Origin of the sequence: Micromonospora sp. WMMB482 (genome assembly GCF_019038635.1) — a bacterium.
GTDB classification, from domain to species: Bacteria; Actinomycetota; Actinomycetes; order Mycobacteriales; family Micromonosporaceae; genus Micromonospora; species Micromonospora marina.
This window is the reverse complement of record NZ_JAHOPD010000020.1, coordinates 1,595,050-1,650,027: the sequence shown is the minus strand read 5'-3', so window position 1 is coordinate 1,650,027 and position 54,978 is coordinate 1,595,050. Positions and strand designations below refer to the sequence as shown.

The 54,978-nt window shown below is 73.3% G+C and carries 58 protein-coding genes and 1 pseudogene (2 of these 59 cut by a window edge); 35 read left to right on the top strand and 24 right to left on the bottom strand.

Annotated features, from left to right (window positions below):
• On the top strand, positions 1-513 hold the 3' portion of the coding sequence (locus tag KSK32_RS08635; RefSeq protein WP_216930166.1) for an asparaginase. Its footprint begins 447 nt before the window's first position; only the last 513 of its 960 coding nucleotides appear in the window; its start codon lies beyond the left edge, outside the window; its stop codon occupies positions 511-513.
• A gap of 132 nt (positions 514-645) precedes the next feature.
• On the opposite strand, the gene KSK32_RS08630 is transcribed toward KSK32_RS08635, so the two are convergent.
• Complete coding sequence (locus tag KSK32_RS08630) at positions 646-1,443, bottom strand: alpha/beta fold hydrolase (protein WP_216930165.1); 798 nt, start codon at positions 1,441-1,443, stop codon at positions 646-648.
• A 113-nt stretch (positions 1,444-1,556) separates the two neighbouring features.
• Here KSK32_RS08630 and KSK32_RS08625 point away from each other — a divergent pair, with 113 nt between their 5' ends.
• The 6 genes from KSK32_RS08625 to KSK32_RS08600 all read left to right on the top strand — a co-directional run bounded on the left by KSK32_RS08625 (position 1,557) and on the right by KSK32_RS08600 (position 5,393).
• The gene (locus KSK32_RS08625) at positions 1,557-2,147 is read left to right on the top strand and encodes a helix-turn-helix domain-containing protein (protein WP_216930164.1); all 591 of its coding nucleotides are present in this window, start codon (positions 1,557-1,559) and stop codon (positions 2,145-2,147) included.
• Complete coding sequence (locus KSK32_RS08620; protein WP_216930163.1) at positions 2,144-2,911, top strand: hypothetical protein; 768 nt, start codon at positions 2,144-2,146, stop codon at positions 2,909-2,911. Before KSK32_RS08625 ends, KSK32_RS08620 begins: the two co-directional genes overlap by 4 nt.
• Before the next feature lie 72 nt (positions 2,912-2,983).
• A complete protein-coding gene (locus tag KSK32_RS08615) occupies positions 2,984-3,298 on the top strand; it encodes a DUF2516 family protein (protein WP_013288803.1) in 315 nt (104 codons plus the stop codon).
• Positions 3,295-4,182, top strand: a complete 888-nt coding sequence (locus KSK32_RS08610; protein WP_216930161.1) for an alpha/beta fold hydrolase — start codon at positions 3,295-3,297, stop codon at positions 4,180-4,182. The genes KSK32_RS08615 and KSK32_RS08610 overlap by 4 nt, the downstream gene beginning before the upstream one ends.
• Before the next feature lie 11 nt (positions 4,183-4,193).
• Positions 4,194-4,931, top strand: coding sequence for an alanyl-tRNA editing protein (locus tag KSK32_RS08605; RefSeq protein WP_216930160.1), 738 nt, complete (start codon positions 4,194-4,196; stop codon positions 4,929-4,931).
• Positions 4,932-4,943: 12 nt separating this feature from the next.
• Positions 4,944-5,393, top strand: coding sequence for a VOC family protein (locus tag KSK32_RS08600; RefSeq protein WP_216930159.1), 450 nt, complete (start codon positions 4,944-4,946; stop codon positions 5,391-5,393).
• Positions 5,394-5,397: 4 nt separating this feature from the next.
• On the opposite strand, the gene KSK32_RS08595 is transcribed toward KSK32_RS08600, so the two are convergent.
• On the bottom strand, positions 5,398-6,069 hold the full coding sequence (locus KSK32_RS08595) for a DNA polymerase beta superfamily protein (RefSeq protein WP_216930158.1): 672 nt from the start codon (positions 6,067-6,069) through the stop codon (positions 5,398-5,400).
• 76 nt (positions 6,070-6,145) lie between these two features.
• Here KSK32_RS08595 and KSK32_RS08590 point away from each other — a divergent pair, with 76 nt between their 5' ends.
• On the top strand, positions 6,146-7,060 hold the full coding sequence (locus KSK32_RS08590; protein WP_216930156.1) for an SDR family oxidoreductase: 915 nt from the start codon (positions 6,146-6,148) through the stop codon (positions 7,058-7,060).
• On the opposite strand, the gene KSK32_RS08585 is transcribed toward KSK32_RS08590, so the two are convergent.
• Entirely contained in the window at positions 7,051-8,043 is a 993-nt protein-coding gene (locus KSK32_RS08585; RefSeq protein ID WP_216930154.1) for a YafY family protein, read from the bottom strand. The two genes, KSK32_RS08590 and KSK32_RS08585, sit on opposite strands and share 10 nt — an antisense overlap.
• 103 nt (positions 8,044-8,146) lie before the next feature.
• Here KSK32_RS08585 and KSK32_RS08580 point away from each other — a divergent pair, with 103 nt between their 5' ends.
• Together KSK32_RS08580 and KSK32_RS08575 are read left to right on the top strand one after the other, a co-directional pair.
• Positions 8,147-8,938, top strand: a complete 792-nt coding sequence (locus KSK32_RS08580) for an EI24 domain-containing protein (protein WP_216930153.1) — start codon at positions 8,147-8,149, stop codon at positions 8,936-8,938.
• Position 8,939: 1 nt separating this feature from the next.
• Positions 8,940-9,458 carry an O-acetyl-ADP-ribose deacetylase gene (locus KSK32_RS08575; RefSeq protein ID WP_216930151.1) on the top strand — a complete coding sequence of 173 codons (519 nt, stop codon included), beginning with the start codon at positions 8,940-8,942 and terminating at the stop codon, positions 9,456-9,458.
• Here KSK32_RS08575 and KSK32_RS08570 read toward each other — a convergent pair.
• The 7 genes from KSK32_RS08570 to KSK32_RS08540 form a co-directional block, all read right to left on the bottom strand.
• Complete coding sequence (locus tag KSK32_RS08570; protein WP_216930148.1) at positions 9,451-10,356, bottom strand: GNAT family N-acetyltransferase; 906 nt, start codon at positions 10,354-10,356, stop codon at positions 9,451-9,453. The two genes, KSK32_RS08575 and KSK32_RS08570, sit on opposite strands and share 8 nt — an antisense overlap.
• A 122-nt stretch (positions 10,357-10,478) precedes the next feature.
• On the bottom strand, positions 10,479-11,486 hold the full coding sequence (locus tag KSK32_RS08565) for a LacI family DNA-binding transcriptional regulator (RefSeq protein ID WP_216930146.1): 1,008 nt from the start codon (positions 11,484-11,486) through the stop codon (positions 10,479-10,481).
• Between the two features lie 19 nt (positions 11,487-11,505).
• A complete protein-coding gene (locus tag KSK32_RS08560) occupies positions 11,506-12,873 on the bottom strand; it encodes a GH1 family beta-glucosidase (protein ID WP_216930144.1) in 1,368 nt (455 codons plus the stop codon).
• Positions 12,870-13,703: a carbohydrate ABC transporter permease gene (locus tag KSK32_RS08555; protein ID WP_121683310.1), complete on the bottom strand. Its 834-nt coding sequence runs from the start codon at positions 13,701-13,703 to the stop codon at positions 12,870-12,872. Before KSK32_RS08555 ends, KSK32_RS08560 begins: the two co-directional genes overlap by 4 nt.
• Complete coding sequence (locus KSK32_RS08550; protein ID WP_216930142.1) at positions 13,700-14,689, bottom strand: carbohydrate ABC transporter permease; 990 nt, start codon at positions 14,687-14,689, stop codon at positions 13,700-13,702. Before KSK32_RS08550 ends, KSK32_RS08555 begins: the two co-directional genes overlap by 4 nt.
• Before the next feature lie 70 nt (positions 14,690-14,759).
• Positions 14,760-16,067 (bottom strand): extracellular solute-binding protein, encoded by a 1,308-nt coding sequence (locus KSK32_RS08545; protein ID WP_216930140.1) that lies wholly within the window; start codon positions 16,065-16,067, stop codon positions 14,760-14,762.
• 176 nt (positions 16,068-16,243) lie between these two features.
• Positions 16,244-16,999 carry a maleylpyruvate isomerase family mycothiol-dependent enzyme gene (locus KSK32_RS08540; protein ID WP_216930138.1) on the bottom strand — a complete coding sequence of 252 codons (756 nt, stop codon included), beginning with the start codon at positions 16,997-16,999 and terminating at the stop codon, positions 16,244-16,246.
• A 70-nt stretch (positions 17,000-17,069) separates the two neighbouring features.
• Here KSK32_RS08540 and KSK32_RS08535 point away from each other — a divergent pair, with 70 nt between their 5' ends.
• Positions 17,070-18,161: a UDP-N-acetylmuramate dehydrogenase gene (locus tag KSK32_RS08535; protein ID WP_216930136.1), complete on the top strand. Its 1,092-nt coding sequence runs from the start codon at positions 17,070-17,072 to the stop codon at positions 18,159-18,161.
• A 301-nt stretch (positions 18,162-18,462) separates the two neighbouring features.
• On the opposite strand, the gene KSK32_RS08530 is transcribed toward KSK32_RS08535, so the two are convergent.
• Together KSK32_RS08530 and KSK32_RS08525 are read right to left on the bottom strand one after the other, a co-directional pair.
• Positions 18,463-19,245, bottom strand: a complete 783-nt coding sequence (locus tag KSK32_RS08530) for a class I SAM-dependent methyltransferase (RefSeq protein WP_216930134.1) — start codon at positions 19,243-19,245, stop codon at positions 18,463-18,465.
• Positions 19,245-20,009, bottom strand: coding sequence for an SDR family NAD(P)-dependent oxidoreductase (locus tag KSK32_RS08525; protein WP_216930132.1), 765 nt, complete (start codon positions 20,007-20,009; stop codon positions 19,245-19,247). Before KSK32_RS08525 ends, KSK32_RS08530 begins: the two co-directional genes overlap by 1 nt.
• Before the next feature lie 171 nt (positions 20,010-20,180).
• On the opposite strand from KSK32_RS08525, the gene mshA reads away from it, so the two are divergent.
• The 3 genes from mshA to KSK32_RS08510 all read left to right on the top strand — a co-directional run bounded on the left by mshA (position 20,181) and on the right by KSK32_RS08510 (position 23,206).
• On the top strand, positions 20,181-21,542 hold the full coding sequence (gene mshA / locus KSK32_RS08520) for a D-inositol-3-phosphate glycosyltransferase (RefSeq protein ID WP_216930130.1): 1,362 nt from the start codon (positions 20,181-20,183) through the stop codon (positions 21,540-21,542).
• A 45-nt stretch (positions 21,543-21,587) separates the two neighbouring features.
• The gene (locus KSK32_RS08515) at positions 21,588-22,121 is read left to right on the top strand and encodes a YbjN domain-containing protein (RefSeq protein WP_216930128.1); all 534 of its coding nucleotides are present in this window, start codon (positions 21,588-21,590) and stop codon (positions 22,119-22,121) included.
• A gap of 188 nt (positions 22,122-22,309) precedes the next feature.
• On the top strand, positions 22,310-23,206 hold the full coding sequence (locus KSK32_RS08510) for a hypothetical protein (RefSeq protein WP_254187694.1): 897 nt from the start codon (positions 22,310-22,312) through the stop codon (positions 23,204-23,206).
• A gap of 379 nt (positions 23,207-23,585) precedes the next feature.
• On the opposite strand, the gene KSK32_RS08505 is transcribed toward KSK32_RS08510, so the two are convergent.
• Positions 23,586-24,836 carry an MFS transporter gene (locus KSK32_RS08505; protein ID WP_216930123.1) on the bottom strand — a complete coding sequence of 417 codons (1,251 nt, stop codon included), beginning with the start codon at positions 24,834-24,836 and terminating at the stop codon, positions 23,586-23,588.
• A gap of 79 nt (positions 24,837-24,915) precedes the next feature.
• Positions 24,916-26,241, bottom strand: coding sequence for an MFS transporter (locus tag KSK32_RS08500; protein WP_216930115.1), 1,326 nt, complete (start codon positions 26,239-26,241; stop codon positions 24,916-24,918).
• Between the two features lie 150 nt (positions 26,242-26,391).
• Between KSK32_RS08500 and KSK32_RS08495 the strand changes: the two genes are divergently transcribed.
• Complete coding sequence (locus KSK32_RS08495; protein WP_216930107.1) at positions 26,392-27,159, top strand: phosphoglyceromutase; 768 nt, start codon at positions 26,392-26,394, stop codon at positions 27,157-27,159.
• Positions 27,160-27,256: 97 nt separating this feature from the next.
• Here KSK32_RS08495 and phoU read toward each other — a convergent pair whose 3' ends face one another.
• Positions 27,257-27,901, bottom strand: a complete 645-nt coding sequence (gene phoU / locus KSK32_RS08490) for a phosphate signaling complex protein PhoU (protein ID WP_091051671.1) — start codon at positions 27,899-27,901, stop codon at positions 27,257-27,259.
• 201 nt (positions 27,902-28,102) lie between these two features.
• Between phoU and KSK32_RS08485 the strand changes: the two genes are divergently transcribed.
• The 3 genes from KSK32_RS08485 to KSK32_RS08475 all read left to right on the top strand — a co-directional run bounded on the left by KSK32_RS08485 (position 28,103) and on the right by KSK32_RS08475 (position 31,506).
• Positions 28,103-29,392, top strand: coding sequence for a sensor histidine kinase (locus KSK32_RS08485; RefSeq protein WP_374226698.1), 1,290 nt, complete (start codon positions 28,103-28,105; stop codon positions 29,390-29,392).
• 21 nt (positions 29,393-29,413) lie between these two features.
• Complete coding sequence (locus tag KSK32_RS08480; RefSeq protein ID WP_216930106.1) at positions 29,414-30,097, top strand: response regulator transcription factor; 684 nt, start codon at positions 29,414-29,416, stop codon at positions 30,095-30,097.
• 830 nt (positions 30,098-30,927) lie between these two features.
• The gene (locus tag KSK32_RS08475) at positions 30,928-31,506 is read left to right on the top strand and encodes a hypothetical protein (protein ID WP_216930105.1); all 579 of its coding nucleotides are present in this window, start codon (positions 30,928-30,930) and stop codon (positions 31,504-31,506) included.
• Between the two features lie 57 nt (positions 31,507-31,563).
• On the opposite strand, the gene KSK32_RS08470 is transcribed toward KSK32_RS08475, so the two are convergent.
• Positions 31,564-32,217 carry an NADPH-dependent F420 reductase gene (locus tag KSK32_RS08470; protein ID WP_216930103.1) on the bottom strand — a complete coding sequence of 218 codons (654 nt, stop codon included), beginning with the start codon at positions 32,215-32,217 and terminating at the stop codon, positions 31,564-31,566.
• 138 nt (positions 32,218-32,355) lie between these two features.
• Here KSK32_RS08470 and KSK32_RS08465 point away from each other — a divergent pair, with 138 nt between their 5' ends.
• Positions 32,356-32,934: a TetR/AcrR family transcriptional regulator gene (locus KSK32_RS08465; protein WP_216930100.1), complete on the top strand. Its 579-nt coding sequence runs from the start codon at positions 32,356-32,358 to the stop codon at positions 32,932-32,934.
• Between the two features lie 45 nt (positions 32,935-32,979).
• Here KSK32_RS08465 and KSK32_RS08460 read toward each other — a convergent pair whose 3' ends face one another.
• Positions 32,980-33,786, bottom strand: coding sequence for a hypothetical protein (locus tag KSK32_RS08460; RefSeq protein ID WP_216930098.1), 807 nt, complete (start codon positions 33,784-33,786; stop codon positions 32,980-32,982).
• A 74-nt stretch (positions 33,787-33,860) separates the two neighbouring features.
• On the opposite strand from KSK32_RS08460, the gene KSK32_RS08455 reads away from it, so the two are divergent.
• Positions 33,861-34,805 (top strand): Ppx/GppA phosphatase family protein, encoded by a 945-nt coding sequence (locus KSK32_RS08455; RefSeq protein WP_216930090.1) that lies wholly within the window; start codon positions 33,861-33,863, stop codon positions 34,803-34,805.
• A gap of 75 nt (positions 34,806-34,880) precedes the next feature.
• Positions 34,881-35,687, top strand: coding sequence for a sugar phosphate isomerase/epimerase (locus KSK32_RS08450; protein WP_216930088.1), 807 nt, complete (start codon positions 34,881-34,883; stop codon positions 35,685-35,687).
• 55 nt (positions 35,688-35,742) lie between these two features.
• Here KSK32_RS08450 and KSK32_RS08445 read toward each other — a convergent pair whose 3' ends face one another.
• The 3 genes from KSK32_RS08445 to KSK32_RS08435 are packed head-to-tail and all read right to left on the bottom strand — an operon-like array spanning position 35,743 to position 37,772.
• Positions 35,743-36,309 carry a CGNR zinc finger domain-containing protein gene (locus tag KSK32_RS08445; RefSeq protein ID WP_216930086.1) on the bottom strand — a complete coding sequence of 189 codons (567 nt, stop codon included), beginning with the start codon at positions 36,307-36,309 and terminating at the stop codon, positions 35,743-35,745.
• Positions 36,310-36,328: 19 nt separating this feature from the next.
• Positions 36,329-37,495: a glutathionylspermidine synthase family protein gene (locus KSK32_RS08440; RefSeq protein ID WP_216930084.1), complete on the bottom strand. Its 1,167-nt coding sequence runs from the start codon at positions 37,493-37,495 to the stop codon at positions 36,329-36,331.
• Position 37,496: 1 nt separating this feature from the next.
• On the bottom strand, positions 37,497-37,772 hold the full coding sequence (locus tag KSK32_RS08435; RefSeq protein WP_231394852.1) for a hypothetical protein: 276 nt from the start codon (positions 37,770-37,772) through the stop codon (positions 37,497-37,499).
• 117 nt (positions 37,773-37,889) lie between these two features.
• Here KSK32_RS08435 and KSK32_RS08430 point away from each other — a divergent pair, with 117 nt between their 5' ends.
• Complete coding sequence (locus tag KSK32_RS08430; protein ID WP_216930082.1) at positions 37,890-38,810, top strand: proline dehydrogenase family protein; 921 nt, start codon at positions 37,890-37,892, stop codon at positions 38,808-38,810.
• Between the two features lie 7 nt (positions 38,811-38,817).
• Here KSK32_RS08430 and KSK32_RS34905 read toward each other — a convergent pair.
• Positions 38,818-38,982, bottom strand: a pseudogene (locus KSK32_RS34905) (VOC family protein); the annotation flags it as partial.
• 38 nt (positions 38,983-39,020) lie between these two features.
• On the opposite strand from KSK32_RS34905, the gene KSK32_RS08425 reads away from it, so the two are divergent.
• The 10 genes from KSK32_RS08425 to KSK32_RS08380 all read left to right on the top strand — a co-directional run bounded on the left by KSK32_RS08425 (position 39,021) and on the right by KSK32_RS08380 (position 48,815).
• Positions 39,021-39,815, top strand: a complete 795-nt coding sequence (locus tag KSK32_RS08425; RefSeq protein WP_216930080.1) for an alpha/beta fold hydrolase — start codon at positions 39,021-39,023, stop codon at positions 39,813-39,815.
• On the top strand, positions 39,808-40,377 hold the full coding sequence (locus KSK32_RS08420; protein WP_216930078.1) for a TetR/AcrR family transcriptional regulator: 570 nt from the start codon (positions 39,808-39,810) through the stop codon (positions 40,375-40,377). The genes KSK32_RS08425 and KSK32_RS08420 overlap by 8 nt, the downstream gene beginning before the upstream one ends.
• A gap of 151 nt (positions 40,378-40,528) precedes the next feature.
• Complete coding sequence (locus tag KSK32_RS08415; RefSeq protein ID WP_216930076.1) at positions 40,529-42,220, top strand: hypothetical protein; 1,692 nt, start codon at positions 40,529-40,531, stop codon at positions 42,218-42,220.
• A 29-nt stretch (positions 42,221-42,249) separates the two neighbouring features.
• On the top strand, positions 42,250-43,647 hold the full coding sequence (locus KSK32_RS08410) for an efflux RND transporter periplasmic adaptor subunit (RefSeq protein ID WP_216930074.1): 1,398 nt from the start codon (positions 42,250-42,252) through the stop codon (positions 43,645-43,647).
• Complete coding sequence (locus KSK32_RS08405; RefSeq protein WP_216930072.1) at positions 43,644-44,492, top strand: ABC transporter ATP-binding protein; 849 nt, start codon at positions 43,644-43,646, stop codon at positions 44,490-44,492. Before KSK32_RS08410 ends, KSK32_RS08405 begins: the two co-directional genes overlap by 4 nt.
• Positions 44,489-45,673 (top strand): ABC transporter permease, encoded by a 1,185-nt coding sequence (locus KSK32_RS08400; RefSeq protein ID WP_216930071.1) that lies wholly within the window; start codon positions 44,489-44,491, stop codon positions 45,671-45,673. The genes KSK32_RS08405 and KSK32_RS08400 overlap by 4 nt, the downstream gene beginning before the upstream one ends.
• A gap of 202 nt (positions 45,674-45,875) precedes the next feature.
• On the top strand, positions 45,876-46,085 hold the full coding sequence (locus KSK32_RS08395) for a helix-turn-helix domain-containing protein (RefSeq protein WP_013288759.1): 210 nt from the start codon (positions 45,876-45,878) through the stop codon (positions 46,083-46,085).
• Positions 46,086-46,305: 220 nt separating this feature from the next.
• The gene (locus tag KSK32_RS08390) at positions 46,306-46,407 is read left to right on the top strand and encodes a 30S ribosomal protein bS22 (RefSeq protein ID WP_007465623.1); all 102 of its coding nucleotides are present in this window, start codon (positions 46,306-46,308) and stop codon (positions 46,405-46,407) included.
• Between the two features lie 120 nt (positions 46,408-46,527).
• The gene (locus KSK32_RS08385; RefSeq protein ID WP_216935924.1) at positions 46,528-47,601 is read left to right on the top strand and encodes an NAD-dependent epimerase/dehydratase family protein; all 1,074 of its coding nucleotides are present in this window, start codon (positions 46,528-46,530) and stop codon (positions 47,599-47,601) included.
• A gap of 356 nt (positions 47,602-47,957) precedes the next feature.
• Complete coding sequence (locus KSK32_RS08380; protein ID WP_216935922.1) at positions 47,958-48,815, top strand: lysophospholipid acyltransferase family protein; 858 nt, start codon at positions 47,958-47,960, stop codon at positions 48,813-48,815.
• A gap of 16 nt (positions 48,816-48,831) precedes the next feature.
• On the opposite strand, the gene KSK32_RS08375 is transcribed toward KSK32_RS08380, so the two are convergent.
• The 3 genes from KSK32_RS08375 to KSK32_RS08365 form a co-directional block, all read right to left on the bottom strand.
• On the bottom strand, positions 48,832-49,710 hold the full coding sequence (locus tag KSK32_RS08375) for an HAD family phosphatase (protein WP_216930069.1): 879 nt from the start codon (positions 49,708-49,710) through the stop codon (positions 48,832-48,834).
• A 109-nt stretch (positions 49,711-49,819) separates the two neighbouring features.
• Complete coding sequence (locus tag KSK32_RS08370) at positions 49,820-50,677, bottom strand: DUF5667 domain-containing protein (protein ID WP_216930067.1); 858 nt, start codon at positions 50,675-50,677, stop codon at positions 49,820-49,822.
• Positions 50,678-50,959: 282 nt separating this feature from the next.
• Positions 50,960-51,931, bottom strand: a complete 972-nt coding sequence (locus KSK32_RS08365; protein WP_216930065.1) for an ECF subfamily RNA polymerase sigma factor, BldN family — start codon at positions 51,929-51,931, stop codon at positions 50,960-50,962.
• A 494-nt stretch (positions 51,932-52,425) separates the two neighbouring features.
• Here KSK32_RS08365 and KSK32_RS08360 point away from each other — a divergent pair, with 494 nt between their 5' ends.
• The 3 genes in view from KSK32_RS08360 to KSK32_RS08350 are tightly spaced (at most 25 nt apart) and all read left to right on the top strand, a layout consistent with a single transcriptional unit that may run on beyond the window.
• Complete coding sequence (locus KSK32_RS08360) at positions 52,426-54,099, top strand: AMP-binding protein (RefSeq protein ID WP_216930063.1); 1,674 nt, start codon at positions 52,426-52,428, stop codon at positions 54,097-54,099.
• The gene (locus KSK32_RS08355; RefSeq protein WP_013288752.1) at positions 54,089-54,343 is read left to right on the top strand and encodes a glutaredoxin family protein; all 255 of its coding nucleotides are present in this window, start codon (positions 54,089-54,091) and stop codon (positions 54,341-54,343) included. Before KSK32_RS08360 ends, KSK32_RS08355 begins: the two co-directional genes overlap by 11 nt.
• A gap of 25 nt (positions 54,344-54,368) precedes the next feature.
• Positions 54,369-54,978: the 5' portion of an HAD family hydrolase gene (locus KSK32_RS08350; RefSeq protein WP_013475152.1), read on the top strand. The gene runs 32 nt beyond the window's last position; the window shows 610 of its 642 coding nt (coding positions 1-610); the start codon lies at positions 54,369-54,371; its stop codon lies off the right edge, out of view.

Below are 54,978 nucleotides of genomic sequence, written 5' to 3'. Positions count from 1 at the left end.
GCGGGCTGGCCGCTGGACGCCTACTGGCGCCCGGAGCACCCGCTCCAGCAGCACCTGACCGCCACGACCGAGGAGGTCACCGGGGAGCGGGCAGCAGCGGTCGGCGTCGACGGTTGCGGCGCGCCGGTGCTCGCGGTCTCGCTGACCGGGTTGGCGCGGGCGTTCCTGCGGCTGGTCGGTGCCGAGCCAGGCACCGTCGAGCGGACGGTGGCGGACGCGATGCGGGCGTACCCGGAACTGGTCGGCGGCACCCAGGCGGAGGACACCCGGCTGATGCGCGGCGTACCCGGCCTGCTTGCCAAGATCGGCGCGGAGGGCGTGATCGCGGCGGCGGTCCCGGAGGTCGGCGCCGTGGCCCTGAAGATCGACGACGGTGCGGCGAGAGCCCGCACGCCCGTCCTGGTGTCCGCCCTGGCTCGCCTGAATGTGCGAGCTCCCATCCTCACCGAGTACGCCGAGCCACCCCTGCTCGGCGGCGGCCTCCCGGTAGGCGCCGTCCGCCCCACCTGGTGACCCCGCCCCGGCCCTCCCGCCTCCGCCCTCGGTGATCTTGCACTTGCCGCCCTGGAAAGCCGTACATTCGGGACGGCTGGTGGGCCGCAACTGCAAGATCGGCGGGCCCGGCGCGGCGCAGGGAGAGGGCGGTCAGGGGAGGAAGGGCAGGAGGGCGGCGTTGGTCTCGGCCGGGCGCTCCAGGGGGAGCAGGTGGGCGGCGTCGGGGACGTCTTGCATGCGTACGCCGTTCGGGGCCTCGTCGGCGATGCGGTCGGCCAGGCGGCGGATGTCGGCCAGGTCGTCGGCGCCGGTGCCGGCGAGCACCGGTACGCGCAGCTCGCCCAGCCGGTCGATGGCCGGCGGGTCCAGCTCGCCCACCTCGATCGCGCTCAGCGCCTGCTCGGCGGCGAGCGCGCGGCGGTCCATCTCCTCGGCGAACCGGATCAGCTCCGGGTCGACGTCCTCCGGGCGGCGGGTCGGGCCGACGACCCAGAACCGCACCTCCCCGGCGGCGGTGGCGGCGAAGTCCTCCGGGTCCACGTCGCCGACCAACTCCTCCCAGAGCTGCTCGGTCTCCTCGGACCACTCGGTGCCGGAGACCGGGGCGCCGAAGAGCGCCAGCGCCGAGACCCGCTCCGGGTGGGCGAGCGCGGTGTCCACCGCGACCCGGCCGCCGAACGAGCAGCCGACGAGCGCGGCCCGCTCGATGCCCAGCGCGTCGAGCAGCCCGATAACGTCGTCGTGGTGGGCGAACGGCGCGGGCGGCAGCTCCGACTCGCCGTAGCCGCGCAGGTCCAGGGCGAGCACCCGGTGCCGCTGCGCGAGCGCCGGTACCTGCCCGCGCCACATCCGCCGGTCAGCGATGCCGGCGTGCAGCAACACCACGGCGGTTCCGGTGCCGCTCTCGTCGTACGCGAGCTGGGCGCCGTTGATATCGATCTTGGTCACGAGCGAGAACGGTACGGACCGGACATGGGCTCCGCAACCCGCATCGAGTGACCCTGCTAACTCTGGCTAGCGTTTTGCTTGCAGGAGTTAGCGGCCCGGGCTAGCGTTGAGTCATGGCCACCAGCAAGGACCTTCCCGATGTCGGCGGGTTCATTCGCGACCTGCGGCGCAACGCGAAGATCTCACTGCGCCAGCTCGCCGAGCAGGCGGGCGTCAGCAATCCCTACCTGAGCCAGATCGAGCGCGGACTGCGCAAGCCGAGCGCCGAGGTGCTCCAGCAGCTCGCCAGCGCGCTGCGCGTCTCCACCCCGGCGATGTACCTGCGTGCCGGGCTGTTGGACGACAAGGAGGGTCAGGGCGTGCTCGCGGCGATCGCCGTCGACCCCGAGCTGACCATGGCCCAGAAGCAGTCGCTCACCCAGATCTACGAGACGTTCCGGCGCGAGAACGCCCGCCTGGCCGAGGCGACCGAAGCGGCCACCGCGACCGGGACGGCCACCGCGCCGGAGGCCCCGGCGACTGTGGCGGCGGCCGCGACCGGTCCCGTCACGCCGGAGGGCACGCCGACCGAGGCGGTCCTCGAATCGGTAGCCGTCACCGAAGCGGGCGCGGCGCCCGCGCCGACCACCGCCGCCCCCGAGCACACGACCGCCCGCCGGGCGGCCCGGAAGGCCGCCGGTGCGGCCGAGGAGGAGCAGTCATGACCACCCAGCCGAAGACCAACCGCATCCCCGCACCCCTCTACGCCGCCGCCGGCGCCGGTGAGCTGGCCCTGGAGCAGCTGCGCAAGCTGCCGACAGTGGTCAGCGGCCTCGGCACCCGGGTCGTCGCCGACCTCGGCGGCAAGGCCGTCGTCACCGGCTTCGAGCTGCGCCAGAAGGCCACCGAGACGCTGAGGACCGCCAACCAGACCGCCACCGGGCTGCGCGAGCGGGCCGTCGCCACCGACCTCGACCAGCTCCGCGAGGCCGCCAACCTGGAGAAGCTGCGCGAGGCGGCCAACCTGGACAAGCTGCGGGACGCCGCCACCCTGGACAAGCTCCGCGAGACCGCCACCCGCAACGCCGCCGTCGTGGTGGCCGGCGCGCACGCCGCGCAGGAGCGCGCGCTGGCCGCGTACGCCGAGCTGGTCGCCCGCGGTGAGCGCGTCGTCGGCGCCGGGGTGCTGGAGGCCGCCGACACGGTGAACGCCGACATCGAGGCCACCGAGGCCACCGGCACCGAGGTCGCCACGACGACCGAGGTCGCCCCGAAGCCGGAGACCGCGCCGACGGCCGCCGCGACCGAGGCGCCCACCCCGGCCGAGGTGGCCGAGGCGGTAGCCGCCAAGCCGGCCGCGGTGAAGCGGACCCGCGCCACCAAGGCGACCGCGACCAAGGCCGCCACGAAGACGACCGCCGCCAAGCCGGCGACCCCGTCGGCGAAGCTGCCGAAGACCACGAAGCGGACCCGCCCGGCCGCCGAGTGATTCGTTGCTCCACCCGGACCCCGGACAACGTCTTGTCGGACGTTTCCGGGGTCTCGGCATAAGCTTGCCCCCATGGCCATCGCCGCGCCGATCTTCGCGTTCGCAGTCCAAGACGTGATCCAGCTGATCCTGCTCGTCTTCGCCCTGGTCGTACAGGGAGTGGCGCTGGTGCACGCGGTCACCCAGCGCGGCGACGGATTCGCCGCGCTCGGCACGCTGCCCAAGGGCGGCTGGGTCGCCATCCTGGCGGTCTGCCTGCTGCTGACCCTGCTCGGCTTCGGCCCGATCAGCCTGTTCGGACTGATCGGCATCGCGGCCGGTCTCATCTACCTGCTCGACGTGCGGCCCGGCCTGCGGGACCTGCACGACGGCCGAGGGTCCTGGTGAGAGGTTTCCGCTGGCCGCCGCCGCCGGACGGCGGTCCCCGCACCTGGGGGCCCGGTCCTGGCGCGCCCCGGACCGGGCGCCCCGCGCTGCCCGAGCCGGAGACGGAGCTGGTCGCCACTCCGCACGGGGTGAGCCTGGAACGGCTGGTCACCGGCACCGGTGACCCGGTCACAGTGTTCGCGCACGGGCTCGGCAGCGGCATCGCCACCACCCGTCCGTTCGGCAGCGGCGTGGCCGGGCGGCGCATCTTCTTCCAGTTCCGCGGGCACGGCCGCTCCGACTCCCCGCCCGGGCCGTGGAGCTACCTGGACCTCGCCCGTGACCTGCGAGCCGTCGCCGACCTGGGCGGCGCGACCCGGGCGTTCGGCGCCAGCCTCGGCGCGGGCGCGCTGTGCCGGCTGCTCGCGGAGAGCCCGGAACGCTTCGAGAGACTCGTGTTCTTCCTGCCCGCCGTGCTGGACGAGCCGCGCGGTGAGGTGGCCCGCGCCCGGCTCACCGGCCTGCTCGACGCGGTGGCCGAGGGCGACGCCTCGGCGCTGGCCGACGCGGTGTCGCTGGAGCTGCCGCCGTCGGTGCGCAACACCCCGGCCGGGTGGGCGTACCTGCGGCAACGGCTCGACCAGTTGCTGCGCGACGGGCTCGCGCCGGGGCTGGCCGACCTGGCGGCCCAGGCTCCGCTCGACGACGCCGGGTCGCTCGCCGCGGTCACCGCGCCGGCCCTGGTCATCGCCGCCGCCGAGGACGACCTGCACCCGGTCGCCGTCGCCGAACGGCTCGCCGCCGCGCTCCCGAACGCCACACTGCACGTGTACGACCGTCCCGGCGTGCTCTGGACCGAGCGCGCCGATCTGCGGGAGCGCGTCTCGGGGTTCCTGAACGGGTAACGTCGCCGTCCATGGGCGTCACACACCACGGCCGTACGCACCGGCTCGACCTCGCCGACCCGACCCTGCGCGAGTGGACGTGCCGGGTGCTGGCGGCCGACCCCGAGCAGGGCGTCGTGCTCGACCGGTCCGCGTTCTACCCCGGCGGCGGCGGGCAGCCGCCGGATCACGGCGTGCTGCTCTGGCAGGGCGTACAGACCCGGATCGTCGGCACCCGCAAGGGCGACGACCTCTGGCTGATCCCGGCCGAGGGTGACCCGGTGCCGCCGGTCGGCACCGAGGTGGTCGGCGCGGTCGAGGACACCCGCCGGACCATGCTGATGCGTACCCACTCCGGGCTGCACGTGCTCTGCGGCGTGGTGTTCCGCGACTTCGGCGCGCTCGTCACCGGCGGCAATATGGACGTTGGAGAAGCGCGGATGGACTTCAACCTCCCCGAGGTGCCGCCGGACTTCAAGGCCCGCATCGAGGAGCTGGTGAACGCCGAGGTGGCCGCCGACCGGTCGGTGGCCGTGCGGGTGCTGCCGCGCGCCGAGGCGCTCGCGCTGCCGGACATCATCCGTACCCAGTCGAACCTGATCCCGCCGACGGAGCAGGAGGTGCGGATCGTCGACATCGTCGGGTTGGACGTCCAGGCCGACGGCGGCACGCACGTCGCCTCCACCGCCCAGATCGGCAAGGTCCAGGTGGTCAAGGTGGAGAGCAAGGGGCGGGCCAACCGCCGGGTACGCGTGCGCCTGGCGGACTGAGTTGGAGGACGTATGGCGCGGGACTGGAAACTCGTCATCGACTGTGCCGACCCGATCGGGCTGGCCCGCTTCTGGGCCGCGGCGCTCGGCTACCAGGTCGAGGACAACAGCGTGCTGATCGAGCGACTGGTCGCCGCCGGTGCGGTGCCGCCGGAGGCGTACGTCGAAGTGGACGGCCGCAAGGCGTGGCGCGAGCTGGCGGCGGTACGCCACCCGGACGACCCGGTCGACCCGGCCAGCGGCACCGGGCTGGGCCGGCGGTTCCTGTTCCAGGCCGTCCCCGACCCCAAGCGGGGAAAAAACCGCCTCCACGTCGACCTGCACGTCGGCCCGGAGGGGCGGGCGGCCGAGGTGAAGCGTCTGACCGCGCTCGGCGCGACGGTGCTGGCCGAGGTCGCCGACCAGGGCAGCGAGCACACCACGATGGCCGACCCGGAGGGCAACGAGTTCGACGTGCAGTGATCGTTCAGCGCGGCAGGTGAGCCGCCCGGACGGCGAGCAGCCAGCGTTCCACTGCTTCCTCGTCCGGGCGCTCCGGCAGCGGCGAGCGGATGCGGCCGAGTTCCACCTCGGCGGCCGCCACCAGGGCCTGCGCCTCGTCCAGCGCGCCACCGGCGACCCGTTCGCCGAACGCGCGGAACCACTCCGGGTCGGCGAGGCGGATCTCCAGCACGCCCGTCGCGTACAGCACCCGGCCCTGGTGCAGCAGCCGGGCCAGGTGCCGGGCGTGCTTCGCCGAGCGTCGCCGCCCGCCGCTGTCCCCCGGGGCGGCGGCGAGCTTGCGGAACTGCTGCGAGGCGTACCCGAGGTAGGCGTCCCGGACGCGTGGCGCGCTCAGGAACGCCGACCGGATGGCGATCAGCTCCTCGCCGAACTCGGTACGGGTCTCGTAGCAGTCCTCGGGCAGCCACATCAGCTCGGTGGCGGTCGGGTTGCCGCTCAGCGCCAGCAGCGCGTACTTGCGTGCCTCGTGCAGCGTGACGTCCGGGTCGGTCGTCACGACCGACTCGCGCGGCGGGCGCAGGCCGTGGAACGCGACCGTGGGAGCGGCGAACACGCCGATCCGGTCGGTGTCCGAGCCGGGACCGGCCAGCCCGTACGCGACCGAGCCGACGATCCCGGACAGCAGCAGGTGCATACCGGTGATGATCGCCCATCCGGGCCTCTCGGGAAACCGGACTTCCGCTGTCAGGTATCGGTGACACGGTGATCCCATGAACTCACCACTGACCGGAACTGTCGCGCTCGTCGCGGGCGCGACCCGGGGCGCCGGCCGGCAGATCGCCGTGCAGCTCGGCGCCGCCGGAGCCACCGTCTACGCCACCGGCCGCACCACCCGCGAGCGCCGCTCCGAGATGGACCGGCCGGAGACCATCGAGGAGACCGCCGAGCTGGTCACCGCCGCCGGGGGCACCGGAATCGGCGTCGCCGTCGACCACCTCGACCCCGAGCAGGTACGCGGCCTGGTCGAGCGGATCGACGCCGAGCAGGGCCGCCTCGACGTGCTGGTGAACGACGTCTGGGGTGGCGATCCGTTGATCACCTGGGAGAAGCCGGTCTGGGAGCAGCCGCTCGATGCCGGTTTCCGCATGCTGCGACTGGCGGTCGACACGCACATCATCACCAGCCACTTCGCGTTGCCGCTGCTGATCCGCAACCCCGGCGGCCTGGTCGTCGAGGTCGGCGACGGCACCAAGGAGCACAACGACGGCGAGTACCGCCTGTCGGTCTTCTACGACCTGGCCAAGGTCTCGGTGAACCGGCTCGGCTTCAGTCAGGGGCACGAGCTGGCCCCGTACGGCTGCACAGCCGTCTCGCTCACGCCCGGCTGGCTGCGCTCGGAGGCGATGCTCGAACACTACGGCGTCACCGAGGCCACCTGGCGCGACGCCGCCAAGACCGAGCCGCACTTCGTCATGTCGGAGACACCGGCACTCGTCGGGCGCGCGGTGGCCGCCCTGGCCGCCGACCCGGACCGGGCCCGCTGGAACGGGCAGTCTCTCGACAGCGGCGGCCTGGCCCAGGTGTACGGCTTCACCGACGTCGACGGCAGCCGCCCGCACTGGGCCCGCTACTACGAGGAGGTGGTCAAGCCGGGTAAGCCGGCCGACCCCGACGGCTACCGCTGACCGCCGGACGGCGGATCGGTGTAGAGCGCCGCCGCGCGGCGGGCCGCCTCGGCGAAGCGCGCCCGCAGCTGCGGCGGCGCCAGCACCTCCACCTCCGGGCCGAGCGCCAGCAACTGGCTGTACGCGACGTCGACCGACTCGACCGGCAGCCGCAGCACCAGCCGGCCCTGCTCGTCCGGCGGCCCGGCCGCGTCCACCGCCTCGGTGTAGACGAACGGCGCGTCCACCAGGTGCCGCAGCGCCCGCAACCCGGCCGGGCCGAGCCGTACCGTCACCCGCTCCCGCAGCAGCTCACGCAGGAACGCGCCGGCCTGCTCCCGCCAGTACGCCCCGAGGTCGAAGTCCTCGTACCGGTCGAAGCCGTCGGCGCCCACCTCGACCGCTGCCACCCGGTCCACCCGGTACGTCCGCCAGCCGTCGCCGACCCGGCCGACGAGGTACCAGACCCCGTTCTTCAGCACCAGCCCGTACGGCGACAGCGTGCGGGTCACCTCCCGGTCCCCGCGCCGGTAGCGCAGCTCCACCATCCGGTCCGACCAGACCGCCCGGGCCAGCTCGGTGAGGGCCGGCGGCGGCGCGGTCTCCCGGAACCAGCCGGGCACGTCCAGGTGGAACCGCTGCCCGGTACGCGCGGGCGCGTCCCGCAGGCTCGGCGGCAGCGCGGCGAGCACCTTCAGCTCGGCGGCCGCCACCGAGTCGGCCAGTCCCATGTCACCGGCCGGTCCGGGCAGCCCGGCCAGGAACAGCGCCTCGGCCTCGTCCCGGCTCAACCCGGTCAGCCGGGTCCGGTAGCCGCCGAGCAGCCGGTAGCCGCCGGCCCGGCCCCGGTCCGCGTACACCGGGACACCGGCGGCGGAGAGCGCCAGCACGTCCCGGTAGACGGTCCGCTCGGACACCTCGAGCTCGCGGGCCAGCTCGGCGGCGGTCATCGTCTCCCGGGACTGGAGCAGCAGCACAAGCGAGATCAGCCGGGACGCACGCACACCCCCATTGTGTAAGGAAGGGCCCCTTGTTAACGCATACGGATTGGAGGGGGCCCCTCCTAACAGGCTGGGTTTGTGCGCGAGCCCACTAGGCTGTGCCGTCGTGAACGCCTCCCGTACCGTCGCGCCCGTCACCGGCGCGGCTACCCGCTTCCTCGGCGGCGCCGGGCTGCTGCTGCGCGGCTTCGGCATGTACGTCCGCAGCCCGAAACTGATGCTGCTCGGCGTGATCCCGGCGCTGATCACCGGCGCGCTCTACGTGGCGCTGTTCGCCACGCTGATCTACTTCGTGGACGACCTGGCGGGGTGGCTCACCCCGTTCGCCGACGACTGGTCGTCGCCCTGGCGCGACCTGCTGCGGGTCGCCGCCGGACTCGCGGTTGTCGGGGTCGCCGGGCTGGTCGGGGTGCTCACGTTCACCGCCGTCACGCTGGTCATCGGTGACCCGTTCTACGAGGCGATCTCCGAGCGGGTCGAGGACCGCCTCGGCGGCACGCCGGGGGCGGTGGACGTGCCGTTCTGGTCCTCGCTGCGGCGCAGCCTCGCCGACTCGCTGCGCCTGGTGGCCCTGTCCGCGCTGATCGGCGTACCCCTGTTCGCCGCCGGTTTCATCCCGGTGGTGGGACAGACGGTGGTGCCGGTGGTCGGCGCCGGAGTGGGTGGCTGGTTCCTGGCGCTGGAGCTGGTCGGCGCGCCGTTCTACCGGCGGGGGATGCGGCTGCCGGACCGGCGGGCGCGGCTGCGGACCGACCGGCCGGCGGCGCTCGGCTTCGGGGTGGCGGTCTTCCTGTGCTTCCTGATCCCGCTCGGCGCGGTGCTGGTCATGCCGGCCGCCGTCGCCGGGGCCGCGCTGCTGGCCCGCCGGTCGCTGGGCCAGCCGATCGAGGAGAGCTGAGTTGGACATCGTCCTGATCGAGGGGGACATCACCGCGCAGCAGGTCGACGCGATAGTCAACGCCGCCAACTCGTCGCTGCTCGGCGGCGGCGGAGTGGACGGCGCGATCCACCGGCGCGGCGGCCCGGCGATCCTGGCGGAGTGCCGGGCGCTGCGCGCCTCCCGGTACGGGCGCGGGCTGCCCACCGGCCAGGCCGTCGCCACTACCGCCGGTGATCTGCCGGCCCGCTGGGTGGTGCACACGGTCGGCCCGGTCTTCTCGCCGCGCGAGGACCACTCGGCGCTGCTGCGCGACTGCTACGCCAACAGCCTGCGTGTCGCCGACGGGCTGGGCGCGACCCGGATCGCGTTCCCGCTGATCTCCGCCGGGATCTACGGCTGGCCGGTCGAGGACGCGGTTGCGCAGGCGCTCACCGTGCTGCACGCGGCCACCCCGGAGCACGTCACCGAGGCGCGGCTGGTGCTGTTCGGCGCCGACACGTACGCCACCGCGGTGCGGGTGGCCGCCGGACTCAGCTGAGCTTGCGCCGGAGGGACCACTGGCTGTCCACCGGCCGGTAGCCGAGCCGCTCGTTCACCGCCAGCATCGGCGCGTTCGCCTCGTCGTTCGAGGTGTACGCGGTCCGTACCCCGCGCGCCGCGGCGGCGTGCAACGCGGCCTGCTTGGCCAGCCGGGCCAGCCCTCGCCCCCGGTACGCGGGCAGCGTGCCGGTGAAGTCCGACCACATCCGGTCGCCGTCGCGCTTCACCAGGCTCAGCGCGACCAGGTCGCCGTCCACCTCGGCGAGCGTGCTCGCCTCCCGGTCCAGCCCGGGATTGTCCCAGCACTCGTGCCGCCACAGGTCGAAGCCGAGCGAGTCCGTCGGCACGTCGCCCGGCTCGTCGCGGGACGACTCGGCGTCGACGCGGTGCACCAGACGCGGGTCGAGCCCGGCGGCGGACACCAGCCGTACGCCCGGCGGCGGCTGCGGCATCGGCAGGGGCGTGCTCAGGTCGAGCGCCGAATAGCGCACCTCCCGGCTGGGCTCGAAGCCGTGCCGCTGCGCGAACGGCAGCGACTCGGTCCGCGCGTGGGTGAGCACCCGGGTGGTCCCGAGCGTCCGCAGGTGACCGAGCGCGGTGTCGAACAGCGCGGTGCCGGTGCCCCGGCCGCGATGCTCCGGGTGTACGTGCAGCGTGGCGATCTCGCCCACGCCGGGGGTGGACGTCTGCGTGTTGCGGTACGCCGACACCCAGCCCACCACCTGCCCGTCCGCCTCGGCGACCCAGGCCGCCCAGTCCTCGCCGGGCGGCGGTTCGGCGATCATGCGGCGGGTCGACTCGACGCCCCGCACCAGGTACGGGTAGACGAGCGCGCGCAACGTCACCACGGCGGGCGCGTCCTCGGCACGGGCGGGACGGATCACGGCTCCACTCATTCGGCGGACCCTAGCCCCGCCGCCGCCCGCGCCGCGACCGGTTAACGCGCGGCGGGTGTCGCGCGGCGGGCTGTTAACAGGGGCCCCCTCCTCTACCTGAGGCGTTAAGAGGGGGCCCTTCCTTACGCGGACTCGCGCCGCACCAGCTCCGTGGGCAGCACCAGCGCCTGCTCGACCTCCTCGCCCGCCGCGATGCGCAGCAGTTGCCGGGTCATCGACCGGCCCAGCTCCACTATCGGCTGCCGCACCGTGGTCAGCGGCGGTTCGGTGTACGCGGCCGTCTCGATGTCGTCGAACCCGATCACCGCCACGTCCTCGGGCACCCGCCGCCCGGCCTCCCGCAGCGTCCGCAGGGCGGCGTGCGCCATCAGGTCGGAGGCGGCGAACACGGCGTCCAGGTCCGGGTCGGCGGCGAGCAGCTCGCGCATCGCGGCGGTGCCGGACTCCCGGGTGAAGTCGCCGTACGCGACCAGCTCCGGCAGCCCGGCGTCGGCGATCACGCTGCGGTAGCCGATCAGCCGCTCGATCCCGGCGACCATGTCCTGCGGGCCGGCGATGGTGGCGATGCGCCGCCGTCCGCCGGCGATCAGGTGCCGGACCGCCGTGCTCACGCCCCCGGTGTGGTCGACGTCCACGTACGGCACGTCGGCGCCGTCGAGCGGCCGTCCGCTGCACACCACCGGGATGCCGAGCCGGGCCAGCCGGCCGGGCAGCGGGTCCTCGCCGTGCAGCGAGGCGAACAGCACGCCGTCGACGTGCCGGCCGGTGGTGTACCGCTCGACCCGTTCGTGCCCGGCCGGTGAACCGGCGAGCATCAGCACGAGCTGCTTGTCGGCCGCCTCCAGCTCCTGTGCCGCGCCCCGGATGATGCCCGGGAACACCTGGTCGTCGGAGAACACCCGGGTGGCCGCCTCGGGCAGCACCAGCGCGACCGAGTCGGTCCGCTGGGTGACCAGGCTGCGGGCGGCGAGGTTCGGGACGTACCCGAGTTCCTCGACCGCCCGGCGTACCGCCTGCCGGATCGGCTCGGCGACCGTGGTCGAGCCGTTCACCACCCGGGAGACGGTGGCCCGGGACACGCCGGCCAGCCGGGCCACCGCCTCCAGGGTCGGTCGCTGTGCCGTCGTCATCCCCGTTACCACCACCTCGTCACAGCCCGTTCCGGGCGATCACCTCCTGGTACCAGCGGGCACTGCGCTTTGGTGTGCGCCGCTGGGTCAGGTAGTCGACGTGGACGATCCCGAACCGCTTCCGGTAACCCTCGGCCCATTCGAAGTTGTCCAGCACCGACCATACGAGATAACCGCGCAGGTCCACGCCGCGGGCGATGGCTTCGTGCGCCGCGCGCAGGTGCCCGTCGAGGTACGCGACCCGGTCGGCGTCGGCCACTCCGCCCTGCTCGTCGAGGCCGGTGTCCGGGAACGCCCCGCCGTTCTCGGTGATCATCAGCGGCAGCCCGGGGTGGTCGGCCGCCACGCGTTCCAGCAGCCGGGTCAGCCCGGCCGGCTCGATCGACCAGCCCATGTCGGTCAGCGGCCCGGCCGGCGGCAGGAACTCGACGGTCCCGGCGGTCCCCGGGTACGCGTCGCCTCCGGCGCCGCCTGCGCGCCCGGCCACGTAGGTGGGCGCGTAGTAGTTCAGGCCGAGCAGGTCCAGCGGCGCGGCGATCAGCTTCTCGTCCCCGTTCCGGACGAAGTCGGGCGTGACGATCCGGCTGACGTGGGCCAGCACGTCCGCCGGGTAGCCGCCGCCAGTCAGCGGGTCCAGGAAGATCCGGTTGTGCAGGCCGTCGACCAGCCGGACCGCCTCGGCATCGGCGGTGCTGCCCGGGTCCGCCGGCTGCACGTCGGCCAGGTTGAGCGTGATCCCGAGCGTCTGTGCGCCGGCCGCGCGCAACGCCCGCGCCGCCAGGCCGTGGCCGAGCAGCAGATGGTGTACGGCCCGGAACGCGTCACCGGAGTCACGGCGCCCCGGCGCGTGCACGCCGGAGCCGTACCCGAGGTAGGCCGAGCACCACGGCTCGTTGAGCGTGGTCCAGGTGCGCACCCGGTCGCCGAGGCGGCCGTGCACGGCGAGCGCGTACTCGGCGAAGTGCTCGGCGGTCTCCCGGACCGTCCACCCGCCCCGGTCCTCCAGCGCCTGCGGCAGGTCCCAGTGGTAGAGCGTGACGATCGGGTCGATGCCGGCGGCCAGCAGCGCGTCGGTCAGCCGGTCGTAGAAGTCCAGGCCGCGCGGCTCGACCGGCCCGGTCCCGTCCGGCCGCACCCGGGGCCAGGACACCGAGAACCGGTACGCCCGCAGTCCCAGCTCCGCCATCAGCGCGACGTCCTCCGCGTACCGGTGGTAGTGGTCGCAGGCCACGTCGCCGGTGTGTCCGGCGAACACCGCGCCGGGCGTACGGCTGAAGGTGTCCCAGATCGACGGGCCGCGACCGTCCTCGCGGGCGGCGCCCTCGATCTGGTACGCGGCGGTGGCCCCGCCCCAGACGAAGCCCTCCGGGAATCGGACGTTGCTCATGCCTTGACCGCACCTTCCATGATGCCGCCGATGATCTGGCGGCCGAAGACGACGAACACCAGCAGCAGCGGCAGCGTGGCGATGGCCGTGCCGGTGAACACCTGCGACATGTCCTGGTAGTACCCGTCGGAGAGGGCCCGCAGCGACAGCTGCACCGTCGGGTTCTCCGGGTCGTTCAGCACCGCGTACGGCCACAGGAAGTCGTTCCAGGTGGTCATGAACGTGAGCAGGCCGAGGACGGCGGCGGCCGGGCGCAGCGCGGGCAGCACCACGTTCCAGTAGATCCGCGCGGTGTTGCAGCCGTCCATCCGGGCCGCCTCGATCAGCTCGGTGCTCACCGCCTGGCCCGCGTACTGGCGCATCATGAACACGCCGAAGCCGGTGACCAGCGCCGGCACGATCACGGCGGGCAGCCGGTCGTTCCAGTTCAGCTTCGTCATCAGCAGGTAGAGCGGGATCACGCCGAGCTGGGTGGGGACCATCATGGTGGCGACGATGACCAGCAGCAGCGCGTTGCGCCCGCGGAAGCGCAGCTTGGCGAACGCGAACCCGGCCAGGGTGGAGAAGAACACCACCGAGATCGTGACAGTGGTGGCCACGATGGCCGAGTTGATCAGGCCGGTCAGGAAGTACGCGTCGGTGTTGTCGAACAGCCGGGCGATGTTGGCGCCGAGGTTGCCACCGGGGGTGAGCGGCGGCGGGACCTGGCCCATCGTGTCGCTGGTGCGGCTGGCCACCACGAACATCCAGTAGATCGGGAAGATCGACAGAACGGCCGAGAGCGTCAGCGCCAGGTAGGTGAGCCGGCTTGCCGACCAGAGGCGGGTCATCGGGAGACCTCCTTGCGGGAGCCGCCGCCGAGCGGGCGCAGGAGCAGGACGTTTATCGCCGCGACCACCGCGATGAGCGCGAACAGCAGCCAGGCGACGGCCGAGCCGTAGCCGAAGTTGTAGTGCGGCGCGAAGGCGTTCTCGAACATGTACATGGTCACCGTCTGCGACTCTCGCAGCGGTCCGCCGCGGATCGCGTTGGTGCCGGAGTTGAACATCCGCGGCTCGGTGAAGAGCTGCAGGCCGCCGATGGTGGAGATGATGACCGCGAAGATGATCGTCGGCTTGAGCAGCGGCACCGTGATGGACCAGAACTGCCGGGCCCGGCCGGCGCCGTCGATCGCCGACGACTCGTACAGGTCGCGGGGGATGGCCTGCATGGCGGCCAGGAAGATCAGCGCGTTGTAGCCGGTCCAGCGCCAGTCGACCATGGTGGAGATGGCGACCCAGGCGGCGAACCGGTTCGCCTTCCAGTCGATCGCGTTGATCCCGACGTGGTCGAGCAGCCAGTTGATCATGCCGAAGTCGCGCCCGAACAGCACCGCGAAGACGATCGCCACGGCGGCGGTCGAGGTGACGTTCGGGATCAGCACCGCCATCCGCCAGGTGGTACGGGCACGGAGCTGCCGGTTGAGCAGGTTGGCCAGCCAGAGTGCGGCGAGCAGCTGGGGCACCGTGGAGATCACGAAGATGCCCAGCGTGTTGACCACCGAGTGCCAGAAGTCCGGGTCGGCGAGCAGCTGGGTGTAGTTGTCGAAGCCGATGAACGGGTGCTCGGCGCCGAGCAGATCCCAGTCGTGCAGCGAGACCCAGAACGTGTACGCCAGCGGGTACGCCCCGAAGACGCCAAACAGCAGGAAGAACGGGGCGATGAAGAGGTACGGCGAGTACTTGGTGTCGATCCGGCTGAGCCGGTTGCCCAGGCCGGGACGGGCAGGGCGGGGTGCCGGTGCGACCGGCGGGCGGGCGTCGAGCTGGACGGCCATGACCCGGGACTCCTTTCCGCCGTGCGGGCGGCCCCCGTGGCCGGGAGGCCGCCCGCACGCGCTGCTCGGGTTACTTGGCGGCGGCCTTCTCGGCGTTGGCGACCGCGTCGGTCCAGCCCTGCTCCGGGGAGCGCTTGCCCAGTTCCACGCTGCGGACGGCGTTCTCGACCTCGGTGCGTACGGCCTGGTTCTTCGGTCCCATGTAGACCGGCTTCAGGCTCTTGGCGCCCTCGGCGAAGATCTTGCCGACCGGCGCCTCGGAGAAGTAGGCGTTCTTCGAGTCGATGATCGCCGGATCCTCCAGCGCCTGCGGGGACGAGGGCAGCGGGCCCTTCGCCTTGAACGCGCCGATCTGACCCTTGGCGCTGGTCAGGAACTTGGCCAGCTCGATCGCCTCGGCCTGGTGCTTGCTCTGCTTCGGCACGGCGAGGAACGAGCCGCCCCAGTTGCCGCCGTTGCCGGGAACCTGCGCGATGTCCCACTTGCCCTTGGCGGCGGCGCCGGCGTTGCCCTCGATCACGCCGGTCATCCAGGCCGGGCAGGCGATGGTGGCGAACTTCGACTGCTTGAACGCCGACACCCACTCCTCGGACCAGGAGCCGTACTTGCCGGACAGCCCCGAGTCGATGATGTCCATCGTGGTGTCGTACGCCTGCTTCACCGCCGGGTTGCTGCCCACGACCAGGTTGTTGCCGGTGTCGTAGTAGCTGTAGCCGCTGCTGTTGCCGGCGGTCTGGAGCAGGATCGTGTTGAACGTGTTCGTCGCGGCGTCCAGAAACGACGCACCCGTCTTCTTCGCGGTGAACTGTTCGCCGACCTTGATGTAGTCCTGCCAGGTGGGCCAGAGCTTGGACACCGCCTCCCGGTCGGTGGGCAGGCCGGCCTTGGCGAACAGGTCCTTGCGGTAGCACATCGCCATGCCGCCGACGTCCGTGCCGAGGCCGATGAGCTGCTTGCCGTCGGCGGTGAGCCCCTGGTTCCACTTCCAGTCGAGGAAGTTGCCCTTCAGGTCGGCCGCGCCGTGGTCCAGCAGGTTGACGAAGTTCTGCGGGTTGGCCTTGTACTCGACGAGCAGGCCCTCCTCGATGGCGACCACGTCACCGGCGCCCTTGCCCGCGGCGAGCCACTGGGTGAGCTTCGGGGAGTACTCGTCGAGGTTGCCGCCGGTGCCGCGCTCGACGATCTTCACGCCGGGGTTGGCGGCCATGTACTCCTGGTAGAGATCGGCGTAACCGAACTGGCCGAAGACGTCGACGGTGAGCGTGATCGGCCCGTCGGCGGCGGCATCGTCGCCGCCGCCACAGGCGGTGGTGCCGAGCAGCGCGGTGGCGGCGACCACTGCAACCGCCGCCAGGCGGCGGCGCGTGAAGGTGAGCATGCTGTCCTGACCTCTCGGGTCGTCGAAACGGGTGGTGGAAGACGGTTCCGGAACTAAGAGAGCGCTCTCACGACAGCGTGGTGGAGGGTCGTGGACCTTGTCAAGAGAGCGCTCTCAGAGGTGTCCGAAAAGAAGGAGAGGGGCGACGACCGCCCCTCTCCGTCCGGTGCCCCTCCTCAGCCGACCCGCAGGCCGCCCAGCAGGGAACGGTCGCCCGCCACGTCCAGCGCGTCGAAGCTGATCCGGCCCATCAACGCCAGCAGCAGATCGCTCGCCGTGCCGGCCACCTGCGCCCGCGCGTGGTGGTCGTCGTGGTCGAGGATCGTCGCGGTGTCCAGCAGCGCGACCCCCTCGCCCCGCAACCGCAGGTACCACTCCTGGGCGGCATCGGTCGCGTTCAGCTGCACCACGCCGCGCCACTGCCCCGGATGCATCCGCCGCCCCGCCGGCAGCCAGGTGTCCAGCACCTCGCTCACCCCGTCGGCCGCGAGCTTCGCCTCGATCGGATCACCCGCGCCGATCGCGAGCTGGGCGTCCCAGCGGTGCACAGCCGTCTCATGCGCCAACCGGCGCGGCCAGAAGACCGCCTTCTTCGGCTGCGGCGCGAAGTTCCAGGCCGGCGCCTCCGGATCCGTCGCCTCCAGCAGCGCGCTGATCCGCTCGTACTCCTGCGTGTACCACTGCGCCGCGGTCAGGCCCGCGGGCGGCTCCGGGTCGTGCCGCTCCGGGCGGGTCGCGATGCCCGCGGTCAGCACGGTGCCCGCCCAGGCGTACGCGCGGGTCAGGTGATGAGCGAGGTCGGTGACGGTCCAGCCGGGACAGGACAGCACGGGTGTCTCGGGCGGCGCCTCCGCCACCGCCGCGGCGAAGGCGGGGCCCTCCGTGCGCAGCGCGCCGATCCAGAAGTCCTTCGTGTGGTGCAGTCTGCTCATCGCCATCCTCCCGGGGGTGACCGGGCCACCAGTGGGTGCTCCGGCTACCCCTCAGCCTAGGGTGAAAGGCGTGTCAGACGTCTACGCCGAACCGGCTACTGCCGGTGACCCGACCGATCCGGCCACCCTGGCGCGCTACACCACGCTCCGGCTCGGTGGCCCCGCCGGGCGGCTGGAGATCGCCGACGACGCCGCCCAGATCGTACTAAAAGTGCAGGAAGCGGAAGCCCGGGAGCAGGCCGTGCTGGTGCTGGCGGGCGGCAGCAACGTCGTGATCGGCGATCAGGGCTTCCCCGGCACCGTCGTGCTCGTGCGCTCCCGGGGGTTCCGGGTCGTCGCCGAGGACGGCGACACCGTCACGGTACGTGTCGAAGCCGGCGAGCCGTGGGACGACCTCGTCGCCGCCACCGTCGAGCGCGGCTGGTCCGGGCTGGAGTGCCTCTCCGGCATCCCCGGCTCGGCCGGCGCCACCCCGATCCAGAACGTCGGCGCGTACGGCCAGGAGGTCGCCGAGACGATCGTCGCCGTCGAGGCGTACGACCGTACCCGCCGCGAGGTGGTGCGGATCGCCGCGGCCGACTGCGGGTTCGTCTACCGGGGCAGCATCTTCAAGTACAGCGACCGCTGGGTGGTACTCACCGTCGACTTCCGGCTCACCCGGTCCCCGCGCTCCGGCCCGGTCCGCTACGCCGAGCTGGCCCGGGCGCTCGGGGTCGAGGTCGGTGACCGGGTGCCGCTCGCCGACGCCCGCGCCACGGTGCGCAAGCTGCGCGCCGGCAAGGGCATGGTGCTCGACGCCGCCGACCCGGACACCTGGTCGGTGGGTTCGTTCTTCACCAACCCGGTGCTGCCGGGCGAGGTGTTCGAGCAGGTGCGGGAACGCGCCGCCGACCTGGGGGAGCCGCCGCACTGGCCGGGTGCCGACGGGACGGTGAAGGTCAGCGCCGCGTGGCTGATCGACAAGGCCGGGTTCGGCAAGGGGTACGCCGGCCCGGAGGGCGTCGCCATCTCCAGCAAGCACACGCTCGCGCTCACGAACCGTTCCGGCGCCGCCAGTACGGCCGCGCTGGTGGCGCTGGCCCGCGAGATCCGCGACGGCGTGCAGTCCCGCTTCGGCGTGACCCTGCACCCCGAACCAGTCCTCATCAACTGCACCATCTGACCCGCCCTCACCATCCTCGCCCCCCGCCCCCCGCCCCTCGCCCCCCTCGCCCCGCCGATCTTGCACTTTCGTCCCCGAGAATGTCCGACTCACGCGCTTTGCGGGGGCAGCACCCGCAAGATCGACGAGAAGTGCTCAACGAGATCTCCGTCCGTTTTCGGCGATCTTGGAGTTGTGGCACCTGGTAAGTCGGACTAAACGGTCATTCGAGGCGCCATAACTCCAAGATCGGCGGGTGCGGGTGCGGGTGCGGGTGCGGGTGCGGGGGCGGGGGCGGGGGCGGGGGCGGGGGTGGGGTGGGTCAGCGGGGGCCTATGGCGGGCCAGGGGAGGGTCAGGTAGCCGTGGCGCCAGGTGCGGGGGGTGTCCTGGATCGGCCAGCCTGACTCCTTCACCGCCTCGACCGTTCGCAACCAGCGCTGCCGCGGGCCGAACGGTGCGTAGCCGGCGGCGGAGCGCCACGCGTGTTCCAGCGCGTCGATCAGGCCGTGGACGCGTTCACCCGGCACGTTGCGGTGGATCAGCGCCTTCGGCAGCCGCTCGGCGATCGTCGCCGGGCTCTCCAGCGTGGTCAGCTTCGCCGACAGGGTGAGCGTGCGCGGGCCGGTGGCGTCCGCCAGCACCCAGGAGCCGAGTCGCCCCAGCTCGTCGCAGGTGCCCTCGACCAGCAGCCCGCCCGGCGCGAGACGCCCGGTGACGGTACGCCAGGCGTCGGCCACCTCGCTCTCGTCGTACTGGCGGAGCACGTTGAACGCCCGCACCAGCGCGGGGCGCAGCCCGGCCAGTTCGAAGCCGCCCCGGGCGAACGTCAGCCCGGGTGGGTCGGCGGCGGGCAGGGCGGCGGCGACGCGTACCGGATCGATCTCCAGGCCGACCACCCGCACGTCGGCGCGGACCCCGGCCGCGAGACGGGCCCGCAGTTCGACCGGGGTGACCGGGGTGGCGCCGTAGCCGAGGTCCACCACGAGCGGGTCGGCGGCGGCGCGCAGCGCGTCGCCGCAGGTCTCGACGATCCAGTTGTCCACCCGCCGGAGCCGGTTGGGGTTCGTGGTGCCCCGGGTGGCCACGCCGAGCGGACGCTCCATTAGGACGTCCGGTGCACCTTGTGCTGCGCGGCCTGGGCCAGCGGGCGGACCACGAGCTGGTCGATGTTGACGTGGTGCGGGCGGGTCGCGCACCAGGCGACACAGTCGGCCACGTCGTCGGCGACGAGCGGTTCGGCGACTCCGGCGTAGACCGCCTCGGCGCGGTCGGCGTCACCGCCGAAGCGGACCAGGCCGAACTCCTCGGTCCGCACCATGCCGGGGTCGATCTCGATCACCCGGACCGGGCGGCCGCACAGTTCGAGCCGCAGCGTGCCGGCGGTCGCGGTCTGGGCGTGCTTGGCAGCCGTGTAGCCGCCGCCGCCCTCGTAGACCACGTGTCCGGCGGTGGAGCTGACGATCACGATCGTGCCGGCGCCGGAGCGCTCCAGGGCCGGGAGCAGCGCCTTGGTGACGCGCAGCGTGCCGAGCACGTTGACGTCGTACATCCACTGCCAGTCGCCCACGTCGGCCGTCTCGACCGGGTCGAGGCCGCGGGCGCCGCCGGCGTTGTTCACCAGCAGCGTGACCGGCCCGGGCGCGGCCTCGGCGGCGGCGGCCAGGCCGGCGACCGACTCGTCCGAGGTCACGTCGCAGGCCACCGCCGTCGCCGCGCCGCCGGCCGCCTCGATCTGGGCGACCAGCGCGGCCAGCCGGTCGGTACGCCGGGCGGCGGCCAACACGTGGAATCCCTCGGCGGCGAGCCGGCGGGCGGTGGCCGCGCCGATCCCGCTGGACGCCCCGGTGACGATGGCGACTGAACTCATCCGGTCATTGTCCCCCGCCGCCGGGCTGGGCGGCGGGATGAGGTCCGTCACGCCCGGGACCCGGCGAAAAGCATTTCCGTACTCCGATGGGGAAGATGACATCCGGCACACGGGTTGACCGAGAAGCGCCGGTCGTGCGGGACGGCATCAACCGTGACAGAGGGAGCGGACGTGGCGGATTTGCACACCGGTGTCGGTCGTCAGCGAGGTGCCCTTCCGTGGCCCCGGCCCCGCCGTATCGCCACCCTGTCGGTGCACACGTCGCCGCTGCACCAGCCCGGCACGGGCGACGCGGGCGGCATGAACGTCTACATCCTGGAGGTGGCCCGGCGGCTGGCCGAGGCCGACGTCGAGGTGGAGATCTTCACCCGGGCCACCGCCGGTGACCTGCCCCCGGTGGTCGAGGTGGCGCCCGGCGTGTCCGTCCGGCACGTCACCGCCGGGCCGCTCGAGGGGCTGACCAAGGAGGAACTCCCCGGTCAGCTCTGCGCCTTCACCGCCGGGGTGCTGCGTGCCGAGGCGGCCCGTCCGCCCGGCCACTACGACCTGATCCACTCGCACTACTGGCTCTCCGGGCAGGTCGGCTGGCTGGCCAAGGAGCGCTGGGGCGTACCGCTGGTGCACACCGCGCACACGCTTGCCAAGGTCAAGAACGCCCGCCTCGCCGCCGGGGACCGTCCCGAGCCGAAGGCGCGGGTGATCGGTGAGGAGCAGGTGGTCACCGAGGCGGACCGGCTGGTCGCCAACACCCGGGTCGAGGCCCGCGACCTGCTCGACCGGTACGCGGCCGAGCCCGACCGGGTGGCGGTGGTGGAGCCCGGCGTCGACCTGGACCGGTTCCGTCCCGCCGCGGGCGACCGGGACGCCGCGACCCGGGCCGCGCGCGGCCGGCTCGGCCTGCCGACCGACGGGTACGTGGTCGCGTTCGTCGGCCGGATCCAGCCGCTGAAGGCGCCGGACGTGCTGGTCCGGGCCGCCGCCGCGCTGCGCGAACGGGATCCGGCGCTGGCCGACGAGCTGACCGTGGTGATCTGCGGCGGGCCGAGCGGCACCGGCCTGGACCGGCCCACCGCGCTGATCGAGCTCGCGCACGCGCTCGGCATCGCCGACCGGGTGCGTTTCCTCCCGCCGCAGACCGGCGCGGACCTGCCCGCCCTCTACCGCGCCGCCGACCTGGTCGCGGTGCCGTCGCACAACGAGTCGTTCGGGCTGGTCGCGCTGGAGGCCCAGGCGTGCGGCACGCCGGTGCTGGCCGCCGCCGTGGGCGGCCTGGTGACGGCGGTACGTGACGGCGTCAGCGGCGTGCTCATCGACGGGCACGACCCGGTCGACTGGGCGCGCGCGCTGGCCCGGCTGCTGCCCGACCGGGCACGCCGTGCCGCGCTGGGCCGGGGCGCCGAGCGGCACGCCCGGGACTTCTCCTGGCACCGCACCGCCTCCGGCCTGCTCGCGGTCTACGGGGAGGCGATCACCGAGCACCGGGCCCGGCTGGCGCGTCGGTGCGGCGACGCGGCCCTGCTGTGCTCGTGGTGATCCGCCACCGGGCGGCCCCGGTACGCCGGTCGTAGAGTGGGTGCGATGAGCCGCACGAGTGAGGTCGCCACGCTGATCGAGTCCGTCTGCGCGGAGCGTGAGCTGGAGTGGGAGTCCACCGGCGAGGCGTCGTACGCGGTGACGCTGCCCGGCACGCACAAGCTCAAGACGATCTGCAACCTGATCGTGGGTGAGCACGCGCTGCGGGTCGAGGCGTTCGTGATGCGCCAGCCCGACGAGCGCCGCGAGGAGTTGTGGGCCTGGCTGCTCCAGCGCAACGCCCGCATGTACGGCGTCTCGTTCTCCATCGACTCCGTCGGCGACGTCTACCTGACCGGGCGGGTCAACCTGGCCGGGGTCGACGCCGACGAGCTGGACCGGCTGCTCGGTTCCGTGCTGACGTACGCCGACGAGTCGTTCGACAGCATGCTGGAGATCGGCTTCGGCACCGCCATCCGCCGGGAGTGGGAGTGGCGGGTCAAGCGCGGCGAGTCGACCGCGAACCTGGCCGCGTTCGCGCACCTCTTCGAGCCCTCCGCCGCTGCCGGATCGTCCGCCGGAGGTTCGGAGCCCTCCTGACGGGTATGCCGCCCCGCGCGGTGCGGAGCACTGGGACCCACCGCGGGCCGAGGACGGACTGTCGAGGAGCGTGTCCCATGGCTCAGCGCAACAGCTCAGGTCGCGGCACGACTGCGACCCGGACCAAGCGGCAACCCGGCAACCAGACGCCGAACACCCCGAAGGTGTCGGAGTCGGAGATCTCCCGGATGAAGGTCGACGACATCCGCAGCCAGCTCAAGCGGCGCGGGGTCTCCGGGATCTCCGCGCTGCGGAAGCCGGAACTGGTGAAGGCCCTGGCGCGGACCATACGCGGGGAGGGCGGCGCCGCCCGGCGGAGCACCGGCCCGGCCGGACGGCCGTCGGCGACCCGCAAGAGCACCGCCGCCAAGAAGACCACTGCGGCGAAGCGGACCACGTCGGCCCGCCGGAGCACCACGTCGCCGGCCAAGGCCGCGCCGGCCGCACGCGCCACCGGCGCCAGGGCCAAGGCGGCGGGTACGCGCAAGGCGGCACCCGCCCGCGCGAAGGCGACCTCGTCCCGCGCGAAGGCGACCCCGGCTCGGGCGAAGGCTGCTCCGGCTCGGGCGAAGGCGACCTCGTCGCGGGCGGCGACGGCCCGCGCGAAGGCCGCCCCGTCCCGCGCGAAGGCGGCACCTTCGCGCGCCAAGGCGGCCCCGTCGAGGGCCAAGGCGGCGCCGGCCCGGAAGGCGTCGTCCGCCCGGGCGCAGGCGGCGCCGACCCGTGGCCCGGCGTCCAGCCGGTCGATCGGATCGTCGCAGCTCATCACGTCGCTCGCGGACCGGCCGGAGCGTCCGGGCCGGAGCCTGGTCACCCGTAACCACGAGGTGATCCAGCGCTGGGCGCGGGCGCGGGGCGCGAAACCCGCCACCATCGCGGGTACCGAGCGCGGCGACCGGCCCGGAGTGCTCACCTTCAACATGCCCGGGTACCGGGAGAGCAGCCGGCTCCGCGAGATCACCTGGGACGACTGGTTCCGCACGTTCGACCTGCGGCGGCTGAACCTGATCTACCAGGAGCAGATGCGGGACGGCCGGCAGAGCAACTTCTTCCGGACCGAGAACCCGAATCGCGAGGACGGCTGAGGTTTACGGGAATGGACCCCGGGAACCCCGTGTTTGCCATCCCAGGGACCACAGCACGGGCAGCCGGAACTCCGACACGGGCGCTGTGACGGGCGAGACAGCGATCTGGGTTGAATCCGGAATCCGGGCGAACTAACTTTATTGCACCGCGTCACGCTTGTTTCCGTTCGGGGGAGCGGTGGATCGATCAGATCCGCGCAGGCGAGATGCGAAGATCGGGTGGATCACGCCGTTGGGGGACGGTGCCGCCCGTGGAACCGGCGGCGCGAGCGGGCGACGCTTACGGGGGTGAGTGTCGCCCGCCGCCGCCGGGCGTACGGTCAGAGCGCCCATCTCGACGGGGGTCGGGGTGGGCGCTCTGCCGTTGTCTTCCGCCCTCTCAGCGGGCGGACCCGACCGGTTCCGCCACCGCCGCCCGCAGCGCGGCGACCCGGCGCTCCCGGCGCGGCCCGGCGAGCAGGTGCCCGGCGGCGGCCAGCAGGCCGAGCGTGCCCACCACCAGCCAGTGCCGCTCGCCCAGGTGCTCCAGGCTGAGCCCGCCGAGCGCCGGCGCCACGAACGACGCGGCGGGGAACGTCAGGTAGAACACCGACTGGTAGCGGGCGCGCAGTTCGGGCGGCGCGAGGTCCGCGTTGATCTGTGCGTTCGGCGGCGCGGCGAGCATCTGCCCGACCGTCCAGACCACCGCCGCGCCGAGGTAGAGCGGCAGCCCGTCGGCCACCGTGAGCGCGCCGAAGCCGAGCGCCATCAGGCCGGTGGAGACGGCCAGCACGCTCGACTTGCGGTACGGCTCGATGAGCCGGGGCACGAACAACTGCCCGGCCACGATGAGCGCCCCGCCGAGCGCCACCACCAGCCCGTACGCCGACGGGCGCAGACCGTCCTCGCGCATCGCCAGCGGCATGATCGTGGAGGTCTGCATGGTCAGCACGGCCAGCAGGAACGTCAGCCCGACGAACACCAGGAACGTGCGGTCGGTCAGCGCGGTGTGCAGCCCGGCACGGCGTCCTGCCACCGCCCGGGGGGTGAGCGCGGGCCGCCGGGTGAGCGTCTCCGGCACCTTCAGCGCGATCACCACCGCCGCCGCCAGCGTGGCTGCGGCGTCGACCAGGAACAGCGCCGTGAAGCTCGCCTCGGCGAGGACGCCGGCCAGCAGCGACGCCACCGCCATGCCCAGGTTGAACGCCCAGAACTGGAGGTTGAACGCGCGGGAACGGCGCGCCTCGGGCACCACGTCCACGATGGCGGCCACGAACGCCGGGCTGGGCATCGAGTGCGCCACCCCGACCAGTGTGGCGAGTGCGGCGATCACCGCCAGGTGCGTGGTGAACGCCAGCGCCGCCATCAGCCCGGCGGCGACGAGGTGGGCGGCGAGCAGCGTGGCCCGCCGTCCCCACCGGTCGGCCAGGACGCCGCCGAGCAGCGTGCCGGCCGCGCCGCCGAGCCCGTACGCGCCGACCACCAGCCCGGCCAGCGACGGCGGGGCGCCCCGGGCGGCGGTCAGGTAGAGCGACAGGAACAGCAGCGCGAACGCGCCGGCCCGGTTGATCAGCAGGCCGGACCAGAGGTACCAGAACGTGGCGGGCAGTCCGCCGGCCGTGTCGTCCCACCAGCGCCGCAGGCCGCGCACCCGTCCTCCAGGAAGGTTTCCTTACCGATTCTTCTCCGTACCGTATCCACCCGCCTCGGGGCGCTTGCGCCGGGCGTACTCAGGAACCGGTCCGGACCGGGTCGGCGGGTGCCGTGGCCGCGGCCTCGGCCGCCTCGGGCGCCGGGGAGGTGGTGACGGTGACCGGCGCGACGGGCGTGCCCACCCCGCGCAGCACGACCGCGCGGCGCTCCCGGGCCGGGCCGGAGATCAGGTGGGCGACCGCCGCCACGACGCCGATACCCGCGCAGCCGAGCCAGAGCGCGCTGTTGCCGGCGTGCTCGCGGACCAGGCCGCCGAGGATCGGCGCGGCGGCGCCGGCGAGCTGCCAGGACAGCGAGAAGACGCCCTGGTAGCGGCCGCGCAGCGCGGCCGGGGACAGCTCCGCGATCAGGGTGGCGTTGGACGGCGAGTTGAGCATCTCCCCGACGGTCCAGATCAGCACGGTGAGGCCGTAGAGCCAGACCGTGTCGGCGAACGCGGTGAGCCCGAACCCGGCGCCCATCACCAGCGCCGCGAGCGCCAGCACATGCGAACGGCTGCGGCCCTTGATGAGCCGGGGTACGAACAGCTGGCCGACCACGATGAGCACGCCGTTGAGCGCGATCACCGAGCCGTACGTGGCCGGGCTGAGCCCGGAGTCGCCCATGGCGATCGGCAGCATCGAGATGTGCTGGAGGAACACCAGCGCGGCGAGCAGGTTGAGCGCGACGAAGCCGAGGAACACCCGGTCGGCGAGGATGGTGCGCAGCGCGCCGGCCGGGGCCGGCATCCCCTTGGCCGGAAGCGCGGTGACCGGGCCGCGGGTCTCGCCCACCTTGGCGAAGATGATCAGCGCGGTCACCAGTGTGGTGGTCGCGTTCACCAGGAACAGCAGCAGGTAGCTGCCCTGGGCGGCGAAGCCGGCCAGCACGGCGGCGCAGGCGAAGCCGAGGTTGATGGCCCAGTAGTTCAGCGAGAAGGCGCGCAGCCGGTCCTTGTCCGGCACCACGTCGACCATCATCGCGCCGAAGGCAGGGCGAGCCGCCTCGGCGAACGCGCCGAGCAGCAGCGCGCCCACGGCGACCGCCCAGAGCGGGCGGGCGAGGCCCAGCGCGACCATCATGCCCGCCGCGCCGACGTGCGCGGTGAGCAGCGTGGGCCGCCGTCCCCAGCGGTCGGTCAGGGTGCCGCCGATGGTGGTGCCGACCGCGCCGCCGGCGCCCCAGAGGCCGATCACCAGACCGGCCTGGGAGGCGGAGAAGCCGCGTTCCTGGGTGAGGTAGATGGCGAGGAAGATCAGGACGAACGAACCGAGGCGGTTGATCAGCGTGCCGGCCCAGAGGTACCAGAACGTCCGTGGCAGGCCACCCGCCGTGTCCTGGAACCAGCCTCGCACCGTCCGCATACCGACGCCCCCGTGTGGTAATGACCGACCTGTTTGAAACGCCTTACAACCTAGTGCCGGGCCGGAGCCCCGGTCATCAGGTTTTCCACGTGGTGGTCGTCACCACAGGTCGCCGCGTGTCCGCCCGCGCCGTACGGCAGGATGATCGGCATGACTGCGAGCGAGGGGCCCACCGTCGGGACGCTGGTCCTGCTGCGGCACGGCGAGAGCGACTGGAACGCCAAGAACCTGTTCACCGGCTGGGTCGACGTCGACCTGACCGCCAAGGGGGAGACCGAGGCGCGGCGCGGCGGCGAACTGCTGCGCGAGCACGGCCTGCTGCCGGACGTGCTGCACACGAGCCTGCTGCGCCGGGCGATCCGCACCGCCGAGTTGGCGCTCGACGCCGCCGACCGGCACTGGATCGCGGTGCGCCGGTCGTGGCGGCTCAACGAGCGCCATTACGGCGCCCTGCAGGGCAAGAACAAGAAGCAGACACTCGACGAGTACGGCGAGGAGCAGTTCATGCTCTGGCGCCGGTCGTACGACACGCCGCCGCCGCCGATCGACGACGCGGACGAGTGGTCGCAGGTCGGCGACCCCCGGTACGCGCTGCTGCCGACCGAGCTGATGCCCCGCACCGAGTGCCTGAAGGACGTCGTCGACCGGATGCTGCCCTACTGGTACGACTCGATCGTGCCGGACATCCTGGCCGGCCGGACGGTGCTGGTGGCCGCGCACGGCAACTCGCTGCGCGCCCTGGTCAAGCACCTCGACCAGATCTCCGACGAGGCCATCGCCAAGCTGAACATCCCCACCGGCATCCCGCTGCGCTACGACCTGGACGCCGACCTGCGTCCGCAGGTGCTCGGCGGAACCTACCTGGACCCGGAGGCGGCCAAGGACGCCGCCGCAGCGGTCGCCAACCAGGGCCGCTGAGAGGGTGTAAGGAAGGGCCCCTTATTAACGTCTGCGGTAGAGGAAGGGCCCCTTCTTAACACTGATCTGTTAAGAAGGGGCCCTTCCTTACACGGGGTCAGCCGGACGTGGAACCGGTGATCAGGTAGACCACGTGCTCGCCCGCGTTCACCGCGTGGTCGGCGAAACGCTCGTAGAAGCGGCCCAGCAGCGTCGCGTCGATCGCCGTCTCCACCCCGTACGGCCAGTCGTCGCCGAGCAGCACGCCGAACAGGCTCTTGTGCCTGTCGTCCATCGCGTCGTCGTCGCCGTCCAGCTCGGCGGCCACGGCGGCGTCGGGCTTGGCCAGCACCGAGCCGATCTTCTCGGCCATCCGGTCGGCGATACCCGCCATGTCGGTGAAGACCGGCCGCAGCTCCGCCGGCACTGCCGGGGACGGGTGGCGGCGCAGCGCCGTCTTCGCCACGTGGTCGGCCAGATCTCCCATCCGCTCCAGATCGGCGGCCACGTGCAACGCGGTGATCATCGCCCGCAGGTCGGAGGCCACCGGCGCCTGCCGGGCCAGCAGGTCACAGACCCGCTCCTCCACGTGCCGGTAGAGGTCGTCGATTTCGGCGTCCCGCGCGATCACCGTCTCGGCGGCCGTCCGGTCGGCGGTGAGCAGCGCCTTGGTGGCCTGCCGCATGGCCGCGCGTACCGCCTCGGCCATGTCCACCAGCAGCTGGCTGACAATCTGCAGGTCGGCCCGGAACTCGTCGCGCATCGTCACTTCCTGGGGTCGGTGGCCGCCACCCCCTTGGGGTACGGCAGGAGCAGGTGCGCGCCCCACGCTAGGCCGAACGGTCGGCACCAGGGTGAACGCGGGTGAACGACGCGGGGCCCGCAGGTGAACTTTGCCGAAAGCGAGAGTGGTTCGTCCCCTTGTGCCCGATCCCTGGGTTAACAATGACCCTACGATCGCCGGGTGGAATGGGCGGTGGCCATCGTGGTGGCCGGGGCGCTGGTGACCGGGCTGGTCGCCGGGGCGCTGCTGTCCGGACCCGTTGACGAATGGCGGCGCCGCCGGGCGTCGCGGGGCGGCGACCTCCGTCGTGACGCAGGGAGGACGACGATTCCGGACGACCAGCAGGGGGGCCTATCCGGGCTCGGCCGCAAGACGATCGACTCGCTGCGCGCCGGCGTGGTGGTGCTCGGCCCGGACGACGTGCCGGTGCTGGTGAACCCGGCCGCCCGCGCGATGGGTCTGCTCCGTACCGGGGCGACGCCCGGGTCGATCGCGGCGCATCCGTTGATCCGTACCCTCGCCGGGCAGGTCCGCCGCACGGGCGTGCGGCGCGAGATAGAGCTGGACCTGCCCCGGGGCCGCGACGGCAGCGGGGACAACCCGCTCGGCGTGCACCTGCGGGCGATGGGACTTGGCTCCGGCTACATCTCCATCGAGGCGGTCGACGTCACCGAGTCGCACCGTCTCGCGCGGGTACGCCGGGACTTCGTCGCCAACGTCAGCCACGAGCTGAAGACGCCGATCGGCGCGCTGCAACTGCTCGCCGAGGCGCTCGTCGACGCCACCGAACCGGCCGCCGACGGCGCGCCCGACCTGTCCGAGGACCTGGTCGCCGCGCGGCGGTTCGCCGAGCGGATCCAGCACGAGTCGACCCGGCTCGGCCGCCTCGTGCAGGAGCTGCTGGAACTGACCCGCCTCCAGGGAGCCGAACCGCAGCCCGCCCCCGAACCCGTCTCGGTGGACTGGGTGCTCGCCGAGGTCGTCGACCGCACCCGTACCGCCGCCACCGCCCGCCGGGTGGAGATCGCCGTCGGCGGGCAGCGGGGCGTGACCGTGTACGGCAGCGACACCCAGCTCGCCACGGCGGTGGCGAACCTGGTGGAGAACGCGATCACGTACTCCGCCGAGGACACCACGGTCCGGGTGAACGTGACCGGCACCGACGAGAACGTCGAGATCGCCGTGACCGACCAGGGCATCGGCATCGCCCCCAACGAGGTCGACCGGATCTTCGAGCGCTTCTACCGGGCCGACCAGGCCCGCTCCCGGGCGACCGGCGGCACCGGGCTGGGCCTGGCCATCGTCAAGCACATCGCCAGCAACCATGGCGGCCGGGTGGACGTGTCGAGCACTCTTGGTGGGGGCTCGACGTTCACACTCCGGCTGCCCGCACGCCCCCCGGACGACCTGGAGACGACACTCGCCTCCGCTGGGATCGAGGCCGGCCCGGCCGAGCTCCGGCAGGTCTGACCACAGGAAAGGAAACACTCGTTGAGCCGCGTACTGGTGGTCGAGGACGAGGAGTCGTTCTCCGACGCCCTGTCCTACATGCTCCGCAAGGAGGGGTTCGAGGTCTCCGTCGCCGCGACGGGCCCCGCCGCCCTCACCGAGTTCGACCGGACCGGCGCCGACATCGTGCTGCTCGACCTGATGCTGCCGGAGATGTCCGGCACCGAGGTCTGCCGGCAGCTCCGCCAGCGCTCGCACGTGCCGATCATCATGGTCACCGCGCGGGACAGCGAGATCGACAAAGTGGTCGGCCTGGAGATCGGCGCCGACGACTACGTGACCAAGCCGTACTCGCCGCGTGAACTGGTCGCCCGCATCCGGGCGGTGCTGCGCCGGCAGAGCGCCGAGGCGAACGAGACGGGCGCGCCGACGCTCGCCGCCGGCCCGGTCCGGATGGACATCGAACGGCACGTGGTGACAGTCGGCGGCGCCGGGGTGCAGCTTCCGCTCAAGGAGTTCGAGCTGCTGGAGCTGCTGCTGCGCAACGCCGGGCGGGTGCTCACCCGGGGGCAGCTGATCGACCGGGTCTGGGGTGCCGACTACGTGGGCGACACCAAGACGCTGGACGTGCACGTGAAGCGGCTGCGCTCCAAGATCGAGCCGGAACCGTCCGCGCCGCGCTACATCGTCACGGTCCGCGGCCTGGGCTACAAGTTCGAGCCCTGATCCCCCTCCGGGCCGCCGGTCGCCGTGGGCTGCGTTGAGCGCCTTCTTCGATGTTGGAGTTGAGGCACTACGAGATGCCGCTTCGGCGCCCTTCGCGAGGTGCCACAACTCCAAGATCTGGCTGGCCCAGGATCTCGCGGAGGAGCTACCCCGGATCCCGTCCCCGGCCGCCGATCTTGCGCCTTCGTACCCCGCAAACCGCACGAATCGGACGCGCCGAGGGCTCGAACGGCAAGATCGGCGTGCGGTCGGCGGCGTCGCGCTCCCGCCCTGCTTGAGTCGGGCCCGCCTGGGCGCGGCGATCATGAGGTTGACGGCCTCCCGTGTCCGGTTTGTCGCCGTTAACCTCATGATCAACCGTGTTGGCGGGCTGCTCTGGTGCCGCCGGTGCAGGTGGTGCCGGCGGGCGGCTTCGAGGTGCGGGGGCTGCTCGTGGCGGGGTGCGGGTGGGTGGGTGTGTCGGGTTCGGGGGTGGTGGGCGGCACTGTGGGGGTGGAATCGGCGGCGGGTGGGTGGCGTTGTAACCGGGTGAACGGCCGAGCACCGCGGCGCCCTCAGCGGGCGGCATCCGCGAGGCCCCGGGAATGATCCCGGTCGGCTGGTCGTTGAACACGGTTCCGACGACGTGAACCCGCGCCGCTCGACGGTGGCGTGAGGCGCCCGGGAATGATGCCGGGTGGCGGGTCGTTGGACATGCTTCCGGCGCCGCGATGTGGCACCCCCTGCCTGCGTGTGCGGCCGGATCCCCCCAGTCTTTCTGAGCGCCTGACGGTGCCACGCACCCCGCCCCCCCCCGGCGGGTGTGTCGACCCCCGAATGGAGCGTGTGTGATGAACACGATTCTGCGGAAGAGCGTTCTGGGTATTGCTGGTCTGGCTTTCACCGGTGGTGTGTTCGCCGGTCCGGTGGCCGCCCACGCGGCGGACACCACCGCCCACGCGGCCAAGCCGGTGAGCGTCTCGGTGCAGGGCGACAAGCTGGTCCCGCATGGTGTGCAGGGTGAGCAGTCGCGGATCGAGCTGAACGACGAGCAGGTCGCGAATGTGAAGGCGATCATCGCGGCGACGAAGAAGGCCGGGATGGACGAGCGTGCCGCGGTGGTGTCGATCGCGACGGCGTTGCAGGAGTCGAAGCTGGAGAACCTCGGTCACCTGGGTGACCGTAACGACCACGACTCGCAGGGCCTGTTCCAGCAGCGCCCGTCTTCCGGGTGGGGCACGGTGGAGCAGATCACCGACCCCGAGTACTCGACCATGGCGTTCCTGAAGGGTCTGAAGCAGGTCGACGGCTGGCAGGACATGCCGCTGACCAAGGCCGCCCAGACCGTCCAGGTCAGTGCTTACCCGGACCACTACGCCCAGTGGGAGCAGCAGGCCGCCGACCTGGTCGCCGAACACTGGACCAAGTAAGACCCACAGCGAGACAGGCCGGCACCCCGACAACGGGGTGCCGGCCTTCACGCGTTCTCAGCGCACGACCCTGACGTTGAACAAGGGAGTGCCCAGCCGGCCGTAGAGGCGTAGCCAGATCGGCAGCAGCATCTCGGTGCCCCGGGCGGTGGTGATGTCGCCCAGGTCGATCACGTCGGTGTGACCGAAGCTGGTGAGCAGGTCGACGACCACCTTCTTCGCCTCGGCATCGTCACCGGAGACGAAGACGCTGTGGTCACCGTCGGCGAGCTGCCGCGGGTGCGTCATCAGGTCGGCGGTGAGAGTGTTCAGCGCCTTGACCACCCGGGTGCGGGGGAACGCCCGCTGGATCCGCTCGCCGAGCGAGTCGTCGTTGAGCACCGACAGGGTGGGCGGAAAACCCTTGCTGAAGTCGAGCGGGTTGGCGATGTCGAGCAGGATCTTGCCGGCCAGGTTGTCCGCCCCCGCCGCGTCGAGCGCGGGGAGGGAGCCGTCGCCACTGGTCGCGTTCACCACCAGGTCGGCCCCGGCGGTGGCGTCGGCGTGCCCGGCCAGGGCGACGCCAGGGTGTCCGGCGGCCCAGTCGCCCCAGTCGCCCGCCCGGGTGGCGGCGACGTCCCTGGTGCCGAGGACGACCTCATGTCCCAGCTCGGCTACGCGAGTGGCGATGGCCCGTCCCACCATGCCGGTGCCCAGTACTGCGATGCGCATGTCGAATCCGTCCTCCGCTCCACGGCGCGACCACGGATGCCACGCTCGGTGCGACCGAGGCTAACAGACAGGTCTGTCTACTTGAAGGTGAGGAGACGTACCTGTCTGTAGACTTCGCCGAGCGACGGAGGAGGAACCATGGCCCGCACGCCCGCCGGCACCGCCCGGGACCGCATCCTGGACACCGCGTTCCGGCTGTTCTACGCGTACGGACCGCGGGGCGTCGGGGTGGACACGGTGATCGCCGAGTCGGGCGTCGCCAAGGCCACGCTCTACAAGCACTTCCCGCGTAAGGACGACCTGGTCCTGGCGTACCTGGACAAGGTCGACCAGGCCTGGTCCGGCGCATTGCGGGCGGCCGCCGCGGCGGCCGGCGACGACCCGCAGGCGCAGCTCGTCGGGATGTTCGACGCGCTCGGCGGGGCCTGCCGCCGCGAGGGCTACCACGGCTGTGCGTTCATCAACACCGCGGCCGAGTCACCGGCCGGCAGCCCGGTGCACGCCCGTACCGTCGCGCACAAGAACGCGGTACGGGCCTGGGTGACCGACCTGGCCCGGCAGGCCGGGGCGGCCGAACCGGAGTCGCTCGCCCGCCAGCTCACCCTGCTGCTCGACGGTGGCCTGGCCGGCGGGGTGCTCGACGGCGACCCGGTGGTCGCCGACGCGGCGAAGCGAAGCGCCCGCGCCCTGGTCGACGCGGCGCTGCGGGAGTGTTAAGAGGGGGCCCCTCCTCTACCGGAGGCGTTAAGAAGGGGCCCTTCCTTACTCGCTGGCCGGGTGGGGGGCGACCTGACCCTGGCGCTGCCGGGCGGCGCAGAGCTCGGCCAGCTTCGCGTACGCGGGCGCGCCGATCAGCGCGGTCAGCTCCGGCCCGTACGAGACGTACATCGGCTCGGCGCCGACGTGCGCGTCGGTGGAGGACGTGCACCACCAGTCGAGGTCGTGCCCGCCGGCGCCCCAGCCGCGCCTGTCGAACTCGGCGAGCGTGGAGATCAGCACCTTCGTGTTGTCCGGCCGCTTGTGCCACTCCTGGTCGCGGCGTACCGGCAACTGCCAGCAGACGTCCGGCTTGTACTCCAGCGGGTGCACCCCGTCGCGCAACGCCTGGGCGTGCAGCGCGCAGCCGCCCCCACCGGCGAAGTCGGCGTCGTTGAGGAACACGCACGGGGCGTCCACGTCACGGGTGGCGGTACGCCGGGCCGGGGTCTTGCCGTCGACGGTGTCGTTCTCGGTCCAGTTCTTGAACCCGCGCCGGAAGTGCTGCCACGTCTCCGGCGTCAGCCGCTTCACCGCCGCCCGGACGCGCTTCTCGTCGTCGGAGTCGGTGAAGAACGCGCCGTGCGAGCAGCACCCGTCGGCGGCCCGCCCGGCGACGATGCCGTGGCAGCCCTGGCCGAAGATGCACGTCCAGCGGGACAGCAGCCAGGTCAGGTCGGCGCGGACGACGTGCTTCGCGTCGGCCGGGTCGACGAACTCGATCCACTCCCGTGGGAAGTCCAGCCCGACCTCGCGGCTGCGCGGGTCCTCGGGGTCGTCCACCAGCACGTGAAGCTCGATCTGCCCTGTCACTCGGACCAGCGTACGCGCGGTGACCCCGCCCAGCCGCCGAGCCGACGAAACGTGTTGGCCCTAGTGTCTCTCCCATGCGACTGGGTGTCCTCGACGTCGGTTCCAACACGGTGCACCTGCTGGTGGTCGACGCCCACCACGGCGCGCATCCCTGGCCGGCGCACTCGGAGAAGGTGGTGCTGCGGCTGGCCGAGCAGATCGGGCCGGACGGCGCGCTCACCGAGGGCGGCGCGGACGGCCTGGTCAAGGCGGTCGGCATGGCCCGGGCGGCGGCTGACGGGCTGGGCGCCGAGGATCTGCTGGCGTTCGCCACGAGCGCGGTCCGCGACGCCACGAACGCCGCCGACGTGCTGGCCCGCGTCCGCGACGAGACGGGTGTACGCCTGGAGGTGCTCTCCGGCGCGGACGAGGCGCGGATGACGTTCCTGGCGGTGCGGCGGTGGTTCGGCTGGTCGGCCGGGCGGCTGCTGGCCATGGACATCGGCGGCGGCTCGCTGGAGCTGGCCGCCGGCATCGACGAGCACCCGGACGTGGCGATCTCGCTGCCGCTCGGCGCGGGGCGGCTCAGCCGGGAGCGGCTCGCCGTCGACCCGGCCGGTCTGGCGCCGCCGTCGGCTGAGGCCGTGGAGGAACTGCGGGCGTACGTCGACGCGCAGCTCGACCCGGTGGTGGAGCAGTTGACAGCGGTGGGCTGGGAGCGCCCGGTCGCCACCTCGAAGACGTTCCGCACGCTGGCCCGGCTCGCAGGCGCCGCGCCGTCCGGCGCGGGGCTGTGGGCGCGCCGGAGTCTGACCCGTACCGGGCTGCGGCAGGTGCTCGGCTTCGTCAGGCACATCCCGCCGGCCCAGTTGCCCGAGCTGGAGGGGGTGAGCGCGCAGCGGGCGCACCAGCTCCTCGCGGGCGCGGTGGTGGCCGAGGCGGTGATGCGCCGCCTCGACGTCGACTGTGTGGACGTCTGCCCGTGGGCGCTGCGGGAGGGAGTCATCCTGCGCCGGCTGGATCAGATCGCGCCGATGTGACCGTACGGGCACTCTGCGTTGCTTTGCGGTTGCTCGTCCCGATGCTTGCTGGTGGTTGGAGCTACCCTCGGAGGCGTGACCTACCGCGTTCCGGTGCTCCTGTCCACGTCCTCGGTCTTTCCCGAACGGACCGCGGCGGCGTTCCAGCTCGCCGCCGAGCTCGGCTACGACGGCATCGAGGTGATGGTCTGGACCGACCCGGTCAGCCAGGACGCGGGCGCGCTGCGCGGCCTCGCCGAGCACTACGGCGTCCCGGTGCTGTCGGTCCACGCCCCCTGCCTGCTCGTCACCCAGCGGGTGTGGAGTCCCGACCCGTGGGAGCGGCTGCGCAAGGCCGCCGAGCTGGCCGAGACGATGGAGGCGCCCACTGTCGTGGTGCACCCGCCGTTCACCTGGCAGCGTGACTACGCGCGTACCTTCGCCGACGGGCTCGACACCATCGCCGGGCAGTTCGGCGGCGTGCACTTCGGGGTGGAGAACATGTACCCGGTGCGGATGGCCGGGCGGCAGTTCGTCCCGTATGCGCCGGGCTGGGATCCGACCGAGATCGGGTACGCCTCGTACACGCTGGATCTGTCGCACTGCGCGGCCTCGCACACCGACGCGATGGCGATGGCCGACCGGATGGGGTCCGGGCTGGCGCACGTGCACCTGGGCGACGGCACCGGCGAGGGGCGTGACGAGCACCTGGTGCCCGGCCGTGGCGGCCAGCCGTGCGCGGAGATGCTGCGGTCGCTCGCCGGGCGGGGGTTCACCGGCTCGGTAGCGGTGGAGGTGACCACCCGGGGCGCCAAGAGCCGCGCGGTCCGCGAGGCGGACCTGCGGGAGTCCCTGGAGTTCGCCCGCGCCAACCTGACCGCGCCCTCACCGGTCGACGTCTGACCGGCACACGCCGCCCCGGCCGCTCGCACACGGGCGGCGGCCGGAGCGCCGGAGGTCAGCTCACCGGGGACAGCGGCTGCGCCGGGACGGCCTGCTCGCCGACCGCGGCCCGCTTGCGGGCCCGATGCGCTGCCACGTGGGAGCGGGTGGCGCAGCGCTCGGAGCAGAACCGCCGGCAGCAGTTGGACGAGGTGTCCAGGTAGACGTTGCCGCAGCGGTCGTCGGCGCAGACCCCGAAGCGGGCGCTGCCGTACTCGCACAGCCACACCGACAGGCCCCAGACCGCGCCGGCCAGGTATTCGGAGGAGACCGACGCGCCCCGGCTGGTCACGTGCATGTGCCAGTCGGAGGAGTCGTGCCCGGAGATGCGCGGCTGCACGGGGAACGCCTCCAGCAGCGCGTTCAGCTCCGCGACCGCCTCGTTGTCCCGGCCCGAGGTGCCGTACGCGAAGACGTCCCGGAGGCGCTTCTGCGCCCGCCGGAAGATCGCCAGATCCCGTTCCGCGACCTCGTCGCGCATCCAGCCCTGCTCGTCCGAGAAGACGGCCCGCAGGCCGTCGAGGTCGTCCAGCCGGGCGTTGACGAGCTCGACCCCGGTCCGGGCGTACGCGTCGAAGTTCACGACACCAACGGTAGACGACTCAGAGCGCACGCGGTGCGTCGATGTAGTGGGGCAGGAACCGCGCGTAACCGTCAGTGATGAGGCTCTCGCTCTCGCGTACGCCGACGCCGGCCGACTCGCCGTCCACGATCCAGCTCCCCAGCACCGTCCGGTTGCCCTCGAACTCGGGCAACGCGCGGAACTCCTGGAAGCAGAAGCCCTCGTCGCCGTAGATCCCCGGGTTGGTGATCTCCGTGTCGCCGGTCACGATGCGTACCGAGCCGCCTTCGCGGCCGAATAGCGGCTTGGCCACGTACTCGGTCATGCCGCGCGGCGAGTCCAGGTAGGCGGGCAGCAGGTAGTCGTGCCCCGGGTACATCTCCCAGAGCACCGCCAGCAGCGCCTTGTTCGACAGCAGCAGCTTCCAGGCCGGTTCGATCCACGTGGTGGGCGTGCCCGGGTCCAGCGCGGGCCGCCCGTACGGCTCGGCCAGCATCCACTCCCAGGGGTAGAGCTTGAAGCAGGTGGTGATCGGCCGGTCGTCGGCGTCGACGAAGCGCCGCCCGTCCCAGCCGACCTGCTGGATCGGCATGAGCGTCACGTCCAGCCCGGCCTGGCGGCCCGTCTCGGCCAGGTAGCCGGCGGTGATCTGGTCCTCGCCCGACTCCTCCTCGGAGGACCAGAGCACGTGCGCCCGCGGCTCGTGCAGTCCGGCGCCGATCTTGGCCCACGCGCCGACCAGCCGTTCGTGCAGGCTGTTCCACTGGTCCGCGTCCGGGCGGGTGTGCTCCAGCCAGTACCACTGCACGATGCTCGCCTCGACCAGCGCGGTCGGGGTGTCGGCGTTGTACTCCAGCATCTTCGGCGGGCCGCTGCCGTCGTACCACAGGTCGAACCGGCCGTAGAGCGTCGGCGGGGACTCCCGCAGCGAGCGGGCGACCGCCTCGGCGGCCCACTCGGGGATGCCGAACTCGGCGTACCGGCGGCGGGCCACCACGTGCTCGGCGGCGGCCACCGACATCCGGTGCAGTTCCTCGGTGGCCTCCTCCAGCCGGAGCACCTCGTCGAGCGTGAAGGAGTATGCGGCCGTCTCGTCCCAGTACGACATGATCTCGCCGTCGGGCAGCTCGGTGTCCACGTACACCAGGCCCTGGGCCCGGATGGTCTCGTCCCAGCCGGGGCGCGGCGTGCTCGCCTCGCGGCGCACGTCAGCCGCCGCAGGAGGCGAGGTGGGTGCCGAAGCCGCCGCGCTCGGGCAGCGCGGCGGCCGGGGCGGGTTCGCCGCGCCCGGCGGTGGCCGGCGCGGGCACGCGCAGGGCGACCGCGACGGTGTCGCCGCCCCCGCCGGCCGGTCCGAGCGCGCAGTCGTCATCGTCGTCGTCGTAACCGTTGTTGCAGCCGGAGAGCGCGAGGGCCAGCGCGGTCAGCGCGCCGAGCTGCACGGAGGCCGAGCGGAGCCGGCGCCGGGGGTGTCGTCGATCCACGTGCTTGTTGTAGCCGATCCCCGCCAGCCGGGGGTGCCCGGCCCAGGCCGGGGGTGGAACGGAGCGGGCCTCGGACGCACCCGGCGGGGGCCCGGTGGTGAGCGTTACGCTCGGCTCATGCTCCGTTCCGTCATCCTCGCCGCCTCCCGGTCTGCCCAGGTGGAGCGGCTCGTCGCGACGGCCCCGTTCACCCGGGACGTCGTCCGCCGGTTCGTCGCCGGCGCCGCCACCGACGACGCGCTGCGCGCCACCCGCGAGCTGGTCGCCGACGGCCAAGCGGTCACCCTCGACTACCTGGGCGAGGACACCACCACCCCGGAGCAGGCGAACGCCACCCGGGACGAGTACCTCACGCTGCTGAGCCGCCTCGCCGCCGCCGGGCTCACCCCGGCCGCCGAGGTCAGCGTGAAGCTGTCCGCGCTGGGCCAGATGTTCGACGAGCAGCTCGCGTACGACAACGCGCGGGCGATCTGCGCGGCGGCCGACGCGGCGGGCACCACTGTCACGCTGGACATGGAGGACCACACCACCACCGACTCGACGCTGGACATCCTGGCGAAGCTCCGCAAGGACCACCCGGGTACGGGCGCGGTGCTCCAGGCGTACCTGCGGCGGACCGAGTCGGACTGCCGGGAGCTGGCCTCGGCCGGGTCGCGGGTGCGGCTGTGCAAGGGCGCGTACAAGGAGCCGGAGTCGGTGGCGTACCAGTCCGCCCGCGAGGTGGACAAGTCGTACGTGCGCTGCATGAACGTGCTGATGTCCGGCGACGGCTACCCGATGCTGGCCACGCACGACCCGCGGCTGATCGCGATCGGCGAGGACCGGGCACGCTGGTTCGACCGCGAGCCGGGCCGGTTCGAGTTCCAGATGCTCTACGGCATCCGCCCGGAGGAGCAGCAGCGCCTGGTCGGTGAGGGCTACACGGTGCGGACGTACGTCCCCTACGGCGACCAGTGGTACGGCTACCTGATGCGCCGGCTCGCGGAGCGCCCGGCCAACCTGGCGTTCTTCGGCCGCGCGGTGCTGTCGAAGAAGTGAGTCGGTCGTTCGACCAGGCCCGGGCGCACAGCACGAGGCGGTAGCCGTCCGGGTCGGCGAACGTGACACCCCACCTGTCCCAGTAAGGGCCGGCGGAGACCCTGGTCCCGCCGGCCCGTTCCAATTTCGGGACCAGCTCGTCGTCGGCCGGGCCGTCGAGGTGGAGGTCAAGCTTGACGCGGCTTGGCTAAGCGAATTAGCTTCAGGGCTATGACGGTTAGCCAGGTGGTCCGGGACGGCGGCACGATCGCGTACGAGGCGCACGGGTCGGGGCCGCTCGTGGTCCTCTCGCACGGCATGGGGGAGAACCGGGCCGCCTTCCGGCACCTGACGCCCCGGCTGGTCGCGGCCGGTTACCGGGTCGCAGCGGTCGACGTACGCGGGCACGGCGACTCCAGCCCGCACTGGCCCACGTACGCCCCGGAGCAGGTCGGCGGCGACCTGCTCGCCGTGGTGCGGGCGCTCGGCGGCGGGCCGGCCACCCTGGTCGGCAGTTCCTCCAGCGCCGCCGCGATCGTCTTCGCCGCCGCCGAGGCGCCGGAACTGGTGAGCGGCATCGTGCAGGTCAGCCCATTCGTCGGCACCCCGAAGCCGAACCCGCTGATGCGCCTCGCGCAGGCCGCCGTCCTGCGCAGCCCTCGGCTGTTCGGGCTGTTCCACCGCACGCTGTTCCCCTGCGGGCGCCCGGCGGACGACGCCGCGTACCGCAAGGAGCTTGTCGCCAGGCTGCGCGGCCGGATGGCCGCGGTGCGCGGCGTGATCGCACCCGTCGACCCGCACTGGACCGCGCGGGCGCCCGAGGTGCGCCGGCCGGTGCTGGTGCTGATGGGCACGAAGGATCCGGACTTCCCCGACCCGGGCGCGGAGGCGCGGGCCGCACGCCGGCTGTTCGCCGTCGCCGAGGCGCGCATGATCGCCGACTCCGGGCACTACCCGCACGCCGACCAGCCCGATGCCACCACCGCCGACCTGGTCGAGTTCCTGGCGGTGACCACCGGTGCCTAGGGCCGGCCTGACCCCGGCGACTGTCGTGCGGGAGGCCGCCGCGCTCGCCGACGAGGCCGGCTACGACCGGCTGACCCTGGCCGCGCTCGCCGCCCGCCTCGGCGTCGCGCTGCCGAGCCTCTACAAGCACGTGCGAGGCGCGGACGCGCTGCACCAGAAGCTCGCCGTGCTCGCCACCGCCGAGATCGCCGACGTGCTCACCACCGCCGCCGCGGGCCGCTCCGGCGGCGAGGCGTTGCGCGCCGTCGCCACCGCCTACCGGGAGTACGCGCGGCGGCACCCCGGCCGCTACCGGGCCGCCCAGCGCGCGCCCGACCCGGCCGACCCCGACCACCTCGCCGCCGGGGAGCGCGCGGTCGGCGCGATCCGCGCCGTCCTGCTCGGGTACGGCCTCGACGGCGACGCCGCGATCGACGCCATCCGGATGTTCCGGGCCGCCGTGCACGGCTTCGTCGCGCTGGAGGCGGCGGGCGGATTCGGGCTGCCCCGCGACACCGACCGTTCCTTCGGTGAACTCGTCGCCGGCCTGGACCGTGCCTACCTCTCCTGGGAGAACCGATGAAGGCGCTGCTGACGCTGACAGGCACCCCGATCTGAGAGATCTTGGAAGGATTCGGCCCCTCTGGGGGCACTTTCCTACCAAGATCTCGCGGCGGGGCGGAACAGCGGCGGGACTCTTTCCCGGAACGCCCGATTGGTCGTACCCTTCGCCGGTGACCGACGGCGACGAGCAGCCTCCCGGCCGGACGACGGACGGCGACGAGCCTCGTCCCACCGACGGCGCCGCCGACGCCGGCGCGAGCGCCGCCGACCCGAGCACCGACAAGGCGAGCGCCGACGACGCGAGCGGCGACAACGCCAGCACCGGCACCGACCGCGCCGCCGACGGGAGCACCGACGACGCCCGCGCCGCCGACGTCGGCGGCGACGACGCCCGCGCCGAGGCCGTGCGCGCGGTCGCCACCAGCGCGAGCGTCGACAATGCCGGCGCCGGCAACATCGACGCCGCTCGCGCCGACGACGCCCACGCCGACGTGGACGCCGCCGTCGACGTACCCGCCCCGGCACCGGACTGGGCGTCGTTGCCGCACCTCGCCGCTGGTCCGGCGTCGTACCCCGTACCCCTGGCGCAGCCGGACCCGGCGCGGACGCGGGCGGTGCGGCAACGGTGGCGGTGGCCGCTCTGGACCGCGCTCGGGCTGGCGCTCGGCCTGGTGGCGGGCGCGGTGCCCGGCGTACTCCTGCGGGAGTCGGCGCCCGATGCGGCCGGGCGGTCGGCCGCGAAGGACGAGCCGGGAACGGCGGCGCAGCGGCGGCTCGGCGAGCGGATGCTCGCGCTGCTGGACCGGCAGGCCACCGCGCTCGTCGGTGCGGACCGGCCGGGCTTCCTCGCGATCGCCGAGCCGGCGGCCCGGCCGGCGCTGAGCCGCCGGTACGCGGCGCTGCGGGCGCTGCGGGTCACGACCTGGCGGCCGGCGGCCGACGGGGTGCCGGCGGAGGCCGACGGGCGGCCGGGGGAGTGGCGGTTCGTGGTGACCGTCGGCTACTGCTTCGTGGTGCCGGACTGCGCACCGAGCACAGTGGAGCTGAGCACGCGCTGGCGGCTGGCGGGGGAGGAACCCCGGCTGACCGCGCTGGAACCGTCCGAGACCGACCCGGCGGGCGTGCGGCCGTGGCAGGCGAACGACCTCGCCGTGACGGTCGGCAAGCGGGTGGTGGTGGCCACCACCCCGGCGCAGCGGCGCAAGCTGCCCGGCCTGCTCGCCCAGGCCGAGACCGCGGCCCGGGCTGCGGACCGGTACGCGATCGGCGGCCGTCCGCCGGACCGGTACCTCGTCTTCTACGCCGGGAAGGGCGAGTGGCAGCGTTGGTACGGCGGTGGGCGGCCGAAGTGGACAGCCGGTTACGCGGTGGGCGTCGGGGGCGGGCGCCACGACGTGGTGCTCAACGCCCAGATCGTCACCCCGGCCGGCATCGACGACCTGCTCCGGCACGAGCTGACCCACGCCGCCTCGCTGCCGGACCGCGGCTACGCCGACCGCGCGGACTGGTGGCTGGTGGAGGGGCTGGCCGAGTACGCCGGGGCCGACGGCCAGCCGGTGGACCGCTACGACGGCCTGGCCGAGGTGCGGGACCTGCTGCGCGGCGGCTGGTCCGGGCGGCTGGAGGTGGTGGCGCCCGCCGACGACGCGAGCGACGGCCGGGTCGGCGGCGCGTACGGCGTCGGCTACCTGGCCGTACGCCACCTGGTCGACAGGTACGGCGAGCAGCGGATGCTGGACTTCTACCGGGCCGTGGTGCACCAGGGCCGGACCCCGGATCAGGCCGCCGACGAGGTGTTCGGCGACCCGTGGCCGATGCTGCACGACGACTGCGTGGCGTACGTGCGGGCGGTCGTCGGCTGACCCGTCGACGCCTGTCGACTGGTCGTAGCATGGTGCGGGTGGCCCGCACTCCCTCGCCGCGGCTGCCCGCGGCCCGCCGCCCCCGTCTCGTCACCGCAGTGCTCGCGGTCGTCGCGCTGACCGGCACGACCGCCGCGTCCTGCGGCGACGACGCCCCGGCGGTCACCGTTGCCGAGGTGGGCCGCGCGCCGGTCAGCGAGGTGATCGACGCGCCCGCCACCGTCACCGCGCGGGCCGCCGCCACGCTCACCGCCCCCGCCGACGGCACACTGGCCCGCCTGCGGGTCCAGCCGGGCCAGCGGGTGAGCCGGGGGCAGGTGCTCGCGGTGATCGACTCGCCCTCGGCCCGGGACCGCCTGGCCAAGGCGCGGGACGCGTTGCGCGCGGCGAAGCGGGCCGGGCGGGGCACCGGCACGGGCGACCTGGGCGGCAGCCGGCGCGGCACCGACCGGGCCGCCGACGAGGCGTTCGCCGCCGCCCGCGCCGCCGCCGGCAAGGTCGGCGACCCGCAGGTACGCGCCGCGCTGCTGATCCACGTCCAGTCGGCGCAGCGGCAGTACGAGTCGGCGGCCCGCGCCGCCGACCGGGCCGTGGCCCAGGTACAGCGCGGCGTCGCCGGCCTCAACAGCGCCGTCGGCGCGCTGTCGGCCGCGCAACGACTCCAGGCCCAGCAGGCGTACGACCTGGCGAAGGCGACAGTGGACGCGCTGACGTTGCGCGCGCCGATCGCCGGTGTGGTGCAGCCGGGCGGCACCCGGGCGGCGGCTCCGGCCGACCTGGCCGGGCTGCTCGGTGCGGCCGGTGGCGCGGTGGTGCCCGGTCTCGACCCGTCGGCGCTCGGCACGGGCGGGCAGGGCGGCCCGCCGCCGGGGGTGGACGACGCGATTCCGGCCGGTGGCCGGGTCACCGCCGGGACGCCGGTGCTCACCGTGGTGGACATCGGCCGGCTCGGCCTGCTCGCCGAGGTGGACGAGACCGACGTGCTGCTGGTCCGGGCCGGGGTGCCCGCGTCGGTCGAGCTGGACGCCGTGACCGGCGCGACGTACGACGCCACGGTGCGGTCGGTCGACGTGCTGCCCACCAGCTCGGCCCGGGGCGGCGTCACCTACCGGGTCCGGCTCGACCTGGGCGCCGGCCGTCTCGGTGAGGCCGATGCCGCTCCGGCGCCCCGCCCCGGCATGAACGCCGTGGTGCGGCTGCGGGTGCGGGAGGCCGCCGACGCGGTGGCCGTGCCCGCGTCGGCGGTGTTCTCCGCCGACGGGCGGGACGCGGTCTGGGTGCTGCGCGACGGCCGGGCCGGCCGGGTGCCGGTGACGGTCGGCGTGCAGGGGCAGGACCTGGTGCAGATCGTCGACGGCGTACGGGCCGGTGACCGGGTGGTGGTGCGCGGCGCCGACCAGGTGCGCGACGGCCAGGAACTGCCGTGACAGTACCGGCGGTCGAGGCGGTCGACGTCTGGCGCACGTACGAGCTGGACGGCGTCTCGGTGTCCGCGCTGCGCGGGGTGTCGCTCACCATCGACCAGGGCGAGTACGTGGCGGTGATCGGCCCGTCCGGCTCGGGCAAGTCGACGCTGATGCACCTGCTCGGCGGGCTGGACCGGCCCAGCGGCGGCCGGCTGGTGATCGGCGGGCGGGACGTGACCACACTCACCGCGCCGGAGCTGGCGACGCTGCGCAACGAGACCATCGGCTTCGTGTTCCAGGCGTTCCACCTGCTGGCCCGGACGTCGGCTGTGGACAACGTGGCGTTGCCGCTGGTCTACCGGGGGGTCGGGGCGCGGCAGCGACGGGAGCGGGCGGCGGCGATGCTGGGCCGGGTCGGGCTCGGCCATCGGCTGCACCACCGGCCCAACCAGCTCTCCGGCGGCGAGCAGCAGCGGGTGGCGATCGCCCGGGCGCTGGTCACCGAACCGGCGGTACTGCTCGCCGACGAGCCGACCGGCAACCTGGACAGTGCCACCGGCGAGGCGGTGCTGGAGCTGCTGGAACGGCTCAACGCCGAGTCCGGGGTGGCGCTGGTGATGGTGACCCACGACCAGGAGGTCGCCGCCCGGGCACACCGGCGCATCGCGGTACGGGACGGGCTGATCCGGTCCGACAGCCTTCATGATCGACCGCCGTCGGACGGCTCCGGCGCACCTGCGACACTGGACCCCGCTCCCAGCGCGGAGCCCCGGTCCGCGTCCGGAAGCGGCCCGGGGCACCCGCCCGGTGGCTCCGGTGGCGCCACCGGAGCCACCGGGCGCCTTCCGCGGGGAGACGCCGGATGAGGCTGGCCGAGGCGTGGCGGGTGGCGTCCGACGCGCTGCGGGCCAACCGGATGCGCAGCCTGCTGACCATGCTCGGAGTGATCATCGGGGTGGCCTCGGTGGTGATCCTGGTGGCCATCGGCACCGGCACGAAACAGCAGGTGGAGCAGCAGGTCGAAGGGCTCGGCTCGAACCTGCTGCTGGTGGTGCCGGGCCGGATCGAGGTGGGCAACGCGCCGGTGGTCTCGCCGCTGGACCTCAACGACGCGGACGCGGTGTCCCGGGTGGTCGGCGACCCCGGCCGGGTCGCCGTCACGGTGGCCTCCGGCGCGACCGCGCGGGCCGGCAACCGGTCCGACTTCACCACCGTGCAGGGCGTCCTGGAGACCACCCCGTCGGTGTTCACCAGGTCGCTGTCGCGGGGCCGCTACCTCACCGGGGCGGACGTGGACACCAGCCGCCGGGTGGCGGTGCTCGGCGACTCGGTGGCCCGGGCGCTCTTCCCCGACCGTGATCCGCTCGGTCAGCAGGTCACGCTGGCCGGCGTGCGGTTCCGGGTGATCGGCGTCTTCGCCCCGCTCGGGCAGAGCCTCGGCGTGGACCGGGACGACGAGGTGCACGTACCGGTGACGGCGGCGCAACGGCTGTGGGGCACCCAGCGCATCGACGGCATCGCGGTGAAGGCGCCGGACCGGGAGCGGATCGACGAACTCGGTGACCGGATCGTCGCGGAGCTGTCGCGCCGGCACCCGGACACCGAGTTCAGCGCCGTCACCCAGCGGCAGATCCTCGGCGTGCTCGGTGACATCCTGGGCGTCCTGACCGGCGTGCTGGCCGCCATCGCCGGCATCTCGCTGCTGGTCGGCGGCGTCGGCGTCTCCAACATCATGCTGGTCTCGGTACGCGAGCGGACCCGCGAGATCGGCCTGCGCAAGGCGGTCGGCGCCCGCCCCCGCGACATCGGCGTCCAGTTCCTGCTGGAGGCGGTGCTGCTCACCTCGGTCGGCGGGCTGACCGGGATGGCGCTGGGCGTGGGCACCGCGCTGCTCGTGGACGCGCTCTCGCCGATCCCGGCGGCGATCACCTGGTGGTCGCTGGCGCTGGCGTTCGGCGTCTCCGCGGCGGTCGGCATCGTCTTCGGCGTGGTGCCGGCCCAGCGGGCCGGACGGCTCGACCCCGTGGTGGCGCTGCGCGCCGAGTAGGCGTTACCGGACGAGCCACCCGTCCGGGCGAAAAAGCCCTGGTGGACATCGGGTGAACGGCTGTCTCGCCATGATCAAAGGGTGGAAGGGATCGCGCAGGTCACAGCCGTCCCGCTACCGTACTGGTTACACGCGCGTCGCTCGTCGAGGCGGGAACACCTGCCCGGTGACACGCGCCGGGCACGGAATGGGTCGGTGAGCCATGGCCGGGTCGCAGTCCGACGCACGGCTGTCGGATGTCAGGTTCCTCACCGTCGCCGAGGTGGCGACGGTCATGCGGGTCTCCAAGATGACCGTCTACCGCCTCGTGCACAGCGGTGAGCTCACCGCGGTACGGGTCGGCCGGTCTTTCCGGGTGCCCGAGCACGCCGTGCACGAATACCTCCGGGGCGCCTTCCAGGAGTCCGCCTGAGCACTCGCCGCACCGGTCCGCCGAGTGCGACGAAAAGGGGCATCGACGGGGGCGCGTTGGTCCTGCTGACGCACTCCGGTTAGGCTGGGCCACGACCGTGACCGCTCTCTGGTGTGCCCTGCCCACCACGCTGGTCCGGTCCGTTGTCCGCAAGGGTCACGGCGCCACCCGCGGTGGTGCCGTCCGGTCCGCCCCGCACGTTGCATCGAAAGGCTGTCGTATGGGCTCGGTGGTCAAGAAGCGCCGCAAGCGCATGGCTAAGAAGAAGCACCGCAAGCTGCTGCGCAAGACCCGCGTCCAGCGTCGCCGTCTCGGCAAGTGACCGGGGCCGGGCTCTGGCCCGGCACCCGGCACCACTTGCCAACTGTCGACCCTCGGAGGCTCAGGTGATCAGGCCGTGGACGTCCCGGCTCGATCCCGCCTGCCGCGCAAGGCGCACGACATGACCCCCGGTGACACCTCCGGTGCCCCGGGGGTCGTCGTCGTCACCGGGGTCGGTCGCTGGCTCGGTGCCCACGTGGCCGCCCGGCTCGCCGCCGACGAGCGGATCGAGCGCGTCATCGGCGTCGATCCGGCGCCACCCAACCCCGAGCTGACCGACCTGCTCTCCGACGTCGAACGGATCCGCCTCGACCTCGACTCGCTCGGCGGCCTCCTGCACGACCTCGACGTCGACACGGTGGTGCACCTGGCGCTCGTCACCGCCCCCGACCCGCAGCAGGGCGGCCGGGCGGGGATGAAGGAGCAGAACGTCATCGGCACCATGCAGCTGCTGGCCGCCGCGCAGCGCGCGCCCCGGCTCCGCAAGCTCGTGGTCCGTTCGTCCACCGCCGCGTACGGGGTGTCGTTCCGCGACCCGGCCGTCTTCACCGAGGAGACCGAGCCGCGCGAGGTGCCACGCGGCGGTTTCGGCCGCGACATCCTCGACATCGAGGGGTACGTCCGCGGGTTCCGCCGCCGCCGGCCCGACGTCACCGCGACGGTGCTGCGCTTCGCGCCGTTCATCGGATACGCCGCCGACACCACGCTCACCCGCTACTTCTCCCAGCCGGTGGTGCCGACCGTCTTCGGTCGCGACCCGCGCCTGCAGTTCGTGCACTTCGACGACGCGCTGGAGGTGCTGCACCGGTCCGTCGCCGAGGACCACCCGGGCACGTACAACGTCGCCGGGCCGGGAGTGCTGTCGCTGTCGCAGGCGATCCGCCGGGCCGGCCGGGTGGCGGTGCCGGTGCTGGAACCGGGCCTGGCCGGGGTCGCCGCGATCGCCCGTAGCCTCGGCTTCGGCCGGTACGGCTTGGACCAGGTGGACCTCTTCGTGCACGGTCGGGTGGTGGACACCAGCCGACTGGAGCAGGAGTACGGCTTCACGCCCCGTTCGACCGCCGCCGCGTTCGACGACTTCATCCGCGCCCACCACGGCGGCGTCGTGGTCACCCGGGACCAGCTCGCCACCGCCGAGCAGTTGGTGCTGGAGAGCATCCGGCAGGTCCGCTCGACCGTACGGGAGCGCTCGTGAGCAGCCCCGACGAGCGGCGTGACGCGCGTTACGACGTACCGCTGGGTGTGCCGGATCCGGGCGCGGAGCCGGCGCGGCGCAACGGGCACCGCCGGGTGACCGCGCCGTCCGCCCGCCCGGCGGCGGCCGATCCGGCGATGCACGACGAGCCGGACACCTCCGCCGACGAGCCGGGCGCCGCCGCCGGCGCGGGCGTTCCGGGCCCGGCCACGCCGCACCAGCCGGCGAAGAAGACCGTGGCGAAGAAGACGGTCACCAAGAAGGCCGTGGCGAAGAAGGCCGTCGCCAAGAAGGCGGTCGCGCCGCAGGCACCCGCGGACGAGGCGTCGACCGGGAACACCCCGCCGGGTCCGGCGGTGGCCGACCGGCCGGGCGACCACTGGGACCGCAAGGTGGCCCAGGGGCTGGCGTTCCTGCGGCGGCGGCTCGCCGGTGACTACGAGGTCGACGAGTTCGGCTTCGACCCCGACCTGACCGACGCGGTGGTCCACCCGCTGGTCCGGCTGCTCTACCGAGACTGGTTCCGCACCGAGGTCAGCGGCATCGAGCACGTGCCGGCCGAGGGCGCCGGCCTGGTCGTGGGCAACCACTCCGGCACCGTGGCGCTCGACGCGCTGATCCTCTCCACCGCGCTGCACGACCGGCACCCGGCGCGCCGCTACCTGCGGCTGCTCGGCGCCGACCTGGTCTTCCGGATGCCCGTCGTCTCCGAGATAGCCCGCAAGACCGGCGGCACCGTCGCGTGCAACCCGGACGCGGAGCGGCTGCTCGGCAACGGGGAACTGGTGGGCGTGTTCCCGGAGGGCTTCAAGGGCGTCGGCAAGCTCTACGCCGACCGCTACAAGCTCCAGCGCTTCGGGCGGGGCGGTTTCGTCTCCGCCGCGCTGCGTACCGGGACGCCGATCGTGCCGGTCGCGATCGTCGGCGGCGAGGAGATCTATCCGATGCTCGCCGACATCAAGCCGCTGGCCCGGCTGCTCAAACTGCCCTACTTCCCGGTCACGCCGACGTTCCCCTGGCTGGGGCCGCTGGGCATGGTGCCGCTGCCGAGCAAGTGGCTGATCGAGTTCTGCCCGCCGATTCCGACCGCGCACCTGCGCGACGCGGCGGACGACCCGCTCGTGGTGTTCAACCTCGCCGACCAGGTGCGGGAGACGATCCAGCAGACGCTGCACAAGCTGCTCGAACGCCGGCCGGACCCGTTCGGCCCCTGAGCCGGGCGGCGCGGGTTCACACGTCGCGGTGGCGGCGCCGGTGCAGCGCCAGGCCGGCCGTGACCGCGCCGGCGAGCAGCCCGGCGGCCGCGGTGGAGGGCACGGCGATGCGTACGGCCCGTCGCCCGGTGCGGAAGTCCCGCACGTCCCAGCCCCGCTCGCGGGCCTGCCGCAGCAGCGCCGGGTCGGGGTTGACCGCCACCGCGCGGCCGACCGCACCGAGCATCGGCAGGTCGTTCGCCGAATCGCTGTAAGCAGCGCACCGGGCCAGGTCCAGCCCTTCCACGGCGGCGAGCTGGGTGACCGCCTCGGCCTTCGCCGGCCCGTGCATCAGGTCACCGACCAGCCGCCCGGTGTACGCGCCGTCGACCACCTCGGCCACCGTCCCGATCGCGCCGGTCAGGCCGAGCCGGGCCGCGATCACCCGGCCGATCTCCACCGGGGCGGCGCTGACCAGCCACACCCGCTCGCCCGCGTCCAGGTGACGCTGGGCCAGGCGACGGGTGCCGGCCCAGATGCGCGGCGCCATCAGCTCGTCGAAGATCTCGTCGGCGAGGCGTTCCATGTCGTCGACCCGCCAGCCCTGGACGAAGGCGAGCGCGGCCTCCTTGGCCTGCGACATGTCGCCCGCGTGCTCGGTGGCGAGCAGCCGGAACCGTGCCTGCTGCCAGGCGAACCGGGCCAGGTCGCCGGCGGTGAAGTACTTCCGGGCGGCCAGCCCGCGGGCGAACCAGTAGATTGAGGCGCCCTGCATCATCGTGTTGTCCACGTCGAAGAACGCGGCGGCGGCAGGATCGGGCGTGACTGTGGTCGCCGGTGCCGACGGGGTTTCCGACCAGCCCGCGGTGTGCCCGTGCGCGTCGGTGCTGACGGTCACCTTCCGGCTCCCGGCCACGGTGACCTCCCTGCCTCGACGACGCGTGCCTGCTCCGGGTCGAGCGTATCCGGCACGGCGTGACGGCCGGGTGTCCGCCGGGAGAAGTGTGGCGCGGTACGCCCGCCCCTCAGCGGTCGGCCGGGCAGGTGGCCGGCACGGGCCCGAGCATGTCGCTGGCCTGCGGCGCGGGCTGCCCGCAGGCGATCGCCTCGCGGAGCGCGTCGGCGCGCTTGCCCGCCGCGTCGAGCAGGGACAGCGAGCGGCGGGTGCGGTCCCGGTCGGCGCCGTCGGGCCGGTCGAGCAGGCCACTGACCACCCGGCGCTGGCCGGCGAGGAACGTGTCCACCGCGTCCAGCGCCGTCGGGTCCGAGCGCTGCGCGGCGACAGTGGTCAGCAGGCGTACGCCCTGGCGGGTGTCCGCGTCCATGTCGTCCAGGACGGCGCTGAAACCGAGCCGGTCGTCGCGGACCGAGGCGGCCTCGTCGAGCCGGGTACGGGCGAAGTCGAGGAAGAGCTGCCCGCGGCTGATGTCCGAGCTGGCGAGTGCGAGCTGAGCGCGCTCGGTCGAGCGCTTCATGCCGTACAGGGCGTCACCGGGCAGCGCGTTCTCGCTCGCGGCGGAGATTCCGGACAGGGCGACCGCCCCGGCGGCCACGCCGACCAGGATCGCGCCCCGCGCCCGCGCCCGGCGGCCGGTGATGGCCGGTAGCAGCGCGCCGCGTACGCCGGAGGTGCCGGTCCTGGCCGGAGTGCCGACGCCCTCACGTTCGGCGGTGGCCACGAGCATCGCCCGCAGGCCGGTACGGAACTCGGCGTCCACCTCGACGTCGGGCCGATCGGCGATGAGCCGGCGGCCCACCTCGACGAGTGCGGTGAGTTCACCGTCCGCCTTGGACCGGACGTGGTGCCGGCGTCCGCCATTGGCCTCGTCGAGGAGTTGCGCGAAGCGCTCGGCTCGCCGACGGGAGAAGAGGTCGCTGTCCACCGCGGCACCCCCTCTCGCTGGTCACGGCCGGTCGGCCGTCGTCGTCACCAGCGACCGGTGGCAGCGTGTGGCCCCGGGCCGGCCGGAACGGCCGACCTGACCCGCCGGACCGGGTGGCCCGGGGGACGCCGGACAACCACTGGTCGCACCCGGAGAAACGGACCGCGCCGGTCGCCGGTTACGGCCGGGGCGGCGGCGAAATCACCGGGAGTGAAGGGTTGGTGGGGGTACGTCGGGCATGCGACACCGCCCGGCGTCCGTGCGCCGGCCGGGCCGGGACGATCAGGAGTGGAAGCCGTCGGGCAGCAGCCGGGCCAGCGCCCGGACCGCCCGATACTGCAGGGCCTTGATGGCGCCCTCGTTCTTGCCCATGGCGCGGGCCGTCTCGGCCACCGAGAAGCCCTGGAGGAACCGCAGCACGATGCACTCCTGCTGCTCCGGGTTGAGCTGCTTGACGGCGGTGAGCAGGGCGACGTTCGTGATGTGCTCCACCACGGCCGCCTCCGGGCTGCCCTCGGGCCCGCGGTCCTCCCGGTCGGCGTCCAGGACGTCACCGGTGGTGACCTCCAGCCGGTAGCGCCCGGACTTGAAGTGGTCGGCGACCAGGTTGCGGGCGATGGTGACCAGCCAGGCACCGAGGTCGCGCCCCTGCCAGGTGAAGCTGCCGATCCGCTTGAGCGCCCGCAGGAACGTGTCGGAGGTGAGGTCCTCGGCGAGCTGGCGGTTGCCGACCCGGAAGTAGACGAACCGGAACACGGTGTCGACGTACCGGTCGTAGATCAGCCCGAACGCCTCGGATTCGCCCGCCTGCGCGCGCTCGACCAGCGTCCACACCTCGGTGGCCGGGTCGGACGGGTCGGGGCGGCTCGGGAAGCCGGTGGCGGGCGCGGCGGCCGGCACGGCGGGCAGGACGGCGGTGTCGCCGGTGGTCACCGCCGGCAGGACCGCGGTCTCGGCGGCGGACGGCTCACTCCCGGTTGCCGCGTCGCCGCGTCGCGCCTGGGCCGGCATGGTCGGGCGGGCCGGGTTGCCCAGGCGGCCGGTCGCGGGCTTCGCGTTGCCGCCCGGGGTCGCGGGGCGGGGCGGCGCCTCGTTGGTGTGGTGCGCGCGGCTGCGGACGCGCCGCCCGTCGCCGCGTACCGCGAGCTGGCCGTCGGCGCCCCGCGGGCCGGGGTCCGCGCGCTCGTTGAGCGGGTTGCGCTGGGCCGGGCCGGTGACACCGGCCGGTCGTTCGGCGTAACCGAAGGTGGTCACCGCGCCTCCCCAGGCTTAGTGGACAGTGACCGCGCCGGAGGACCGGGTACCACCCGGTCGGGCACGGCCGGGTCGGGACATGCCGGCGGGCGGCAGATCCCCTTGAGGTGCTGGTCCAATGCGCTCACGGGCACGGGGGCCTCCTCGGGCTGAGGGGTGTCGACTCACGGCAAATGGGGTGAGCCGACCCGAGTGATGATAGGGCCAACGTCACCCACGCGTGGCAAGTCCGTTACACAGGGCGGAAGTATTTCCCGCCAGATCGCACACATGGCGGACCCGTTGTCCGTCGTGTGTGGTTGACTTTCGCGCCGGAGCCTGGTCCGTCGTGGAAAGTCCTGGTCGGAGCCGATTTTCTTTCGCTCGGCGTGTCGCGGGAGCGGTACGCCCGGTGCCCGTCCGGCGGTCCGTCCGGGCGCTGGCGGAGATCCTCATCCCGTGAACAGGAATCCCACGGAACGGCAATTGCAGTCCCGCGCGGCGGACCCGGCGCGGTGTTCGGGCATGGCCCGGCGGACGCGGCTGTGCCAGACTCAGCCACCGTGCAGGACGCCGCCGCAAGCTCCGCGCCGAACCTCGCCGACCGGCTCCGCCACGCCGCCGCGCAGCGGGGCGACCGGGCCGCGCTGCACTGGCGCGACCGGACGCTGACCTGGTCCGAGCTGGACGACGCGGTCACCGCCGCCGCCCGCGCGCTACCGGCCGCGCCGCCGGCCGGCGGAACCGGCCACCCACCCCGGGTGGCCATCGCGTTCGGCAACACGCCGGACTTCGTGGTCACGTACCTCGCCGCGCTCCGGGCCGGCCTGGTGGCCGTACCGGTCAACCCCACGCTCACCGCCCGCGAGCTGCGGCACGTCCTCGCCGACTCCGGCGCCACGGTGCTGGTCGGCGCGCCCGAGGTGACCGGACGGGTGGACGTCGCCGCGCTGCCCGCGCTGCGTGCCGTGCACACCGCGCCGCCGGTGGCCGGCGACGACGCGCCGACCCGGTTCCCGGCCCGCTCCGGCGACGACCTGGCCGTCCTGCTCTACACCTCCGGCACCGAGGGCCGGCCCAAGGGCGCGATGCTGTCGCACCGGGCGCTCGCCGCCAACCACGACCAGGTCGACCGCATCGAACCGCCGGTGGTCGGCCCCGGCGACGTCGTGCTGCTCGCCCTGCCGCTGTTCCACGCGTACGGGCTGAACTCCGCGCTCGGCGCCGTCGTGCGGCACGGCGCGACAGGCGTGCTCGTCGACGAGCCCGGCCCGGCCGGTGCGCTGGACGAGATCGCCCGGCACCGGGTCACAGTGCTCGTCGGCGTACCGTCGATGTTCCTGACCTGGTCCGAGGCGGAGCGTGACCCGGCCGCGGCGCTCGCCTCGGTGCGCGTCGCGGTGTGCGGCGCGGCGCCGCTGCCGCTCGCGGCCGGCGCGCGCTTCACCGAGCTGACCGGGCACCCGGTGCACGTCGGGTACGGGCTCACCGAGACCGCGCCGGTGCTCACCTCGACGCTCGTCGGCGGTGAGCCGAAACCGGGGTCGATCGGCCGCCCGCTGCCCGGCGTCGGGCTGCGCCTGGTCGGGTCCGACGGCACCGAGCTGTGGCGCGACGGGGTGCCCGCCGACGCCCCCGACGAGGACGAGATGGACCTCTCCGACGAGCCGGCGGGAACCGACCCCGGGCAGATCGTGGTACGCGGCCCGAACCTGTTCGCCGGTTACTGGCCGGACGGGCGGGGCGGCCCGGACCCGGACGGCTGGTGGGCGACAGGCGACGTGGCGTACGCCGACGGCGACGGCGACCTGTTCCTCGTCGACCGGCTCGGCGAGCTGATCCTGGTAAACGGCTTCAACGTCTACCCGCACGAGGTGGAGCTGGTGCTCCAGGCGCACCCGGGGGTGGCCGAGTCGGCAGTCCTCGGCGTGCCGCACCCGCGGACCGGCGAGACTGTGCGGGCGTACGTGGTCCGGGCGGCCGGCCCGCCGGTGACGGCGGAGGACCTGCTCGCCCACTGCGCGCGTAACCTGGCCCGGTTCAAGTGCCCGACCGCCGTCGAGTTCGTCGACAGCCTGCCGTACTCGGCGATCGGGAAGGTACGCAAGACCGAGCTGCGCCCGGCGCCCGCGGTGCCGTCGCCGGCGACGCCGACCGAGATCCGCACGGAGGTATCCGATGTCCAGTGACCCGAGGCTCATCCTGATCACCCGGCCCGGCTGCCACCTGTGCGACGACGCGAAGGCCGCGCTCGACCGGGTGGTGGCCGTCACCGGCGACCGCTGGGTGGAGCGGGACGTCACCGGAGACCTGGAGATGGAGCGCGACTACGGCGACCGGCTGCCGGTCGTGCTGCTCGACGGCAAGGAGCACGGCTACTGGCGGGTCGAGGAGGACCGGCTGCTGCGCGATCTGACCACGCCGCAGCTCTAGCACTATGGTGCTCCAGGTGACGGGTATGCGACGCCACCTCGTGTGGGACTGGAACGGAACGCTCCTCGACGACCTCGACCTGGTGGTCCAGGCCACGAACGTCGCCTTCGCCAGTGCCGGCGGACCGGCGGTCACGGCGGCCGAGCACCGGGTACGGTTCCGGCGGCCGATCGCCGACTACTACGCCGAGATGCTCGGCCGGGCCGTGGACGCCGAGGCGTTCGGGACGCTGGACCGGGTCTTCCACGACGCCTATCGGGCCGGGCTGACCACCTGCGCCCTGGCCGCCGACGCCACCACCGCGATCGAGTCCTGGGAGGGCAGCCAGTCGCTGCTGTCCATGTGGTTCCACGACGAGCTGGTGCCGACCGTGCACACGTACGGGCTGACGCCGCACTTCCGCCGGGTGGACGGGCTGCGCGCCACCGTCGGCGGCGGACACAAGGCCGAGTGGCTGGAGAAGCACCTCGCCGAGCTGGGGCTGGGCGGGCACGAGGTGGTGCTGATCGGCGACTCGCTCGACGACGCGGACGCGGCCGCCTCGGTCGGCGCCCGCTGCGTCCTCTACACCGGCGGCCTCTCCGACCCGGACCGGCTGCGCGGCAGCGGCCACCCGGCCGCCGACACGCTCACCG

Excerpts from the sequence above, each read along its gene's own strand:
- KSK32_RS08625 (WP_216930164.1), top strand. The coding sequence starts at position 1,557 with ATGGCCACCAGCAAGGACCTTCCCGATGTCGGCGGGTTCATTCGCGAC.
- KSK32_RS08620 (WP_216930163.1), top strand. The coding sequence starts at position 2,144 with ATGACCACCCAGCCGAAGACCAACCGCATCCCCGCACCCCTCTACGCC.
- KSK32_RS08615 (WP_013288803.1), top strand. The coding sequence starts at position 2,984 with ATGGCCATCGCCGCGCCGATCTTCGCGTTCGCAGTCCAAGACGTGATC.
- KSK32_RS08605 (WP_216930160.1), top strand. The coding sequence starts at position 4,194 with ATGGGCGTCACACACCACGGCCGTACGCACCGGCTCGACCTCGCCGAC.
- KSK32_RS08600 (WP_216930159.1), top strand. The coding sequence starts at position 4,944 with ATGGCGCGGGACTGGAAACTCGTCATCGACTGTGCCGACCCGATCGGG.
- KSK32_RS08595 (WP_216930158.1), bottom strand. The coding sequence starts at position 6,069 with ATGCACCTGCTGCTGTCCGGGATCGTCGGCTCGGTCGCGTACGGGCTG.
- KSK32_RS08590 (WP_216930156.1), top strand. The coding sequence starts at position 6,146 with ATGAACTCACCACTGACCGGAACTGTCGCGCTCGTCGCGGGCGCGACC.
- KSK32_RS08570 (WP_216930148.1), bottom strand. The coding sequence starts at position 10,356 with ATGAGTGGAGCCGTGATCCGTCCCGCCCGTGCCGAGGACGCGCCCGCC.
- KSK32_RS08565 (WP_216930146.1), bottom strand. The coding sequence starts at position 11,486 with ATGACGACGGCACAGCGACCGACCCTGGAGGCGGTGGCCCGGCTGGCC.
- KSK32_RS08560 (WP_216930144.1), bottom strand. The coding sequence starts at position 12,873 with ATGAGCAACGTCCGATTCCCGGAGGGCTTCGTCTGGGGCGGGGCCACC.
- KSK32_RS08555 (WP_121683310.1), bottom strand. The coding sequence starts at position 13,703 with ATGACCCGCCTCTGGTCGGCAAGCCGGCTCACCTACCTGGCGCTGACG.
- KSK32_RS08550 (WP_216930142.1), bottom strand. The coding sequence starts at position 14,689 with ATGGCCGTCCAGCTCGACGCCCGCCCGCCGGTCGCACCGGCACCCCGC.
- KSK32_RS08545 (WP_216930140.1), bottom strand. The coding sequence starts at position 16,067 with ATGCTCACCTTCACGCGCCGCCGCCTGGCGGCGGTTGCAGTGGTCGCC.
- KSK32_RS08540 (WP_216930138.1), bottom strand. The coding sequence starts at position 16,999 with ATGAGCAGACTGCACCACACGAAGGACTTCTGGATCGGCGCGCTGCGC.
- KSK32_RS08530 (WP_216930134.1), bottom strand. The coding sequence starts at position 19,245 with ATGGAGCGTCCGCTCGGCGTGGCCACCCGGGGCACCACGAACCCCAAC.
- KSK32_RS08525 (WP_216930132.1), bottom strand. The coding sequence starts at position 20,009 with ATGAGTTCAGTCGCCATCGTCACCGGGGCGTCCAGCGGGATCGGCGCG.
- KSK32_RS08515 (WP_216930128.1), top strand. The coding sequence starts at position 21,588 with ATGAGCCGCACGAGTGAGGTCGCCACGCTGATCGAGTCCGTCTGCGCG.
- KSK32_RS08510 (WP_254187694.1), top strand. The coding sequence starts at position 22,310 with ATGAAGGTCGACGACATCCGCAGCCAGCTCAAGCGGCGCGGGGTCTCC.
- KSK32_RS08500 (WP_216930115.1), bottom strand. The coding sequence starts at position 26,241 with ATGCGGACGGTGCGAGGCTGGTTCCAGGACACGGCGGGTGGCCTGCCA.
- KSK32_RS08495 (WP_216930107.1), top strand. The coding sequence starts at position 26,392 with ATGACTGCGAGCGAGGGGCCCACCGTCGGGACGCTGGTCCTGCTGCGG.
- phoU (WP_091051671.1), bottom strand. The coding sequence starts at position 27,901 with ATGCGCGACGAGTTCCGGGCCGACCTGCAGATTGTCAGCCAGCTGCTG.
- KSK32_RS08475 (WP_216930105.1), top strand. The coding sequence starts at position 30,928 with ATGAACACGATTCTGCGGAAGAGCGTTCTGGGTATTGCTGGTCTGGCT.
- KSK32_RS08470 (WP_216930103.1), bottom strand. The coding sequence starts at position 32,217 with ATGCGCATCGCAGTACTGGGCACCGGCATGGTGGGACGGGCCATCGCC.
- KSK32_RS08465 (WP_216930100.1), top strand. The coding sequence starts at position 32,356 with ATGGCCCGCACGCCCGCCGGCACCGCCCGGGACCGCATCCTGGACACC.
- KSK32_RS08455 (WP_216930090.1), top strand. The coding sequence starts at position 33,861 with ATGCGACTGGGTGTCCTCGACGTCGGTTCCAACACGGTGCACCTGCTG.
- KSK32_RS08430 (WP_216930082.1), top strand. The coding sequence starts at position 37,890 with ATGCTCCGTTCCGTCATCCTCGCCGCCTCCCGGTCTGCCCAGGTGGAG.
- KSK32_RS08425 (WP_216930080.1), top strand. The coding sequence starts at position 39,021 with ATGACGGTTAGCCAGGTGGTCCGGGACGGCGGCACGATCGCGTACGAG.
- KSK32_RS08410 (WP_216930074.1), top strand. The coding sequence starts at position 42,250 with ATGGTGCGGGTGGCCCGCACTCCCTCGCCGCGGCTGCCCGCGGCCCGC.
- KSK32_RS08400 (WP_216930071.1), top strand. The coding sequence starts at position 44,489 with ATGAGGCTGGCCGAGGCGTGGCGGGTGGCGTCCGACGCGCTGCGGGCC.
- KSK32_RS08395 (WP_013288759.1), top strand. The coding sequence starts at position 45,876 with ATGGCCGGGTCGCAGTCCGACGCACGGCTGTCGGATGTCAGGTTCCTC.
- KSK32_RS08390 (WP_007465623.1), top strand. The coding sequence starts at position 46,306 with ATGGGCTCGGTGGTCAAGAAGCGCCGCAAGCGCATGGCTAAGAAGAAG.
- KSK32_RS08385 (WP_216935924.1), top strand. The coding sequence starts at position 46,528 with ATGACCCCCGGTGACACCTCCGGTGCCCCGGGGGTCGTCGTCGTCACC.
- KSK32_RS08355 (WP_013288752.1), top strand. The coding sequence starts at position 54,089 with ATGTCCAGTGACCCGAGGCTCATCCTGATCACCCGGCCCGGCTGCCAC.